At 49.4% G+C, this 57,671-nt stretch carries 55 protein-coding genes and 1 tRNA gene (1 of these 56 running past the window's edge); 41 read left to right on the top strand and 15 right to left on the bottom strand.

Translation table 11 applies throughout. The annotated features are described in order from the left end of the window. The 6 genes from OEY64_04005 to crcB form a co-directional block, all read right to left on the bottom strand. Nucleotides 1–883: the 5' portion of a hypothetical protein gene (locus OEY64_04005; protein MDH5542110.1), read on the bottom strand. 29 nt of this gene lie to the left of the window's left edge; 883 of the gene's 912 nt are visible here — the first part of the coding sequence; it begins with the start codon at nt 881–883; its stop codon lies beyond the left edge, outside the window. Between the two features lie 88 nt (nt 884–971). Further along, entirely contained in the window at nt 972–2,150 is a 1,179-nt protein-coding gene (locus OEY64_04000) for a HAMP domain-containing histidine kinase (protein ID MDH5542109.1), read from the bottom strand. Beyond that, the gene (locus tag OEY64_03995) at nt 2,144–2,353 is read right to left on the bottom strand and encodes a hypothetical protein (protein ID MDH5542108.1); all 210 of its coding nucleotides are present in this window, start codon (nt 2,351–2,353) and stop codon (nt 2,144–2,146) included. Before OEY64_03995 ends, OEY64_04000 begins: the two co-directional genes overlap by 7 nt. Further along, entirely contained in the window at nt 2,350–3,033 is a 684-nt protein-coding gene (locus OEY64_03990; protein MDH5542107.1) for a TIGR00730 family Rossman fold protein, read from the bottom strand. The genes OEY64_03995 and OEY64_03990 overlap by 4 nt, the downstream gene beginning before the upstream one ends. Nucleotides 3,034–3,174: 141 nt before the next feature. After that, complete coding sequence (locus OEY64_03985) at nt 3,175–3,513, bottom strand: DUF190 domain-containing protein (GenBank protein MDH5542106.1); 339 nt, start codon at nt 3,511–3,513, stop codon at nt 3,175–3,177. A gap of 13 nt (nt 3,514–3,526) precedes the next feature. After that, entirely contained in the window at nt 3,527–3,910 is a 384-nt protein-coding gene (gene crcB, locus OEY64_03980; protein MDH5542105.1) for a fluoride efflux transporter CrcB, read from the bottom strand. Between the two features lie 200 nt (nt 3,911–4,110). Between crcB and OEY64_03975 the strand changes: the two genes are divergently transcribed. The 10 genes from OEY64_03975 (at nt 4,111) to rlmB (ending at nt 19,629) form a co-directional block, all read left to right on the top strand. Next, nucleotides 4,111–8,292 (top strand): glycosyltransferase, encoded by a 4,182-nt coding sequence (locus OEY64_03975; GenBank protein ID MDH5542104.1) that lies wholly within the window; start codon nt 4,111–4,113, stop codon nt 8,290–8,292. Further along, entirely contained in the window at nt 8,289–10,178 is a 1,890-nt protein-coding gene (locus OEY64_03970; protein MDH5542103.1) for a DUF115 domain-containing protein, read from the top strand. The genes OEY64_03975 and OEY64_03970 overlap by 4 nt, the downstream gene beginning before the upstream one ends. Continuing rightward, a complete protein-coding gene (locus tag OEY64_03965; protein MDH5542102.1) occupies nt 10,168–11,982 on the top strand; it encodes a glycosyltransferase in 1,815 nt (604 codons plus the stop codon). The genes OEY64_03970 and OEY64_03965 overlap by 11 nt, the downstream gene beginning before the upstream one ends. Then, nucleotides 11,979–13,670, top strand: coding sequence for a glycosyltransferase family 9 protein (locus OEY64_03960; protein ID MDH5542101.1), 1,692 nt, complete (start codon nt 11,979–11,981; stop codon nt 13,668–13,670). Before OEY64_03965 ends, OEY64_03960 begins: the two co-directional genes overlap by 4 nt. A 1-nt stretch (nt 13,671) precedes the next feature. Further along, nucleotides 13,672–14,349 carry a hypothetical protein gene (locus OEY64_03955; GenBank protein ID MDH5542100.1) on the top strand — a complete coding sequence of 226 codons (678 nt, stop codon included), beginning with the start codon at nt 13,672–13,674 and terminating at the stop codon, nt 14,347–14,349. A gap of 237 nt (nt 14,350–14,586) precedes the next feature. After that, nucleotides 14,587–15,438 carry a flagellin gene (locus tag OEY64_03950; GenBank protein MDH5542099.1) on the top strand — a complete coding sequence of 284 codons (852 nt, stop codon included), beginning with the start codon at nt 14,587–14,589 and terminating at the stop codon, nt 15,436–15,438. A 114-nt stretch (nt 15,439–15,552) separates the two neighbouring features. Then, nucleotides 15,553–16,044, top strand: coding sequence for a 2-C-methyl-D-erythritol 2,4-cyclodiphosphate synthase (ispF, locus tag OEY64_03945; protein ID MDH5542098.1), 492 nt, complete (start codon nt 15,553–15,555; stop codon nt 16,042–16,044). A 4-nt stretch (nt 16,045–16,048) separates the two neighbouring features. After that, on the top strand, nt 16,049–17,473 hold the full coding sequence (gltX, locus tag OEY64_03940; protein MDH5542097.1) for a glutamate--tRNA ligase: 1,425 nt from the start codon (nt 16,049–16,051) through the stop codon (nt 17,471–17,473). Then, nucleotides 17,473–18,909, top strand: coding sequence for a cysteine--tRNA ligase (gene cysS, locus OEY64_03935; protein MDH5542096.1), 1,437 nt, complete (start codon nt 17,473–17,475; stop codon nt 18,907–18,909). The genes gltX and cysS overlap by 1 nt, the downstream gene beginning before the upstream one ends. Beyond that, on the top strand, nt 18,910–19,629 hold the full coding sequence (gene rlmB / locus OEY64_03930; protein ID MDH5542095.1) for a 23S rRNA (guanosine(2251)-2'-O)-methyltransferase RlmB: 720 nt from the start codon (nt 18,910–18,912) through the stop codon (nt 19,627–19,629). Nucleotides 19,630–19,668: 39 nt separating this feature from the next. Here rlmB and OEY64_03925 read toward each other — a convergent pair whose 3' ends face one another. Then, nucleotides 19,669–21,573: a hypothetical protein gene (locus OEY64_03925; GenBank protein ID MDH5542094.1), complete on the bottom strand. Its 1,905-nt coding sequence runs from the start codon at nt 21,571–21,573 to the stop codon at nt 19,669–19,671. Further along, on the bottom strand, nt 21,574–22,413 hold the full coding sequence (locus OEY64_03920; GenBank protein MDH5542093.1) for a TIGR03546 family protein: 840 nt from the start codon (nt 22,411–22,413) through the stop codon (nt 21,574–21,576). 207 nt (nt 22,414–22,620) lie between these two features. Between OEY64_03920 and OEY64_03915 the strand changes: the two genes are divergently transcribed. The 13 genes from OEY64_03915 to OEY64_03855 all read left to right on the top strand — a co-directional run bounded on the left by OEY64_03915 (nt 22,621) and on the right by OEY64_03855 (nt 34,986). Beyond that, the gene (locus OEY64_03915; protein MDH5542092.1) at nt 22,621–23,961 is read left to right on the top strand and encodes an NCS2 family permease; all 1,341 of its coding nucleotides are present in this window, start codon (nt 22,621–22,623) and stop codon (nt 23,959–23,961) included. A 191-nt stretch (nt 23,962–24,152) separates the two neighbouring features. Further along, on the top strand, nt 24,153–24,908 hold the full coding sequence (locus OEY64_03910; protein MDH5542091.1) for a heme-copper oxidase subunit III: 756 nt from the start codon (nt 24,153–24,155) through the stop codon (nt 24,906–24,908). Between the two features lie 5 nt (nt 24,909–24,913). Continuing rightward, nucleotides 24,914–25,645, top strand: a complete 732-nt coding sequence (locus OEY64_03905; protein MDH5542090.1) for a cytochrome c oxidase subunit II — start codon at nt 24,914–24,916, stop codon at nt 25,643–25,645. 61 nt (nt 25,646–25,706) lie between these two features. Beyond that, complete coding sequence (locus OEY64_03900) at nt 25,707–27,290, top strand: cbb3-type cytochrome c oxidase subunit I (protein MDH5542089.1); 1,584 nt, start codon at nt 25,707–25,709, stop codon at nt 27,288–27,290. Nucleotides 27,291–27,585: 295 nt separating this feature from the next. Beyond that, complete coding sequence (locus OEY64_03895) at nt 27,586–28,473, top strand: COX15/CtaA family protein (GenBank protein MDH5542088.1); 888 nt, start codon at nt 27,586–27,588, stop codon at nt 28,471–28,473. Next, a complete protein-coding gene (gene cyoE / locus OEY64_03890) occupies nt 28,470–29,372 on the top strand; it encodes a heme o synthase (protein ID MDH5542087.1) in 903 nt (300 codons plus the stop codon). Before OEY64_03895 ends, cyoE begins: the two co-directional genes overlap by 4 nt. Then, complete coding sequence (locus OEY64_03885; GenBank protein MDH5542086.1) at nt 29,372–30,673, top strand: cbb3-type cytochrome c oxidase subunit I; 1,302 nt, start codon at nt 29,372–29,374, stop codon at nt 30,671–30,673. The genes cyoE and OEY64_03885 overlap by 1 nt, the downstream gene beginning before the upstream one ends. Beyond that, nucleotides 30,666–30,791, top strand: coding sequence for a hypothetical protein (locus OEY64_03880; GenBank protein MDH5542085.1), 126 nt, complete (start codon nt 30,666–30,668; stop codon nt 30,789–30,791). The genes OEY64_03885 and OEY64_03880 overlap by 8 nt, the downstream gene beginning before the upstream one ends. A 130-nt stretch (nt 30,792–30,921) precedes the next feature. Further along, nucleotides 30,922–31,875 (top strand): ABC transporter ATP-binding protein, encoded by a 954-nt coding sequence (locus OEY64_03875; GenBank protein ID MDH5542084.1) that lies wholly within the window; start codon nt 30,922–30,924, stop codon nt 31,873–31,875. Next, entirely contained in the window at nt 31,872–32,645 is a 774-nt protein-coding gene (locus OEY64_03870; GenBank protein ID MDH5542083.1) for an ABC transporter permease, read from the top strand. Before OEY64_03875 ends, OEY64_03870 begins: the two co-directional genes overlap by 4 nt. Then, nucleotides 32,646–33,077: a DUF420 domain-containing protein gene (locus OEY64_03865; protein ID MDH5542082.1), complete on the top strand. Its 432-nt coding sequence runs from the start codon at nt 32,646–32,648 to the stop codon at nt 33,075–33,077. Between the two features lie 3 nt (nt 33,078–33,080). Beyond that, nucleotides 33,081–34,469, top strand: coding sequence for a tRNA (N6-isopentenyl adenosine(37)-C2)-methylthiotransferase MiaB (gene miaB / locus OEY64_03860; GenBank protein MDH5542081.1), 1,389 nt, complete (start codon nt 33,081–33,083; stop codon nt 34,467–34,469). A 13-nt stretch (nt 34,470–34,482) separates the two neighbouring features. Then, nucleotides 34,483–34,986 (top strand): bifunctional nuclease family protein, encoded by a 504-nt coding sequence (locus tag OEY64_03855; GenBank protein MDH5542080.1) that lies wholly within the window; start codon nt 34,483–34,485, stop codon nt 34,984–34,986. Nucleotides 34,987–35,029: 43 nt separating this feature from the next. On the opposite strand, the gene OEY64_03850 is transcribed toward OEY64_03855, so the two are convergent. Beyond that, nucleotides 35,030–35,740: an endonuclease III domain-containing protein gene (locus OEY64_03850; protein MDH5542079.1), complete on the bottom strand. Its 711-nt coding sequence runs from the start codon at nt 35,738–35,740 to the stop codon at nt 35,030–35,032. A gap of 40 nt (nt 35,741–35,780) precedes the next feature. Between OEY64_03850 and OEY64_03845 the strand changes: the two genes are divergently transcribed. The 5 genes from OEY64_03845 (at nt 35,781) to OEY64_03825 (ending at nt 40,168) form a co-directional block, all read left to right on the top strand. Then, nucleotides 35,781–35,936 (top strand): hypothetical protein, encoded by a 156-nt coding sequence (locus OEY64_03845; GenBank protein MDH5542078.1) that lies wholly within the window; start codon nt 35,781–35,783, stop codon nt 35,934–35,936. Continuing rightward, nucleotides 35,929–36,699: a hypothetical protein gene (locus OEY64_03840; protein MDH5542077.1), complete on the top strand. Its 771-nt coding sequence runs from the start codon at nt 35,929–35,931 to the stop codon at nt 36,697–36,699. The genes OEY64_03845 and OEY64_03840 overlap by 8 nt, the downstream gene beginning before the upstream one ends. Next, on the top strand, nt 36,689–38,017 hold the full coding sequence (locus OEY64_03835) for an O-antigen ligase family protein (GenBank protein ID MDH5542076.1): 1,329 nt from the start codon (nt 36,689–36,691) through the stop codon (nt 38,015–38,017). Before OEY64_03840 ends, OEY64_03835 begins: the two co-directional genes overlap by 11 nt. A 109-nt stretch (nt 38,018–38,126) precedes the next feature. Continuing rightward, nucleotides 38,127–39,074 carry a glycosyltransferase family 2 protein gene (locus tag OEY64_03830; protein MDH5542075.1) on the top strand — a complete coding sequence of 316 codons (948 nt, stop codon included), beginning with the start codon at nt 38,127–38,129 and terminating at the stop codon, nt 39,072–39,074. Further along, complete coding sequence (locus OEY64_03825) at nt 39,071–40,168, top strand: undecaprenyl/decaprenyl-phosphate alpha-N-acetylglucosaminyl 1-phosphate transferase (GenBank protein ID MDH5542074.1); 1,098 nt, start codon at nt 39,071–39,073, stop codon at nt 40,166–40,168. The genes OEY64_03830 and OEY64_03825 overlap by 4 nt, the downstream gene beginning before the upstream one ends. A gap of 30 nt (nt 40,169–40,198) precedes the next feature. Here OEY64_03825 and OEY64_03820 read toward each other — a convergent pair whose 3' ends face one another. From OEY64_03820 to OEY64_03810, 3 genes are all read right to left on the bottom strand, one after another. Further along, nucleotides 40,199–40,645, bottom strand: coding sequence for an NUDIX hydrolase (locus OEY64_03820; protein MDH5542073.1), 447 nt, complete (start codon nt 40,643–40,645; stop codon nt 40,199–40,201). Between the two features lie 49 nt (nt 40,646–40,694). Next, complete coding sequence (gene dapA / locus OEY64_03815; GenBank protein ID MDH5542072.1) at nt 40,695–41,567, bottom strand: 4-hydroxy-tetrahydrodipicolinate synthase; 873 nt, start codon at nt 41,565–41,567, stop codon at nt 40,695–40,697. A 183-nt stretch (nt 41,568–41,750) separates the two neighbouring features. Beyond that, nucleotides 41,751–41,909 carry a hypothetical protein gene (locus tag OEY64_03810; protein MDH5542071.1) on the bottom strand — a complete coding sequence of 53 codons (159 nt, stop codon included), beginning with the start codon at nt 41,907–41,909 and terminating at the stop codon, nt 41,751–41,753. 298 nt (nt 41,910–42,207) lie between these two features. Between OEY64_03810 and efp the strand changes: the two genes are divergently transcribed. The 7 genes from efp to OEY64_03775 all read left to right on the top strand — a co-directional run bounded on the left by efp (nt 42,208) and on the right by OEY64_03775 (nt 49,157). After that, entirely contained in the window at nt 42,208–42,777 is a 570-nt protein-coding gene (efp, locus tag OEY64_03805) for an elongation factor P (protein ID MDH5542070.1), read from the top strand. A gap of 84 nt (nt 42,778–42,861) precedes the next feature. Further along, nucleotides 42,862–43,338, top strand: coding sequence for an acetyl-CoA carboxylase biotin carboxyl carrier protein (gene accB, locus OEY64_03800; GenBank protein ID MDH5542069.1), 477 nt, complete (start codon nt 42,862–42,864; stop codon nt 43,336–43,338). Nucleotides 43,339–43,393: 55 nt separating this feature from the next. Then, entirely contained in the window at nt 43,394–44,731 is a 1,338-nt protein-coding gene (accC, locus tag OEY64_03795) for an acetyl-CoA carboxylase biotin carboxylase subunit (GenBank protein MDH5542068.1), read from the top strand. Next, complete coding sequence (locus OEY64_03790) at nt 44,728–46,293, top strand: sodium-dependent transporter (protein MDH5542067.1); 1,566 nt, start codon at nt 44,728–44,730, stop codon at nt 46,291–46,293. Before accC ends, OEY64_03790 begins: the two co-directional genes overlap by 4 nt. Nucleotides 46,294–46,746: 453 nt before the next feature. Continuing rightward, nucleotides 46,747–48,000, top strand: a complete 1,254-nt coding sequence (gene lysA / locus OEY64_03785; GenBank protein ID MDH5542066.1) for a diaminopimelate decarboxylase — start codon at nt 46,747–46,749, stop codon at nt 47,998–48,000. 2 nt (nt 48,001–48,002) lie between these two features. Next, on the top strand, nt 48,003–48,866 hold the full coding sequence (gene dapF / locus OEY64_03780) for a diaminopimelate epimerase (GenBank protein ID MDH5542065.1): 864 nt from the start codon (nt 48,003–48,005) through the stop codon (nt 48,864–48,866). A gap of 75 nt (nt 48,867–48,941) precedes the next feature. Beyond that, on the top strand, nt 48,942–49,157 hold the full coding sequence (locus OEY64_03775) for a hypothetical protein (GenBank protein MDH5542064.1): 216 nt from the start codon (nt 48,942–48,944) through the stop codon (nt 49,155–49,157). A 219-nt stretch (nt 49,158–49,376) separates the two neighbouring features. On the opposite strand, the gene OEY64_03770 is transcribed toward OEY64_03775, so the two are convergent. Beyond that, the gene (locus OEY64_03770; protein MDH5542063.1) at nt 49,377–50,870 is read right to left on the bottom strand and encodes a leucyl aminopeptidase; all 1,494 of its coding nucleotides are present in this window, start codon (nt 50,868–50,870) and stop codon (nt 49,377–49,379) included. Between the two features lie 52 nt (nt 50,871–50,922). On the opposite strand from OEY64_03770, the gene OEY64_03765 reads away from it, so the two are divergent. Together OEY64_03765 and OEY64_03760 are read left to right on the top strand one after the other, a co-directional pair. Next, the gene (locus OEY64_03765; protein ID MDH5542062.1) at nt 50,923–51,450 is read left to right on the top strand and encodes a hypothetical protein; all 528 of its coding nucleotides are present in this window, start codon (nt 50,923–50,925) and stop codon (nt 51,448–51,450) included. 190 nt (nt 51,451–51,640) lie between these two features. Further along, complete coding sequence (locus OEY64_03760; GenBank protein ID MDH5542061.1) at nt 51,641–52,342, top strand: cyclic nucleotide-binding domain-containing protein; 702 nt, start codon at nt 51,641–51,643, stop codon at nt 52,340–52,342. Nucleotides 52,343–52,424: 82 nt separating this feature from the next. On the opposite strand, the gene OEY64_03755 is transcribed toward OEY64_03760, so the two are convergent. After that, on the bottom strand, nt 52,425–54,185 hold the full coding sequence (locus OEY64_03755; protein ID MDH5542060.1) for a SulP family inorganic anion transporter: 1,761 nt from the start codon (nt 54,183–54,185) through the stop codon (nt 52,425–52,427). Between the two features lie 413 nt (nt 54,186–54,598). Here OEY64_03755 and OEY64_03750 point away from each other — a divergent pair, with 413 nt between their 5' ends. The 4 genes from OEY64_03750 to OEY64_03735 all read left to right on the top strand — a co-directional run bounded on the left by OEY64_03750 (nt 54,599) and on the right by OEY64_03735 (nt 56,206). After that, nucleotides 54,599–54,880, top strand: a complete 282-nt coding sequence (locus OEY64_03750) for a hypothetical protein (protein ID MDH5542059.1) — start codon at nt 54,599–54,601, stop codon at nt 54,878–54,880. Between the two features lie 56 nt (nt 54,881–54,936). Continuing rightward, nucleotides 54,937–55,011 (top strand) — tRNA-Gly (locus tag OEY64_03745). Between the two features lie 212 nt (nt 55,012–55,223). Next, on the top strand, nt 55,224–55,700 hold the full coding sequence (locus tag OEY64_03740) for a DUF4431 domain-containing protein (protein ID MDH5542058.1): 477 nt from the start codon (nt 55,224–55,226) through the stop codon (nt 55,698–55,700). Between the two features lie 71 nt (nt 55,701–55,771). After that, complete coding sequence (locus OEY64_03735) at nt 55,772–56,206, top strand: hypothetical protein (GenBank protein MDH5542057.1); 435 nt, start codon at nt 55,772–55,774, stop codon at nt 56,204–56,206. 56 nt (nt 56,207–56,262) lie between these two features. Here OEY64_03735 and OEY64_03730 read toward each other — a convergent pair. Then, on the bottom strand, nt 56,263–57,671 hold a 1,409-nt coding region (locus OEY64_03730; GenBank protein MDH5542056.1), incomplete at its 5' end, for a DUF362 domain-containing protein.

Genomic DNA, 57,671 nt, shown 5'->3' with positions numbered 1-57,671 from the left:
TGCCTATGTGAAGGAACATGATGACGAACATGATAATTGCGAACGGCTTATGGAACACGTGCCAATAGTGCAGGAGGCTCTGCGAAGCGGCTAAAAAGTTGCTGGAGCGGACAAGCCCACCTTTTTCATGAATGAGCTTTATCAGCCTTTTCCTGATGTGGTGGTCAATATTGTCGTTATGGCGGAGTTCACGCCTGATCTTCATCATCCTCCAGAAGTTGCCGATATCGTTGGCCATCATAAGGAAAACAGCTTTTCCAACCCACATATCCGGATCCTTTTTCGGGCCGGATATCTGCTCGAAATAGTGGAGTATGTTCTGGTCCTCTAGCGCATACTGCTCTATCTCCTGGTTTATTTCGGTCATTATCTCCTTTATCTCGTCTACCCTTAGCTCGTTTCCGGATATGCCTCGCGGAATCTGTATGTAGATATAGCGTCCTATCACGCCGCTACCCGCCACGAGGATCATCGACCAGAAGGAGATAGAGACGAGGCCGCCTATCTTATAGGTTGTGTGTGTAGTCACGAATACGGTAGCGACTATGCCGAGCCACATATGTACGTTCAGCCAGTGGCGGAGGGGACCTAAGCCGTACATGAATGAGAAATGCTTCCTTACCGAATATAGCATCATCAGGCAGAAAAATGTGGAGCCTACCCAGGCGATAGGGTGCCATATCCCGCGGTTTGGCTCAAGCGCGTGATTGTACTGAACCAGTACTCCGTATTGATGCGCTATTTCCAGCAGGGTCATGGGTGACTTGGTCACCTGCAAATAGCTTTCGATCAAGGCGATTGTGCACAGAATCGCTCCCGATATTATTAGTGTATAAGGGAAGATCATGCTCCCCTCTTCTACAAATTTCTCATGTTTTGCCAATGAGTTACTCCTTCTATTTTTACTAAACTGAACTATACAATTTACATCCCATCCTTGAATGTCTCAAGGGAAAAGTACTGCCGGATGGTCAGTGATGCCGGGGCGGAACGAAAGGGATCTCCAGCGTGAACCGGCTCCCGTTGCCGGGAGTGCTTTCAACATGAATCGAGCCTTGATGCAGCTCCGCGACCTTCCGGATCATGGCAAGGCCAAGGCCGCTCCCTCCGTAACAGCGAGTCAGCGATCCGTCTACCTGAAAAAAGGGGGAGAAAATGGTTTCAAGATTATCGGTATTTATCCCTATTCCTATATCCTTTACGGATATCCGTACAATGTCGGGCTCATAACTGCATATTACGTCCACGCACGAATCGTGATGAGAGAATTTTATAGCGTTGAATATGAGCTCATATATGGCGAACCGGAGCTTTTCCCCGTCGGCTGTAATGAGGTGCGGAGTTCCCTGGCAGACTAGATTCACTTTACAGTTATTAAGCGGAAGGAATCCAAGCGCCTCGTTGATGCATTTTTCCAGCAATCCTTTCAGGTCGAGCGAGTCGTTGTTCCTCTTTGCCTGCCCCGAGTTTATCTGGGAAAAAAGAATGAGCGTGTTTATGTGGTGTTGCAGTATTTTCCCCTGGTCGTATATGACCTTGAATTTGTCACGTGAAATCGAGTTGATATCCATCTTGCCGATCATCATCTTGCTGTAGCCGATTATGCTCGTAAGAGGGGTGAGGAGTTCGTGCGAAATGTTTGCCAGGAACTGATCCTTTAGAAGGTTCGCTCTGGTTGCCGTATCCTTCTCCTTTTTCAGGTTTTGCATTGTTTGCGTTAGCGTGCGGTTTATCTCCAGCATCTCGTTGTCGATCGTCTTCTGGTATTTTTCGCTGAATGAGAATATCGCGTGGTTTACCGATCTGTCGATTGCCTCTATCGCCGCGAGGCTCTGCTTTGCGTCAAGTTCCGATAATATTATCGGTGTCGTAATGGTCCTGAAAAGGCTGAATGCATGCTGCACCTCGCTTATCGAGAATTTCGCCGTTACCCTTTTGATAACGATGTAGTCGATAAAGTCGTCCAGCTTTCCGCTTCCATGCTCCATGATGTGCGATGAGTAGGCATCGAAAGCGAGACCGCATGTTTCGAGAAGTTCGTTGACCGGTCGGCTTCCGTATGACGCGGAACTTTCCTGCATAAGTCTTGCCCACTCCCGCACAAGAGTTTCGCGATTGGCTGCAAGGAGATTTTCAAGTTGCTTCAACACTGTTCAATCTCTCCGAAGACCGATTCAAGTTTTCCGTTCCCCCAGAATCCGTACCGGCAGTTGCCGGCGGGGGAGCAGTCATATTCGGCGTGGCAGATAACCGGGTCCTTGGCCCCTTCCATGACAGCGACGCTGCTGTTTGGTTTAATAGGTTTGCCGCAGTTCCCGCATATTGTGGAGCCGTCTTTCATGTTGTATTTCATGCTGTTAATGTAGTTCTTATAACCTCTATAGCTTCCTCAACAGTGTCTACGATCTTGAAGTATTTTGTATCATTGGGCCCTATCAGCCCGTCTGTTATCAGGCGTTCGTTTATCCATTCCATGAGGCCATGCCAGAATGCGGTATCGATAAGAATTATCGGCAGTTTCTTGATCTTTCCATTCTGTACCAGGGTGATGGTTTCAAAGAGCTCGTCGAGAGTGCCGTAACCTCCGGGGAGGAATATGTATGCCGTGGAGAATTTGAGCAGGAGGACTTTCCGCACAAAGAAATGGTTCATGGTAATAGAGGGGATGGCGTATGGATTCGAATTCTGCTCGATAGGGATGGATATGTTGATTCCCATTGATTTCCCGTTTGCTTCCTTTGCCCCCTTGTTCACCGCCTCCATACATCCGGGGCCGCCGCCGGTAAGAACCGCGTAGCCTTCCTTTGCGAGAGCTTCCCCCAGTTTCACGCCGAGAGCGTAAACAGGATCTCCAGGTTTTATTCGCGCCGAGCCGAAGGTTGTGACAAAAGGGCCCTGATTTGCGAGGAGTTTGAATCCGGCGGTGAACTCGTCTTGAATGCTTCGAAGCATCTTGATGTCGATTTCCGATACTGTAGCCGGAAATTCCTTGTACATCCGGGAGATGATGTCTTTTTCGTGCTTATATTTCATTTTGTCCCTCTGTGACATTCTATTATTTCTCAGGCTTAAACCCAACTATTGAATGCATTTAAAAAAAACGGGGCTGGATATGGTTCGGTTGCCGGTGCGCCGCCGTTCTTCGCCATTATTCTTAAAGAATGTTTTTGGCTGTTATTTTTTATTTTCCCTGTATTTTATCACCTCTACATTTTCCATTGTGACCAGCCCCTCCTTTACGGTTTCATCAAGAAAGGGGAGGAGTTTGGCAAGGTTTTCGCGGGAATCGATTATTTCCACAACAAGCGGAAGCTCCTCGGAGAGACGCAGTATTTTCGAGGTGTGCATCTTGGAATGGTAGCCAAAACCCATCACCCCTCGAAATACGGTCGCCCCGGCAAGCCCTATCTCCTTTGCCTTGAGTACTATCAGTTCGTAGAGCGCCTTCCCCTCCAAGGTATCATTCTCGGAAATGAATATCCTAACCAGTACCCCGTTTTCTGACAATTTCATGCGCTAATAGCTCCTATCTTCCAAAACCGTAAATGAACCGCGATAAAAAGAAGCCGGCAAATACCATTGCCAGGCAAAGGATGTTGCTTGCAAGAATATTTATTATCGCGAGCCGGTATTCTCCGTCCCTCATGAGTGAAAAACTTTCAAGTGAGTAGGTGGAAAAGGTCGTAAAAGCTCCGAGGAGCCCGATAAGGGTAAACGTCCTCAAACCGGGGGGGATCAAAGTGCGCTCGAAGGCATCCCACAAAAATCCAATTGCAAGGCTACCGAGCATGTTGACCACCAGGGTACCGAACGGAAAGATCGGGTTGACCAGCTTTTGGGCCACCCCGGCAACGGCGTATCGAAGAATCGATCCTATGGCCCCGCCGATGCCGATATAAACAAATTTCAAAATGCCGGTATCTCCTAAAGTAAATTTACAGATATGCCAATAATAATATATGAACAGGGCTTGGATTGCATATTCCCCGGAAAATTAAACGAAACCTATTTGCAGGTTAAAGGGTATGGAAATTGCACTTTTACACGCTATGTAGGTTATAGCGCTTGGAAACAGGCGAAATTGGGAAAATTTTACCTCATGGAGTGACATTGGGCGTCAAAAATAGAGGAAGAATTACAATTCTTTCCTTCAACTGGCATGAGCCATACCTGGCAATGCTTGCCGGAACCGGACACGAATTTCTGGTCGTTGAGCCGGAAATAACGGCTGGAAAGACCCGCGTTTGGGATACCAGGATGCGCCCATTGCCTGAAAACATCCGCCTCCTTGGCCGCGAAGAAGCCGCCCAACGAGTTAGCGACCGGAAAATCGACCTTGCGATCTGTCACAACGCCAGGGATCTCGGAATGGTCGCCGGGTGGAAAGATCTGCCGAAGATTATGGTCTTTCACAACAAGCTTTCCACCGAGATAGGGCTTAGTAAAAAAAGTGAGGCGGAACGGATCTCATACCTGGAAATGCTTCGCCCCTATTTGGAAGGTGCTGAACTCGTTTTCATATCGGAATCGAAGAAAGCGGATTGGAACCTCGGGCGCGGAAGAGTGATCATGCCCGGAATAGATACAGATCTCTACGGCGGATACGAAGGGAATCTCGCGACGATACTAAGAGTGGGGAACCTGTTGCGCGAGAGGGACCTAATGCTCGGATTTACGGAACAGCAGAAAATATGCGAAGGGCTTCCGACTACCATACTCGGCGAGAATCCGACCATTCCCGGGTCGCGCTTGTCAAACGGATGGGATGATCTGAAAATGCATTACCGCAGTTGCCGGGTCTTTCTCAATACAACAAAGTCGCCGTATGAAGACGGCTATAACCTTGCGCTTCTCGAAGCGATGGCTACAGGAATGCCGATCTTGTCACTCGATAATCCTACAACCCCAGTCACCGACGGAGTGGACGGCTATGTGAGCAACGATACGAAAGAGCTCTCCTCGCGTGCGAGGGAATTTCTCGAGGATCAGAAGAAAGCGGCAAGATTTGGAGAGGCGGCCAGGGACGCAGTCAAGGTCCGGTTCCCGATAACCGAGTTTGTTGAGAACTGGAAGGGACTCATTGAAGAAACAGTTAAGGCCGGCTCATCGAGGGTGAGTGGCATGGCAAAGCCTATTCAAGAGATGAAGAAAGCCGCCGCTCCTAAACCGGCTGGTAAACTGGAGGTTTCAAAACCGGCAAGAATCTGGATCGATTATGTCTATTATCCGGCAACGACGGCGCACTATATTAAAAGAGCGATAACGGCTCCGCATACGGTCGTGACAAGCGGAGCATCGATAACGCCGGAAGTGATCAAACATTGGAACTTGCACAACATGAAAGCGGAGATAAAGCCGCAGGATGTGCCAAGAAGCATAGCAAGGGACGCGGAGATTATCTACAGCCTCGTATCGAGGGAGTCGAAACCCGACTTCTTTCTTTGGATCGATACGGGGCTGGACGGTCCCCCCGCTGGAATAGAAAAACTTTCAATACCAAAAGCGGCGTATCTGATAGATACCCATATCAATTTCGATCAACATCTGAAGGTAGCAAGACTGTTCGACGTTGTATTCCTGGCCCAGCGGACCTACATACCGGAGTTTGAGAGAGCCGGTATTCGAAACGTCCATTGGCTTCCGCTTGCGTGCGATCCTGAAGTGCATGGGCGGAAGGATGTCGAGGTCATTCATGACGTCGGTTTCGTCGGCAGCCTCACGCAGACGCACGAGAGAAGGAAAAGCCTGCTTGAAAAAATATCGGCCAGATGCGGAGAGGTGTCGGTAAAACGGCTTTTCCTCGAAGAGATGGCCGGGCATTTCAGCGCGAGCAGGATAGTTTTCAACAACGCGATAAAGTTCGATTTAAACATGCGGGTGTTCGAGGCGCTTGCCTCTGGCGCGATGCTGTTGACCGATAATGCGGATGGGCTTGAAGATTTCTTCGAGGACAGGAAACATCTTGTCATCTATAACGATGAAAACGTGGCAGAGCTGGCAAAGTATTATCTGGAAAACAGCGATGAGAGGGAAAGGATTGCAAACGAAGGGATGCGCGAGGCGCTTGAGAAGCATACCTATCGCCATCGATTGGAGAAGATAGTGAAAGTAATGATGGAGTTCGCAGAGAAAGTCCGAGAGGACGGTCCATCCGCCAGTGTGTCGGCGGAGGGCCGTTCCTATTTTAAAAATGTAAGGCCGGAAGTGGCTGAGCAGGTACCGGATACCGCGCTTAGGATACTTGAGATAGGTTGCGCTTCCGGCGAGACCGGCAGATACCTGAAGGAGCAAAAGCAGGGGAGGGAAGTAATCGGCGTCGAGTACGACCCGCATGCGGCAAAGGAAGCCGCGAAGGTTTTAGATACCGTCTTTGTGGGTGATGTGGCGAAGGTTGAGCTTCCATATCCGGCAGGTTATTTCGACTGCATTGTGTACGCAGACGTTCTGGAACATCTTGTCGATCCGGAGGATGTATTGCGGAAACATCTCCGCCTCCTGTCGCCGAACGGCGCGGTAGTGATGAGCATTCCGAATGTACAGCATTTCTCTCTGGTGAATTCCCTTATAGAGGGGAGATGGACCTATCGTGAAGAGGGACTGCTGGACAGGACGCATCTAAGGTTTTTTACACTTCATGAGATAAAGGAGATGCTTGCGAGGGTAGGCCTGACGGAGATAGAGGTAAGCTCGAAGCGCGTTGACGACATATATAAGGAAGGCGCAAGCGGAACGATGAGGATAGGCCGCTGGCAGGTGGATAATCTCACAAAAGAGGAGATGGCCGGATTCTTCGCATTTCAATACATAATGCGCGCAAAACAGAACCAGGAAGCTTCCTCCGAGGAGTACCCGCCGTGGCATCCGGAGATGTTCAAGGAAAAATTGAAAGGCACAAGAGTGACCCGAAGAGGGGATAGCGATTTCCTTGCTGACGCACTTTCCGCTCTATCGCAAGGGGATGTCGCCAAAGCTGAACAGTTTGCAGGGAAGTTTGTTGATGAAGCTGGCCCAAGGGCGCAGTTGCAGGGTGACGTGAACATGGCGCTCGGACGTTTCGAAGAGGCGGAAGCCTCGTATAAACGAGCTGGCGATAAAACTGGCGAGGGTTTGAGTATTGCCGGACGCGGTCTTATGTTCCGTGCGCTGAAACATTGGTGGGACGGGAAACATGATGAGAAGTGCAAAGCGCTCTTTGCGAAATACTCCACCGGTGATGCTCATCCTGAAAGGACAGCTCTATGCCCTGTAAAAAAAGGAAAAGGGCTTGCGCTGAAAAAGCATGACCACGAGATTGATTCTTCATGGGATCTCGACTACATAACCTCCTACGACGCCTTTTTGTATGAAGGGGACATTGTCGGCAGGTTGAACGAATGCGTTGAAATGTTGAGAAATGGTGGAGTGTTGGCAATGCTTGTCGCGCAAGACGGGGATGACGAGGGTTTTTACCCTGCTCCGACCCACCGGTTCAGCATTGAAGGTTTCAGGAAATTCATTTCCCTTATCGAAGGGATAAGCGTTGTGCATATCGAGGAATTGTTGCGCGGACGCTCCTTTGTTGCCGTGCTTCAAAAGGACGGTGTAGAAACGGTCTACGATTACAGGAAAGCGCTCGGTAAGCTTCTTGCGAAAAATCCCGCCGATACCGCAAAAAAATATTGGGAAGAAGGTTACAGGCTCGCTTCCGGCCAGGCGGCAAGGGGGGCATTATCGCTCAACCCGGATAATGCCGATGCGCTGGTAAAGATGGGAGATTTCTTCCAGCAGTCGGGTGAAGCGGGGAAAGCTGAAAGCCATTATCTGAAAGCTGTAAGCTGCGGCGGAAACGAAAGAGGCAATATCGGCCTGGGTGCATTAAGGCTCGCCTCCTCCCGCTTCAACGAAGCGGAGGAATATTTTGCCAGGGCGGTAAAGGAGAATCCGAAAAACGACCGAGCGATATGCGGGCTCGGCATGGCTCTATTCTACGGAGGAAAAAAGGAGGATGGATTCGCGCAATTGCAAAAGGCGCTGTCTGTCAATCCTGAAAATCTCCCCGCAGTGACGACACTGCATCAGGCCGCGTATTCGCTGAACAAACTGGATGTCGCAGAAAAGGCGCTTAAGGGATATCTTGATCTTCATCCCGCAAACGTAAATATCCTTTTCGGCCTGGCAGGTGTCTGCTTCACTCTAAGAAAGTACGAAGATGCAAAGGATGCGGTGGAAAAGATACTCATTCTCGACCCTGCGCACGCCGATGCAGAAACGCTAATGGGAAAGATCATGGAGTTGAGGGAAGTGGGCGCGTGAGAACCGGATATTTTGAAAAAAACATCGAGGCTTTGATCGAGAAAGAGCCGGAGCTTGTCTCACGCCTGAAGTCCGTCAAGGACGATCCAAGGGTGAGCGTGGATGGCGATGCAATGGTTATGACCCTTGAAGGGGGGCGCACCGTACGTTTTGAAAGGCAGGAGCTTCCGGCGAACGTTTCTAGGATATCGGACAAAAATCTTTTCGGATTCAGCGAAGTTATCATACTGGCCGGGGTTGGCGTCGGTGAGACGCTTGTTGAAACTTTGAAAACCGCGGATGCGACGGCGTTCGTCCTTCTCATAGAATCGAATATCGCTTACTTTAAAAAACTTCTTGAAGGATTTGATCTAAGCAGGGAGCTTGGCGATCCGCGCGTATGCGTATCTGTCGGTGAAAATCCGGTCGATGCCGTCATGGTACGGCTTGAGAAGGAGTTCGGCGTATTCACCCGCTCCAATTTCCAGTTGATAAAGAACGGCCTCTCAGTCTCGTGCGATACAGACTATTACCATCAACTGGATGAGGTGCTTTCACGGCAAAAGTCGATGGCGGATGCGAACCTGCAGGCGATTACCACCCTCTCGGGGCTCTGGCAGACGAACATTCTTGCAAACCTTTCCTACATACTGGGCAGTCCGGGGATATCGCACCTTTTCGGGAAACTGAAAGGGATACCCGCGCTCATAGTGTCGGCAGGTCCTTCACTCGATAAAAACTGCCGATGGATAAAGGTGGCGAAATCGTCCATGGTTGTCATATGCGTCGATACCGCGCTGAAGACGCTGTTGAGGAACGGTATCACCCCTCATTTCGTGGTATCACTCGACGCGCTTATAGAAAACTGGTCGCATCTCGACGGCGTGGACAGCAGCGGATACACGCTTGTTGTAAACCCGGTCACATACCCGAAAATACTCTCCGAACATAAAGGGGATATGATGGTGACAAGTTACAGTGAGCCGCTTGTTCAGTGGCTGGAGCGTTTTACCGGGGATTTGGGAATCAATACCACCGGCGGTTCGGTCGCTACATCCGCCTTCGATTTCGCGAACAGGATGGGATGCTCGCCGATAATCCTTACAGGGCAGGACCTTGCGTTCAGCGGAGGGCGTACTCACGCCGGGGGCGCCAAACAGGAATCCGTTTATCAGTCGTTCGGGTCGAATGCACCGCAAGGTTCGCTCCATAGCGACGCGATCGATTTTGAAGCGAAATACGAACTTGAAGGAAACCTCGGCCACCGCCTTCTCTCGAGCGTAAAAATGAATACTTGGAGAAACTGGTTTGAGATACAGATAGAGAAGGAAAAGGTACACTGCATCAATGCCACCGAAGGGGGGGCGCGCATAAAAGGTGCGGAGATATATACGATGCAGGAGGTTTCGAAGATCTACTGCGGCACGAAAAGGGATATTGAATCCGTTATCAAGAAGAATATCCCGGTGAAACTGCCAGCTTCAACATCTGAAGTAGGGAAAGAGCTGATGAAGCTTGTTGAGTCGGCGAGGGAGATAAAAAAACTCTGTTCGCACGGCCTAAAGGTTGCCGGCGAGATAGCGGCGTTGGCCCAGAAAAAAGGGGAAGAGAAAAATCTCGACGAGAGGGTCAGGCTGTGCGGCGCATATATGCAGAAGATAATGAAGGAGACCGATTTCCTGGAGATAAATCATTGGAGGCTTGAGAACACGCTCGACAAAATACAAAGGATAAGATCGGCTTTCAAATCATCCGAGAGCCGTAAAAAAGGTTTCATCTCGGGTGAAGTGTTCCTGATATTTTTCAGGGAGATGTATCAGGTAACCAAAGATATGGAAAATAAGGTAAAAAAATGGGAAAGGAAAACTAATACGTCCGAAAGCAGGAGGCTCGTCAGTGTCTTTTAGGGAGACCAACGAAAAGATACTTAAAGCTGTGAACGCGGAGCTTTTCGCGCGATACGAGTCCGCGCTCGGAGAAATGGATAAGGATCAGGGCAATTCCCGGATCGAGCCGTTTGTATCGAAAACCGGCAATCCGGTTTTCAAGTTCGGCGGCGTTGCCTACCATTCGGCCTACAAACCGCTGGAAGAGAGCGGCGTAATTCTTTCAATGGTGCCGGAGGAGGCAGGTGAGGTTTGGGTATTCGGGTTAGGGTACGGCTACCATCTGAATGGCCTGCTGGATAAGGGGAAAAAGACGGTAGTTGTCGAACCTTCAATGGAAATCTTCGCAAGCGCGATGGCAAATGCAGACTTGAAGCATCTCATTGAAAAATGCGAGATATTTGTCGGCGACGATTACGTGGAGAAAATATATGCGCGCGATCTCTCCCGCACAGTGTTTTTTCCGTACAGGCCATACATGAGGCATTTTGAAAAAGAATTCAAAAAACTGGAGTCTTCCTTCGCGGTACGCTCCTACCTAAGCGAAAAAAGGCTGAAAGTAATGGTAGTGAGCCCCATATACGGCGGCTCGGAGCCGACATTTCGGTATGTTTGCCGCGCGCTTGAAAGAATAGGGGTGGAAGTGATCCCGTTCGACGCGACATTTTTTGCCCCTTCATTCATGAAACTGCCGGAGATAACCAGGAACGAAGTCCATCTCAGCCAGATAAGGCAGTTGTTCACAAACATGTTGAGCGAATCGATAGCCGCGTTTACGGATGAAAATAAACCGGACCTTGTTTTGGCGATGGCGCAGGCGCCTCTGGAAACGAGCGTGGTCTCCCGTATCAGGGGGATGAAGATACCGGTAGCTTTCTGGTTCGTGGAAGATTTCCGGACTCTTAAGTACTGGGAGAGAGTGGCTCCCAGTTATGACTATTTTTTCACTATACAGAAAGGCGAGTTTTTTGAAAAACTTGCGAAGCTCGGAGCAAATAATGTCGCCTATCTCCCCCAGGCCGCGTCGCCGGATGTTCACAGGCCGTTCGCGGTGGCGGAGGATGAAAAAGGGAAATACTGTTCTGACCTTTCCTTCATGGGGGCGGGATACAAGAACAGGCAGGAGTTCTTCAAAGGACTGATGGATTACGATTTCAAGATATGGGGAACCGAATGGAACCTCGGCGACTCTGTAGGTTCGCTTGTGCAGAACCGCAACCAGAGGATGAAACCTGAAGAGTATGTAAAAATTTTCAACGCGACGAAGATCAATCTGAATCTCCACAGCTCCACGCAGTTGTTCGGGATAGACCAGGTGGGAGATTTTGTGAACCCCAGGGTTTTCGAGATAGCCGCCTGCAAGGCTTTCCAGCTTGTCGACGCCAGGGGGGAACTCTCACCGCTTATGGAGCCGGGAAAGGAGATAGAAACCTATAGATCGCTTTCAGAGCTGAGGGAAAAGATAGATTACTATCTTGCTCACGACGCGGAGAGGGAGAAGGTGGCTGAGAGTGGATACAGGAGGGTTTTGGCTGACCACACGTTCGAGAGAAGAATGGAAGAGATGCTTCAATTCATTATCGCCAAAGAAGGCGATTCACTGGGAGAAAGGTGGAACAGAAAGAGCGACTCTCCGAACATCGTGAAAAATATCATTGCTGAAGCGGAAGGGAACAGTGAGCTTGTAAAGTTCCTTGAGAATTTCGATCCTGAAAAACCTCTGTCGCTGGGTGAAGTGATGGACAAAATCGGCGAAGGTGAAGGTTCCCTCTCGAGGGTAGAATCGATCTTCCAGATGTTGAACCAGGTGCTGGTGCAGAAATGAAAAAGATACTGGTGCTGAACCATACACGGATGGGGGACCTTATACAGACTACCCCTCTTCTTGCAGGTCTGAAGAAAAAGTATCCGGGGTGCGAGATAACACTCCTTGGGAATGTTAAATTCGCGGATGTCTGCGAGCACACCCCCAATATCGACAAACTGAAAATTCTCGACGTACAGCAGTTTATCCCCCAGGATGGAAATGAGACCAGAATAATAGATGTCTACCGGTATCTTGACACCCTTGTGGACGAATTGAAGGCTCCCGGTTTTGATATCCTGGTGAACCTGAGCCACTCCCGCTTTTCCGCCGCGCTCAGCAGACTGCTTGATATCCCTGAAGTGCACGGCTTTTACTCTTCGGACGAAGGATACCGGATCATCAACGATCCATGGCTCGTATACTTCGCCGCGTTCCTGGCGTTCAGAAAGTACAACAGCTTTAACCTTGTCGACCTTTATCAGCTTGGCGGAGGGGTAGTGCCGTCCGGCAAAAAGGTGCTCCTTGAAGAGAAAGGAGACGGCAAAAGCATTGCGCCTCTTCTGGAAAAACTTGGGATATCGGAAGGTGACAGGGTTATCGGCATCCAGGCAGGAGCCAGCCTCAAGGACAGGCGATGGCCGCCGGAAAAATTTGCTAAAGCGGCGGACCTTGTTGCCAGTGAGAGAGGGGCCAAGGTGCTTCTTTTCGGAGCAACTTCGGAGAAGGAGCTGGGCGGGCAGATATCTTCCATGATGAAGGAGAAGAATATAAACGTGGTAGGGGAGACAACTCTAGCGGAGCTTATCGGACTGGTAAGGAGATGCGAGCTTCTTATCACAAACGATACCGGAACGATGCATATTGCCGCCGCGACAGGGACGAAAATCGTCGGCCTGTTTCTGGTTCACGCATTCGCCCCGGAGACCGGCCCATATTCGGAGGGGAACATTATTCTTCAGCCGGATATGGAATGTTTTCCCTGTTACCACAATACGACATGTCCACACTACGCCTGTCTGGAAAAGATCACCCCGGAAGAGGTGGCGCAGGCGTCGCGGATGATAGAAGAGCTTCAGGACAGGCCGGATCTGAATATCGACGCCGCAACTTTTCCGGAAAAAGTGGTTGTAGCATCGCATTTTGACGAGGCAAACTTCATATGGTTCAGGCCGCTGAAAAAATGCGAGCCTCAAAGCCACAATATTCTCGCACTCATGTACAGGTATTTCTTCATCTCCCAGGCGGTAGGAGGTCTAAAGGATAATTACTGGCTGGAGAAGCTGAATAAAAACTATCTCGCATGGACGCCGGAGAAAGCCGAAGAGTGGACAGGGAAGGTGCAGGAAAGATTTCGAAAATTGGCGAATGCGGCAAGCAGGGGATTGAAGCTGATCTCCGATACGGAAGCGCATCTTAAAAAGGGGAAGATTGAGAAGGTGAAGGAGAAAGGGGAGGAGATCGTCGCGGTTGACAGGGAAATCGATATTCTTGGTCACGCGCACGCCGAATTAAGGCCACTTACCCGTCTTTTCGAGCTCGGCAAGGAAAACCTTGTGGACAAGGATATCGGAATAATGCTCGCCAAAACAAAAGTACTCTACAAGGGGATACTTTTGGGAACGGCAGGGATGATTCGCATTATCGGAGTATGGGGAGACAACAGCAGAAAAAATAACTCAATGGAAACGGCTAAAGGGAGTTTGTAGAATGAACATCAGCATGATAGGGTATGCAGAAGAGATTGAAGACGGGAGTTATAATTTGGATTTGTTATTGAACGGTGAAGGTGTTGAGATATCAACTGCCGGACTTTCGACAGTCGGCGACCTTCTCGAAAAGGTAAGACTTGAGAAGTTTTCACAAAAAGAGTTTATCTCAAAAATGGAGATAGACGGGGAAGTAGTTGAAGACCGCAAACAGGATGTGATACTGGGAAAACAGCTCTCGGAAGTTGATTCAATTTCCATATCGACTGATACGCCGGTCACTGTTTCGCTGAGAACCCTCAATAAAGTGGATGATTTTCTCGCTTCAATATCGCAACTGGTTGAGGAGAGCGCTGATAAATTCCGGCTGGAGGATGAATCGGTGGCAAACCAGCACTTTCTTCAGGTGGTTGAAGCCCTGCAAACTTTCGTTGAAATACTTTCAAAAGTCAAAGTGTTGAATAATATGGATTTTTCTGAAATAACTCATAGTTCCTCCCCGGTAAGTAAAAGAGAGGAAGCGCTACTGAATGTGTTTGCATCGATTCACGAGGTGCAGAAAAATCGTGACTGGGTCGGTATGGCCGACGTTTTGGAATACGAGCTGGTACCGATAATTTCAGACTGGAAAGAGATCATTCCGGTTTTATGTGAGATTATAGTCAAGAAAAACAATTAGTTATCCTTGCTTCTTTCCTTCGATTTCATCGAGGAGTTGTTATAACGCCGTACATTCCTCCTATCGATATGACGGTGTTTCTCCTGTATCCATATTTAATTCAATAGTTTATAGCGAAAATTATTTATGCGTTACTTTCCGGTTTCCGGTTGTGCGCTAGTTCCGGGGTGCTCTGTATTTTAATTTGGGTCTGTTGTATAATGATGTTGGATAAATATCATTAATGGGAATAAAATTATGCCACTATCAGATCTAGCTCAGGCAGGGAACAGCGCACAGAGCGGTCTTGTCAAGATTAACCGTTCCCTGAGCGAAAATTTCAACAAGCTCTCATCTGGCAGAAGGATAAACAAGGCCGCAGACGATGCGGCTGGCCTATCCGTTGCCGAGATGATGAGTTCCCGGGTACGGGGTCTTGACCAGGCTGTCAGGAACGTAAGCGAAGGTTCCGCGATGTTGCGCACTGCCGAAGGGGGGCTCTCACAGATAAGCGATATGCTTATTCGCGGAAAGGAACTGGCGGTTCAGGCAAGCAACGGCACTCTTTCGCCCCAACAGCGCGAAACCATAAATAACGAATTCAGCCAGATAATGCAGGAGATCGACAGGACAGCAGGAAATACCGAGTTTAACGGACAGAAACTCCTCACTGGGGAGATGGGAACCGGAGCCGTTCAGCAGATGGCGATTCAGGCGGGCGCGGACGGAGGAGAAAGCAACAGGATAGGCGTAGCGACAGTTGAACCTGCCACGACGCAGTCAATGGGTCTGTCGGGCGCGAATCTAGACAATCCGCAGAACGCAAGGGTCGCCATGAACGCGCTTGATAGCGCGATAGGGCAGGTGTCTCAAAGCCGCGCAAACATCGGCGCTTTGGGAAACAGGCTTGATAGCACTATCAGCAATCTCGCGGTGAACAGGGAAAATCTTGCCGCGGCTGAAGGGCAGATAAGGGGACTTGACTACGCGGAGGAGACCTCAAGCCTCGCCAGGAATGAAGCTCTTTTCGGCGCAGGTATAAAAACTCTGCAGGAGGTTTTGAAATCCCAGCAGACGCTTATCGGTTCTCTGCTCAATACAGCCGCATAACAACTCACCCGCCTTCTTCCCCCTCGGTCTCGTTTTTAATCGGAGTTGAAATAAATAATTTACCGATAATAAGTATATTGTTTTGCTCTCCGGTTACGTTCTATCATGTCATTCATAATGAGAACAGGTTCAGGTTTTGACGTTCATCGCTTCGCAAAGGGGAGGGACCTGTATCTAGGCGGGGTGAAGATACCTCATCCCCTCGGACTGGAGGGGCATAGCGATGCCGATGTGCTTCTGCACGCTATCTGCGACGCGCTTCTCGGCGCGCTTGCACTTGGGGATATAGGGGTTCACTTCCCCCCTACCGACAACAAATATAAAGGAATATCTTCCGTAGAACTCCTAAAGAGTGTTGTTTCAATGGTCCGAGAGAAAGGTTATGCAATAGGGAACCTCGACTGCACAGTAATAGCCGAAGAGCCGAAGTTAATCCCATACAGAGAAAAGATAAGGGAGACGATAGCTACTTCCGCAGGTATCGGCATTGAACTTGTCAGCGTCAAGGCCACAACAACAGAAGGTCTTGGGTTTACCGGCAGGGGGGAGGGGATTGCCGCAATGGCAGTTGCGCTCCTTACGCCTGTTGCCGGGGAGAGGGATTGAGGTAATGGAGTATCCCGCCGGCGCCAAAAAAGGGAGATCCGGCATAAGGGTCAGGTTTGCGCCATCCCCTACCGGTCCTGTTCACGCCGGAAATATCAGAACGGCAATATTCAACTGGCTATTCGCGCGCAATACCGGCGGCGAGTTTATCATCAGGATAGAGGATACCGATGCTGAAAGGAGCAAGCCCGAATACGCGGAACAGACCGTAGAGGCGCTTGAGTGGCTTGGCATCAATTGGGACGAAGGACCCTATTACCAGTCGCAACACAAAGCACTATACAAAAAGGTGCTGGAACAGCTTTTTAATGAAGGAAAGATATATCCATGCTTCTGCAGTGAGGAACTGCTCGCGAAGGATAAAGCCGATTTTGAAAGAAGGTCTCTTCCGCCGGTCTATACGGGGAGGTGCCGAAAGATCGGGAGCAAAGAAGGTATGGAAAAGATGAAGAACGAGCCATACGCGCTCCGCTTCAAGGTGGAGGGTGACATGCTGACCTACACCGACCTTGTGCGGGGTGAGATAAAGGTGAACCTGAACCTCGTCGGGGACTTTATAGTCAAACGCTCCACGGGAGGGGTGACCTATAATTTTGCCGCCGGAGTTGACGACTCCATGATGAAAATTTCACATGTGATAAGGGGCGAGGACCATATAAGCAACACGCCAAGGCAGATACTTGTGATGAACTCCATTGGCCATAACCCGCCGTCGTTCGCCCATCTCCCCCTTATACTTTCCGATGAAGGAAAAAAACTCTCGAAGAGAGACGCTGGAGCATCCTTTTTGGAACTGATGGATGGAGGATTCATGCCGGACGCCGTTCTCAATTTCCTTTCACTTATTGGCTGGAATCCGGAAGACGGCGAAGAGGATATGGAAACGAAGGATATAATCAGGAAGTTTTCCCTAAGCCGCGTCGCGGTTCGACCCGCAAAATATGATATTACGAAACTGCGATGGCTCAACGCGCGGAAATTGAGGAACGCAGCGCCCGAAGCGATACTAAGGGCGGGGAGTTCCTTCATAGTAAAGAACAAGCTCTATTTCAAGAACCTCTCTACGGAAAAGAAACATTTCCTCATCAACGCGGTAAAGGAGAATCTTGAAACCCTTGCTGATCTCGACAGCCAGTTATCGATTTTTTTCGACTACATCATGGACGACAGCGCCCTGAAGGAAGTTTCGCAATTTCCGGTCAAAGAAGTGTTAAACTCATTTCTAAAATTTTTGACGAATGAGGATTTTGGCGAAGTGACAAAACAGATAAAGGACAATACCGGGATTTCCGGTAAAAAACTCTTCATGCCGCTCAGGGTCGCGCTTACCGGGCGGCTGGGGGGGCCGGAGTTGAAGCATGTTTATGACTGGCTCCCTGTGGAGGAGAGGTTGATGCGAACAAACACTTTGCTGGGGCTCCTGAAGTAATGGGGCTCAGGATTTTCAATACGCTCACCGGGAAGAAGGAGGATTTTCTTCCGCTTGAGGAGGGGAAGGTTAAGATGTACGTATGCGGAGTTACCGTGTACGACAGGTGCCATATCGGCCACGCGCGCGCCGGGGTCGCCTTCGATTTTGTTTTTCGTTCGCTCAAACACCTCGGTTACGACGTGACTTATATAAGGAACTTCACCGATGTGGATGACAAGATAATCAACCGTGCTAACGAACGTGGTATTTCATGCGACGAACTTGTCGCGGAAAACATCAAGGCGTTCTATGAGGATATGGACGCTCTATATCTTCAGCGCCCAAACGGCGAGCCCAGGGCTACGCTCTACATCCCTCAGATGATAAAGCTGATAGAAGAGCTTGTCGCCAGGAAGCTGGCATACGAATCTGAAGGGGATGTTTTCTTTTCAGTGCGCGATTTTCCCCATTACGGCGCTCTCTCGAAGAGGAATCTTGACGAACTGGAGGAAGGGGCGCGGGTGGAGGTTAATGAAGCGAAACGCGATCCGCTCGACTTCGCCCTCTGGAAAAAAGCGAAACCCGGTGAGCCGAAATGGCCTTCGCCGTGGGGAGAGGGGAGACCGGGGTGGCACATCGAATGTTCCGCCATGGGCCGCGATCTCCTTGGGAAGACATTCGACATTCATGGCGGAGGGAAGGATCTTGTTTTCCCGCATCATGAAAACGAAATTGCGCAGTCCCACGGCGCATCGGGGTGCGCTCCGGTGAATTACTGGATGCATAACGGTTTTGTGAACATCAACAAGGAGAAGATGAGCAAGTCGCTGGGGAATTTTTTCACGATAAAGGATGTAATTTCAAAATTCGATCCGGAAGCAGTAAGGTATTACCTTCTCTCCACTCACTACCGCTCGCCGATAGATTTTGCCGATCCGTACCTTGCTGAAGCAGAGAGGACGATATCCCGTTTCTACTCCGCATCCGCGCGCGCGGAATCGCTACTGGAAGACCTTGATGCCGAGGCAGGTATCCCTGATGATTATTCCGAAAAATTGAAAAGCGCTATCGAGGATGATTTCAATTCCGCCGCAGTTATAGCGTTGTTGAATGAAGCAGACGGAAACGTGAACCGCCTTTGTGACGGATTCAAAAAGAAGAACAGGGAAGGGGCGGCAAAACTTGCCTCCGAACTCGCATTTTTCAAGAAGATCTGCGGATTGCTTGGCGTTCTAAACCGCGATCCGAAGGAGTTCCTGGAATCGCTCAAGGAGAAACATCTTGCCTCCATAGGTATGGGGGCCGACGAGGTTTTGGATCTGATAGAAAAGCGGAACGAGGCGCGCGTGGAAAAGAATTTCCACAAGTCCGACAATATCAGGGACGAACTTGCATCGAAAGGAATAGTATTGAACGATTCTCCGACCGGGACCACCTGGACCGTCAAGGTTTAGATGGAAATCGTCTACGGTGTTCACCCGGTACGCGAGGTGCTTCGCGCCGGACGACGCACCGTTTTTACGCTTCACTACGCAACTGACAGCGAACAGCGCCTTTCGGAAATTATCACGCTCGCGAAATCGGGAAAGGTGACGCTCAGGCCGACAGGAAAAAAGGAGTTGGGTAAACTTGCTGACGGCGCGGTGCATCAAGGTGTTGTTGTCGAGGTGGCGCCGATAATGTTCCTCGATATATATGATTTCATCGCAAAATGCGCCAGCTCCGGGGAGAAACCGGTCATCGCCGTCCTCGATTCGATCGTTGATCCGCATAATTTCGGCGCGATACTCCGCTCGGCGGAGGTGTTCGGCGTGGCAGGCGTCATATTCCCGAAAGAGCGGAGCGCGGAGATAAATTCCACAGTGGTAAAAACTTCGGCAGGGGCGACGGAGTATCTCGATTTCTGCCGGGTTACGAATATCGCGCGAACAATCGAAGAGCTGAAGGAGAACGGTTTTTATGTTGTATCAGCAGATGCTGATGGGGAGGAAAATCTTTCGTCTTTTGCTCCGCGCTACCCGATGGCGGTCGTCCTCGGTTCCGAGGAGTCCGGCGTCCGTCCGCTGGTAAAGAAAACGTGCGATGGGATATTGCGGATTGACGTAAAGGGGAAGGTCGATTCGCTGAATGTCTCCACTGCCGCCGCGGTCATTTTCTACGCTCTCACCAAGTAGCCTTTACACAGCTCCGAGCTGTAAATTGCGAACGGGCTTTTAAAATTTTGGCAGCTTGAGGTCTTTTGCTTTCTTTTGAAGCTCCTTTGCCTTGTCAGCGGTGTCATCCGCTTTTTTCTTCGTCTCCTGGGCGGTTGTTTTCACTTCTTCCTTCTTTTCTTTCACGACTTTTTTGGCTTTATTCAGTTCTTCTTTTGCCTCTTTCTTTTTCTTTTCAAGCTCCTCTTTCGCGAGTTTTTCATATTTCTTTATTTCACTTTCAAGGTCTTTCTTGATCTTTGTAACTTCTTCGTCGATGTTTTTCAGCTTGCCGTTCTCGTCGATGAGCATCGCGGTAACCTCGGGGAGGCGTTTCCCTATTTCACGTTCAAGTTCCTCCCTTATTTTCCTTTCTATCTCCGCTTTCGCTTCGCTTACGGCGTCATCGGCCACTTTCTGGAGAATCTTGTCGAGGTCAGATGTGATGCTCACTTTCAGGTCGTCGATCTTCCCTTCCGCTTTCCCTTTGAGGTTGATGTAGGTAACGGAGGAGAGCGATTTGTCGAGCACCCTTAATACACCGGCGTCGAGGCCGCCAATCGCATCTTTTCTGGCGGAGGTCTTTATGTTGCTCATGATAACGTTGAAATCGCTCCTTACGATATCGTCTTTGAAGTTGAAGGAGCCGGATGCCTTTACCGAGCCACCGGTTATCTCAACGGGTGAGTCGGGGCCGAGCGCTTCCTGCACGGAGGAGGTTTCGATCCCCTTGGCGTCGAATGTCACGTCGTACTCTTTTCTATCCTTCTGGAAATACGATTTGCCGTTTACGTCGAAGGTCACTCCCGGCATATCCTGCGAGCCGAACGCAATATTCATCGAGGCCGGTTTTTTGGTGATGTCCTGATCGGAGGAGACGTCGCTTATGGAGCCTGAAAACCAGTTCCCCTCCTTCCTGTCGGCGAACATCTTAAATGACGCCTTTTTCATGTAGAAGGCGGGGAGGGGATTGTAAAGAGGGAACTGCACGGTTGTCCCTTCCATATGCTGTGGCCCTTCCTGGATCCCTATCAGGTTGAGGGTCAGATCCTTTAGTATGTTCGCATTTCCGGAGATCTTTTCCTTTACCGGTTCGGCCAAAATCTTTTGGGTGATGCCCCCTTCTCCGTCGCCGCCAAGTCCCGCTTTTTTTACGGCACCCTTAATATCGGAATCGCGAAGGTCGGCAACGATATCCTTTATCTTGGCCGCTTCTGCAATATCCTTCTTAATGTCATCCCGTGCTTTTTCTATTTTGCTTTTAAAGTCTTTTACCTTTTCCAGCTCTGCATCCAGCTTCTCCCTGTTTGCAATGGCAAGGACGGCACCCCCGGCCAGCCCGGCGGCAAGGAGTTTCAGTTCGGTTTCGTATTCGCCGGTCAGTTTCTTCCAATCGGCCCCTTTGTCGCCAAAGAGTTTTTTGGATGCTTCGAGCTTCTTAACCGACTCCATATCCTCAAGCTTGGCGAGCTTCTGAAAGTCGAAATCTTTTACAAAATCGAAGCTCGGCATGTATTTTTTCCACTCAATACCCTTTTTCGGTTTCTCTTCCTTTTCAGAGGTTTCCTTTTTTTTCAGGCCGCCCCATGTTTCGCGTTTTGTTCCCCATTGAGGAGTGTCCGCCGAAAGATTATCAATTACGAAATGCCCCATGAGCGCGTCGCCGAGCGAGAAGTCGAAACTTGCGGATTTAATTTCGAACATGTTTTTCCACGGATCCTTCGGATCGGCGACATGGAATCCCGAAATGGTAACGGATTGTTTCCTGATATCTATGTAGAGGTTGTCTATCTCGACCTTCGATCTGGTCACGGAGCTTACAGCGTCGATTATCTTGGCTTTCGCATAACTGTCCAGGAAAAATGTATAGAAGATGACGACAAGCGACACTACAGCGAGAATTCCGAATAAAACTTTCCACCTCATTTAACTTATCCAGCCTTTCACTCGTGCGAAGATCTTGTACGCGCCCGATTCCCTGAAGTTTCTCAATTTGTCGAACAGCTTGAAATATTTTGATTCCTTGTAGTTTTTTATCTTTTCGTATCCTTCTTTCGCCTTTTCGATCTGTTCTTTTGTTTCCCGGTATTTTTCTTTTGCGTCCTCCACTCCGGCTTTTACCTCTTCAACCCCTTTTTTGGCCTTTTCGAACTCCTTGTAATACTCCGAATCCTTGATCTTTCCCTCAAGCTCCTGTTTGGCCAGATCCTTGATCTCTTCCCTGCTTATGCCGTCTTCCTTTGCCTTCATGTACCATTTATAGAAGCGCGAGTTTTTTATCTTCGTGACAAGTTTCCACTTCTTTTCGAGCCACTCCTTCAGCCAGCCTTCACGCCAGCCTATCACGAACCACCGCATGCCGAACCAGCCCGGCACGGCAATGGCAGTAGACATAACGAGGCTCCCAAGCACGATCGAATTGTTGAAATGGGTCCATGTAGCAGTGGGAGTGTTGTAAAGCCTTGTCCAGAAATCATGGAGCTGTTCCGCGGAGAGGAGTTTCATCCCTATTGAATGATACAAAGGATCGATGGCAAACGAGAATGCGGAAAAGACCCCGAATATGGCCACAAGCATGGCCCAATTGATGCGGATGATGAGGACAAGGAAGAGGAGGAAGAGGTTGTGCAGGTTCCAGAGAGGCGTCATACCTATTATCATTCCGAAACTGAATCCCCCTGCTATCTGGGCCGGCGACACATCGGACTCAATGATCTTTATTATCCTGGCAACAGTCTTATGGCTTGGTAAAAACTTCCAAAGCATAAATCCCCCGTTAATGAAATCTGGTTAGCATATTTATAGCATATATGCCGCATGTTTATGAAGAGAAAAATGGGCAATATTATGAAAAATATTATTCATTCCATAGCGCGCGAATAGCAATGAATTCAATGCGGATGCCCGCAAGCTGTTATTGAGCAATGCGATTAAAACGTTCATCGGGTATAATTTGAAACCTGGGGGAACGATATGCTTGAAAAATTCTTTCACCTGAAAGAACATGGCACGACAATCTCTACGGAGATTCTGGCCGGCCTGACAACCTATATAACGATGTCGTATGTGATATTCGTACAGCCAGCAGTGCTTTCACGCGCGGGGATGGATTTCGGCTCGGTAATGACGGCAACGTGTGTCAGTTCCGCCATAGGCTCGATACTCATGGGGTATCTTGCGAATCTTCCGGTCGCGCAGGCTCCCGCGATGGGGCACAACTTTTTTTTCGTTTTCACCGTTTGCGGCGCGATTTCAATGGGGGGGTATGGTTTTACCTGGCAGGCGGGGCTTGGCGCGATATTGATAGCAGGAACGGCGATGACGATCCTTTCCCAGTTCGGCATGCGGGACAAGGTTGTGCAGGCGATGCCGCTATCGCTTAAGTTCGCGATACCTGCCGGAATAGGGCTCTTCATAACCCTGATAGGGATGCAGTGGGGGGGGATTGTGGTCGCAAATCCCGGCACGATGATCTCGCTTGGTTCATTCACGCATGGACCTGCATGGCTTGTGTTGATAACGGTACTTGTTATAGCGCTACTAATGGCACTGGAAATACGGGGCTCAATATTGATAGGCATTTTTTTTGCCACTGTCGTATCGCTTTTTCTTGGCTACGCGGAGTGGCACGGCGTATTTGGGTTGCCGGCATCCATAATGCCGACATTTTTATCGCTTGATGTTTTCGGGGCACTCTCCATGCCGCGTATCGCAAGCGTCGTTTTCATATTTTTCATTCTGGACCTGTTCGACACTATTGGAACACTTACGGCGGTTTGCTCCGGTGCGGGATTGATGAAAGGGGGGTACCTGCCGAAAGCAAGGGAAGCATTGACCGCCGACGGAGTGGCAACGGTAGCCGGCTCGCTTCTCGGTACTACAACGGTTACAAGCTACATTGAAAGCGCGTCCGGTGTTGCCAGCGGCGGAAGGACTGGTCTGACAGCGATCGTTACCGGAATACTTTTCATCTTTTCGCTTGTGCTTTACCCGCTTGCAAAATCCGTCGGCGGAGGTTTCGAGATAAGCGAAGGTGTATATCTCTATCCTGTTATCGCGCCTGCGCTGATAATCGTAGGTTTCTTCATGGTAAACCTGGCTTCAAAGATCGAATGGGAAAGCCCGACGGAAGGGATACCGGCATTTCTTACGATGGTCGCCATGCCGTTCACCTATTCGATAACGGAAGGGGTTGCTTTCGGGATAATTTCGTACAGCCTTTTGCATACCGGCTATTTCTCTTTTCCAAAGACCAGCCCGATTATCCATTTTCTGGCAGTCATATTCCTGGCGAGATATCTGTTTATATATTAGCAAGATTGTTATAACTGGTAGGTTTTGGTCCCATTTTCTGATAATATAACCGAAATGATTATTTATCATTTGTCGAAAACAGGTTTCCTTCCGTACAACCCTGCGTCTATACAAAGGGCTGAGTAAGTGACCTGTTACAAGATTTGCATCAGGCAATTCCCGGGGATTTTCTGTTTTGTGGCGAGGGAACAATGAATTCGGAAATCACAACCGAACATCACTGGGAGTGGAGCTGGTCCCCGGCCGCAATAGTATTCGGCATCTTTTTTGTTTTACCGCTGGCATTTACCGCGAACTTCCAATACGAGAATCTGCTTTTAACAGCGATTTTCTGCGGCATAGGGGTTCCATTGCTGTTGGCCGGTATTGCGAAATGGACAAGCGAAGGCTTGAGGCAGAAGCATATGCAGTTCGGATACTCGGTATCCGGCATCGCGATATTCATTGTTTCCGAAGCGTTTATTTTTCTAAGCATGTTTGCCAGCTACTGGCTTGCGCGTCTTTCCGCATATTCATGGCCACCGGAGGGGACTCCGCATATTAGCCTTCTCCTCCCTGTGGTTATGACGATAGTTCTGGTTACTTCCAGTTTCACGATACATCTTGCTGAAGGCAAGCTTCATGAAGGTGATATGGCCGGTTTCAAGAGCAACCTCGGCATAACCATTCTTCTAGGCCTTACTTTTTTCAGCATGTCGATTTACGAGTATTACCACCTTGTTCAAATCGGATTCGGAATGAGCACGAACATTTACAGCACGGCATTTTATTCGATAACAGGGTTTCACGCCTCTCATGTCCTTATCGGCGTCTTTTCATTCATCGTAGTCCTTATCCCCGCGCTAGGGGGGACAGTTAACAGGACGTTTGTTCAGTGCACCGCGATCTACTGGCATTTTGTAGACATCATCTGGTTCTTTGTCGTAACGCAGGTTTATTTCTGGTAGATGACATGAAGAGGGGAACAATAGGAACTGCTGGGGCGCATTCGGTGTTGATCCTGCTGTTTCAGTTTTTATTGCCGGCAACCGCGGCAGAAAATGTGGCAAACAATGTGAATCCGATCCCGGATCCCGCCGCGGAGTGGGATATCCTTTGGCACGAGATGATGATAGACATCACGATTATCGGGGTTCTTTTCGGCGTGGTCGCAATCTATTGGATGTACAAATACAGGACGGACGATCTCGACGAGGTGGGGAATCCGCCGAAACTGATATCGGCAAAGGCTCTCGGATGGGCGCTTATCCCTGCATTTATTTTTGCCGCTGATGATTTCTATCTCGCCGCCAAGGGGTGGACGGTCTGGAGCATATACAGGAAGGTTCCCAAAGATGCCTATGAAATAAAAGTAAAGGCGTATCAGTGGGGGTGGGAGTTCGATTACGGCGACGGTGTTACCAGCGACGTGATGAGGGTGCCGGAGGAAAAACCGGTTGTCCTCCGCATGACAAGCGATGACGTGATACACAGTTTTTTCCTGCCGAAGTACAGGGTGAAGGAAGACGTAATGCCCGGCAGGGTGACCCATCTCTGGTTCCTGCCGCACAAGGGGGATAAGACGATAGCCGTATGCACGGAGTACTGCGGCATAGGACATTCGACAATGCCCGCGGATGTAATCGCCGTTCCGGAAAAGGAGCTGGCTGACTGGATAGCCTCTGAAAAAGCGGAGGAAGAATGAAGTTTAGATATCGTGCGGCGGAACGGAACGAACCGCGTTTTCAGATACGCAAGGAGGAACATTGAAAGAATGGCTTTTTACCACCGACCATAAAAGGGTGGGGATACTCTATCTCATAGGCTCTCTGACGGCGTTTTCCATAGCCGGTTTCATGGCGCTTCTGATACGCATCGAGCAGTACAGCGTAGGCCCGCTAATCACGGATAACCCCGGTACCTACAATTCATGGCTCTATTTTCACGGCGCAGCGATGATCCTCGCCTTTCTTATCCCCGGACTTACAGGCTTCGCGGCGAACTATCTCCTACCGCTGATGATAGGGGCGCCAGACGTCGCTTTCCCTCGGATAAATGCTTTCTCGGTATGGCTTTTTCTGGCCGCCATAATGCTTGCCCTCATCTCGCTGGTGATACCGAATCCACCCGACGTCATGTGGACCGGCTACCCTCCGTACAGCGTGACGACCGAAGGGAATACAGCCTTTTACGTCTTTACGGTGCACCTTCTCGGTTTTTCATCGCTCCTCGGCGCGGTGAACTTCCTCGTAACAGTCATGTACATGCGCGCGCCAGGCATGGGGTGGAACCAGCTGAACATGTTTGTCTGGACAACTGTCGCGGCATTTGTCCTTCAGCTTGTTTTTGTTCCCGTACTTGCCGCGGCGATGACACTGTTGCTTTTTGACAAATATCTAGGCACCCATTTTTTCGATCCTGCCGCCGGGGGTGATGTGCTCCTGTATCAGAATCTTTTTTGGTTCTATTCGCATCCGGCTGTTTACGTGATAATGATCCCGGCGTTCGGCCTCCTGTTTGAAGTGGTAGCCGCCATGTCAAAAAATCCGATCTTCAACTACAAGGTAGCTGTCTACGGAGGCGTATGGGGGACGGTACTTATCAGCGGCGAGGTGTGGGTTCACCATCTGTATGTTTCGGGCATGCCGGACTGGATAAGGATCGGAATGATGGTTACCACGCTGATGATCTCCATACCGGTGGGGCTCCTGGTACTGTCGCTTTGGGGGACGTTATACGGCGGGAAGATCTATTACAACACTGCGATGATGTTCGCCTCTGCTTCGTTTTTCCTCTTCCTTGTAGGGGGTCTTACTGGGATTCCGCTCGCAATGACGGCTATCGACCTTCATGTGGGGGAGACGTCGTTCGTGTACGCTCATTTTCACTATGTAATGGCGCTATTCGCCACCTTCTGCATTTTCTCCGCAGTATATTTCTGGTTCCCGAAGATGACGGGAAAATACGCGAATGAAGGGCTCGGGAAGGCCGGTTTCTGGCTAAATTTCATCGGGGTAAACATCACCTTCTTTCCGCTTATGGTATTGGGGCTCAAAGGGATGCCGAGAAGATATTACGATTGGGCGATGTTCGCCGGTGACCCGTCGTTCGAAACGACGCATCATATTGCCACATACGGTTCTTTTATTATCGCCCTCGGCATGGGGATGACGCTCGTCAATTGGATATATTCGGCTGTCGCCGGGGAGGAAGCGCCGGATAATCCGTGGAAGTCGAGATCGCTCGAATGGACGCACATTAAGGGGGTTCCGGGGCCGGGGAATTTCAAGGAGCCGGTCGTGGTGGATGCGGACTGGACCCCTTACAATTACCAGAAGAAAAGTAAGTAGGGGCGGGTATCGGTATTCGTATCCGCATTCATTTTCGCAGGGGCGAGTATCGGCATTCGCATTCAAATTCATTTTTTTCGTAGGAGCGGGTTTTAAACCCGCCCGCACTGTTTTAATTTCGGAATGGGCAGGTTTGAAACCTCCCCCTACGGCTCTCAAAAAATTCAAATAAACAACGTTATGTAATACAGGAATGGCATAAAATGTTGCTTTTAAGGTGTATTCGGCCTATTATTTTTAGGCATTTACATTACATGCAAACAAATTGTTAAGGGGTTGCCGGATGGGTTCCAGTTTGAAAGAAAATACACCGAAAGTGGTGCTTGGCCTGACTATACTGTTCACTTACTCGCTTTTAGTGCTCGGCAATCTGGTAACAACTACCGGCTCCGGTCTCGATTGTCCCGACTGGCCGCTATGTCACGGCACAGTGATACCTCCAGCCAACATAGGCATCTGGATAGAGTGGAGCCACCGCCTCCTGGGGGGTGTGACAGGGACGCTGATCATCTTTTCTTCCATTTACATATTGAAGAGGACGTCGGGCGGGATTAAATTTTTCATGAAGGCGGTGCTAGTGCTAATTGTCACCGTTGTCCTTTTGGGGGGCGCGGTAGTGCTGATCGAAGCACCATTTCTCGATACCTTGCTGCGCATAACCGTCGTTTCCAGCCACATAGTGATTGCGGCGCTCATATTCGTTCTGCTCGTTATTTCATACCGTCCGATTGCCAGGGGGACGGAAGAGCCGCCCAAGGACAAGTATCAGCTATGGCTCTTCGGAATAGTCGCGACGCAGGCGATAATCGGCGTCCTTGTCAGGTATTCAAATTCATCGCTTGCATGCCCCGACTGGCCCCTTTGCCAGGGGGCGATACTCCCGCCGAGCCTCCTCCCCGAAGTGCTGGTGCATTACACTCACAGACTTGTTGCCTACATCATTCTTGGCTTGACGGGGTACCAGCTTTATGTTTCCCTCAATGCGAAATCTCCCAGGGCCGTCACCGACGCGATAACTTTCGGGGCGGTATCGGCGCAGGCAACGCTTGGCGTGCTTATTGTCCTTACGGAGATGTTTCTCCCCATACTGGTTCTGCACGGAGCAACAGCGTTTTTCATTCTTGGCTGGAGCGCCTGGCTGGCAGCGCCTTTGATCGTTACCGGTAAAGAGGTAAAAGCTTGAACTCAACAATAAAAAGCACGACGGCGGAAAAGACATTTCCGATGGACAGAAAATTCTTCAAGGCCCTGCTGATAATTACAAAGCCGGGCATAGTGGCGCTCTCGCTCGTTGCCGGATGGACGGGGCTGTATATAGGCTCACATGGAATACCGAGATATTACGATTTTCTATGGACGACGCTCGGCCTCGGTCTTGCGACAGCCGGCGCGGCAACGCTGAACAACTTCATAGACCGCGACATAGATTCGGTCATGCAAAGGACGAGCGCCAGGTCGCTTCCGTCCGGTTCAGTATCACCTTCTTTCGCCTACATGTACGGAACGGGATTAGTAATAGTCTCTCTCCTTATCACGAAAATCTATCTAGGCACGCTGGTTACGCTGTTGACCGGTGCGGCGATATTCACATACGTGATAATGTATTCGCTTTTCCTGAAGAGGACGACGCCGATGGCCACTCACATCGGCGGCATTGGGGGCGCTCTCCCTCCGCTAATCGGTTATGCCGCCGCCCATGGGGATCTTGATACGCACGCGCTTATCCTCTTTCTGATAATAGTGGTCTGGCAACAGCCTCATTTCTGGGCGTTGGCGCTCAAGTACAGGAACGAATACGCAAAAGCAGGCGTTCCGATACTCCCTGTGGCAAAGGGGGTAAAGGCCACCAAGGTAAGGCTCTTCTGGTACACGCTTGCCTTGATCCCTGTTTCCGTGTTGCCGTATACGTCCGGGATGTCGGGGATATATTATCTCGCAACGGCTATCGTGCTTGGCGTGGCGTACCTTGCGTTCACTGTTCGATTCCTATATTCGCAAAAAGAGAAAGAGATGTTTCTCTTCTTCTTTTCAATCGCCTATCTTGGCGTGCTATTCATTGTATTAATTCTGGATATGGTGTGATGAGATATACAAATGTAGGCAAGTGGTTCTCGCTTTCAGTTTTCGCTCTCGGCATGGGAGGTTTTTTCGCTTTCGTTGTAGGGATGAGCAGATCCCCTTCAATTTCCAAGCTTCTGCCGGAAAACTATTTCCAGTACGCGCTCGTGGGGCATGTCGACCTGGCGATTATCTGCTGGCTGATGCTCTCCGCAATCGTGCTCTGGATATACCATCTGAAAATAGCGCTGTTCCAAAACAGCTATTGGCTTGCCGTAATCGGAGTTGACCTTATCGCGTTGGCGGCGATCTTCGCCTTTGGCGAAGCGAGCCTTAACAACTACGTCCCGGTTCTCGATCATCCAGTATTTTTCCTTGGACTTGGACTCCTCTTTTTCGCATTTGTGATAAATTCAAGCGCCTCATTCGCTTTCGCGTTAAAGGAGATAACAACGGACGAGATGATAGGCAACGCGGTTGTCACCTCTCTGTATATATCAATGGTACTTGTCGCATCCGTCCTTGTCTCATTCCTTTTAGTTGGCGGTGGGAACCTTGACACATATTATGAAAGAGTCTTCTGGACGCCGGGGCATATTCAGCAGTTCCTTAACGGCACAATGCTTCTTATCGTCTGGTACTCCCTGTTGAAGATCACGACTGGAGAAGAGCCAAAGGGATCGAGGCTCCTGGTCTGGGCGAACAGGCTCTTGATCATTTCGGCTGTATTTCTTTTAAGTCTTCTCTTCTTTTTTGACCCGCTGGACAGACCGCTGAGGATAGGTTCCGAGATAGTGTACGCTGTCGGGCTAGGGCTTCCACTTTTCCTCCATATCGCCAACATCTTTAAACAGTATAAATTCAAATCGAAAGAACCTGCCTCGGTCGCTCTGCTCGGCTCGATGCTCATCTACCTGTATGGGATATTCATCGCTTACGGCGGATTCGGCGACGATACACGCGTTCCCGCCCATTATCATGGGGCGGTTACGGCGTTGACCCTCGCACTGATGGCCTTCGGATACAATCTAATGAAGGAGCATGGGTTGAAGATATACTTTGAAAAGGCCGCCCGCATCCAGCCTTATGTTTACGGCGCTGGAATGATCCTTTTTATTAGCGGTCTTTTCGTCTCCGGTCTGTTCGGTGCTCCCCGTAAAACTTACGGTGTTGACTGGACGGATAATCCCGTAATACTTGCATCCCTCTCCCTGATGGGGGTTGGAACGCTTCTTGCGGTTATTGGAGGAATTATGTTCGTAGCTTACGCGGGGACGACGATCATTAAGAATGTTAAAGTAAAGGGCGGTACACAACATGACTGAAGGTGGAGACGATAAAAAACTCCGGATCCGCATGGCCATCTTGGCCGCGGTTCTCATCCTTGTGGTCATCTTTCTTTATGTCAGCATCACATACAAGATAGTCAACTACGGGCCGTAAATTATCTCCACGCCCGAACACCGCGAGGGAGTTTTGGTTTATCCCTTTTCGGCGTGTTATCATCTCCAAGTCACCGAATACGGGATATCCATGAAAAAAAATACATTGCAAAGATGGAAGGGCTTACACGTTGGATATAGTTATTGCTGAAAATTTAAGACATACATATCCTGCAAGAAGGAGATCCAGAGAGTACGAGGCCCTAAAAGGGGTAGACCTTTCGGTAAGAAAAGGGGATATCTTCGGTTTTCTGGGTCCGAACGGATCGGGGAAGACTACTCTGTTCAAAATACTCTCCACGCTGATAGAGCCGACGTCCGGGAGATGCGAAATAGCCGGACTCGATATTGCCGCGCGGAAACCGGATGTAAGGAAAAAAATTGGGGTCGTTTTTCAATCCCCTAGCCTCGATAAAAAACTCACAGTGGAAGAGAACCTCCACTACCACGGACATCTTTACGGATTATCGGGGGCGCAACTAAAGGCGCGCATCGGCGAACTTCTTGAGAAATTCCAGCTTGAGGAGAAGCGGGACAAATTTGTGGAAACCCTTTCGGGGGGGGAAAAGCGGCGTGTTGAAATAGCCAAGGGGATCATGCACAAGCCGGAACTTCTGATAATGGATGAGCCTTCCACCGGACTTGATGTACGCGCCAGAAGGTCGATGTGGAATATGCTTGAAACATTGAAGACGGTAGACGGAGTGACTGTGCTTTTAACTACCCACCTAATGTACGAAGCGGAGCTGTGCGACCATATCGTGATAATGGACAGCGGGAAGGTGGAAGTGAACGGCAAGCCGGAAGAGCTGAAAAAATCCATTGGAGCGGATATCATCACCGTATCAGCCGATAAGCCGGAAGAGTTCATGAAAAGCTACGGCATGAAATTCAACGACAAGCCTCTCCTGGTGAACGGCAAGGTGAGAATTGAAAAAGAGAACGGGCACAGGTTCGTTTCGCAGATAGTGGAATCGTTTCCAGATGAAGTGACAGGCGTGACGTTCGGGAGGCCGACGCTTGAGGATGTTTTCATCCAGAAGACCGGACATGGATTTCTGCATGGCGAGAAGGAGACGGAATGAGACATTTTTTTTCATCGGCTCTTACGCTTTGGAAGAGGGAGCTTGTACGGTTTTATCGCGACAGAAGCAGGGTAATAGGGGGTCTTGTGCCGCCGATAATATTCTGGGTATTCATAGGGACAGGCTTCAGCGGCTCGTTCCGCCCCGGCACCGGCGAGGGGATCTCATACATGCACTACTTCTTTCCTGGGATACTTACACTGATATTCCTGTTTACAGCGGTCTTTTCCTCGATCTCCATAATTGAAGACAGGCATGAAGGATTCCTGCAATCGGTCCTTGTGGCTCCTGTCTCGCGCACTGCTGTTGTATTCGGGAAAGTGTTCGGAAGCGCGACGCTGGCGCTCATCCAGGGAATTCCGTTCCTGATTATCGGCTTGATATTCGGCATAAGCCCGGAGGTCGGCTCGATCGTAAAAATGATGCTGATACTTTTCGGCGCGTCGTTCTCGCTTGCGGCGATCGGGTTCATGCTGGCATGGAACCTCGATTCCACACAGGGATTCCACGCTGTTATGAACATGTTTCTAATACCGATGTGGCTCCTCTCCGGCGCGCTCTTTCCCAAAAGCGGCGTCCCTTCGTGGCTGGACTGGCTGGTGACGGTAAACCCGCTGACGTATACTGTTTCGGCGCTTCAGCAGGTTTTGTTTTTGCCGGGAACATTCGAAGGGCTTCCATCACCCGGCCTCTGCGCGGTTGTGAACGTGGCGTTTTGTCTTGTAACGTTCGGCATGGCGGTAATAGTTTCGCAGAAAGGGGAAAAATAGATGATAAAGATAACAATGCTGCCTCATTTCCAGGCATCGATGAATATGCTATGCGTGCTGTTCCTGTCGCTGGGGTATTACAACATTAAAATGAAAAACAAGGAGAGCCATAAAAAATTCATGATCTCCGCGCTTGCCGCTTCGGCCATATTCTTTATTTCCTATCTTGTTTATCACTACAATGTGGGAACCTATAAATTCGGCGGACAAGGTGGGGTGAGGAAGGTATATTTCACGATACTCCTTACGCATACGGTTCTATCAATCATCATGCTGCCGATGATATTTGTCACCCTGTACCACGCCATCAGGGGGAATTTCGAGAAGCACCCCGTAATAGCGAGATGGACCCTCCCGATTTGGATATATGTTTCGTTCACCGGTGTTATTATCTACTTCATGCTGTATCACATGTACCCTCCGGCAGGCTGAAAAATGGATTACCAGGAACAGGCCGATATTGCCGCGACGGCGGAAGAAAAAATGCCGTCAACATTCAAGCTGGTTACGTTCGGATGCCAGATGAACAAGTATGACTCGGAAAAGATGAACGGAGTCCTTGTATCAAACGGAATGTCGGAGGTCGATTTGGCTGAGGAGGCCGATCTGATCCTCGTCAACACCTGCTCTATAAGGGAAAAGGCGGAAAACAAGGTGTTTTCGTACATAGGGAGACTGGCAGAGTTGAAAGAGAAAAATAAAAATCTCCTTATTGCGCTGGGCGGATGCATGGCTACGTTTAACAAGAAAGAGATCTTCAGGAAAGCGCCTGGCCTGGACATAGTTTTTGGCCCCGATTCCATAAGTAAAATACCGGAATTGATAAGCCAAAGGCTCGTTTCCGGCAGAAAACAGATGGATATCGGATTCTCGGAAGAAATAACCTGGGATTCACCCGAAGGATTGGTGAGGAAAAGCGGCGTAGTTGCGTGGATCGGTATCATGAAAGGGTGCGACAACCACTGTACATATTGCGTCGTTCCCGGAACACGGGGGAGGGAGATCAGCCGTCATCCCGATTCGATCATCGGGGAAGTAAGGGATCTTGCGGGAAAGGGGTACAGGGAGATCTGCCTCATAGGGCAAAACGTGAATTCCTACGGAAAGGGATTGACGCCGGAGATAACATTTCCTGAATTGCTGAGAAGTGTCGAAGAAATAGACGGCGTTCAGCGGATAAGGTTCATGACGTCGCATCCGAAGGATATTACCGACGAACTTATAGAAGAAATGGCTGTCTCGAGAAAAATATGCCCAAGTCTTCATATGCCGCTTCAATCCGGATCCGACAGTGTGCTGGCAAGGATGAACAGGGGGTACACGGTTTCGGAATATCTCGCCAAAGTTGAGCGGATTCGGAATGCCGTTGAAGGGATATCCATTTCAACAGACCTGATGGTAGGTTTCCCTGGAGAGACGGAGGAAGACTTTCTTTCTACATGTGAGGTAATGAAGAGGGTACGGTTTGATTCCCTTTTCCTTTTTAATTATTCATCACGCTCCGGGACGCCAGCCGCCGGGTATGGGGAACAGGTAGAGAGAAAAGTATCGCAGGAGAGATTCGATACGGCGCTGACACTGCACAAATCGATCATTGCCGAAAAGAATCTTGATATGAAGGGAAGAAAAGTTGTGGTGCTGTGCGAAGATACATATAATGGAAACATGAAGCGCCATTCTGCCGATAACAGCGGATTCCTTTCAGGCAGAACGCGCGACAATTTCATGGTTGTTTTCAAAGGTGCACGGGGCCTGATCGGAGAGGAGATCGAACTCAGAATTTACGGCGCCGCAGGGTACAACCTTTTAGGCGAGCCGGTTTAGGAAAGGCGAGAAAATGGAAAACGGCAGCAGAATAGAGATGCGGGTTGAGGGTCTTACCCTTGATCCTGTAACAAATATGCCTATCCTGATACTCAAGGATCTTGAAGGGAACCGCTCGCTTCCTATCTGGATAGGGGTTTTTGAAGCCAACGCAATCGCCCTTGAGATGGAGAAGGTGAGTCCGCCGCGGCCAATGACTCACGACCTAATCAAGAACATATTCGACGCGGCTGTGGCAAACGTCGATTACATCTGCGTAAACGAACTGAAGGACAATACATTTTTCGCGATCATATCCGTAAAGCTGGGCAAAATGAACCTGGAGATAGATTCCAGGCCGTCTGATGCTATTGCCGTGGCTCTCAGGATGAACGCGAAAATCCTCGTGGAAAAAAAGGTACTCGAAGAGGCCAAATCATTCGACACCTCACAGGATGCATCACTGGGCGAAGATCAGCAGTGGAAGAAGTGGCTCAATGAAGTAAAGCCGGAAGATTTCGGCAATATAGACCAGTAGAGTTTTCCGTTCTATCAATCTCCCTGTTCGATCTGGATATATCTCATAGGCGCACCCCTTTTTTCTTTTTGCTGGATCTAACGGAATTCATGGACAGATTATTTCTCCCTGTCGGGCAATCATCTAGAAGAGGGCACGGTACGCAATCCGGTTTCGCTTTGCAGTGCGTGGCACCTAACGCCACGATGAGAGCGTGATATTCGTTGTAAAGTTTCCAGCTTTTCGGGAGATGTTCCATAAAGAAGGCTCGCGCCCTTTCGTAGCCGATATCGTCCCGGAAAAGGCCAAATCTGGCTCCGAAACGGATGGTGTATTTGTCGATGACAAATGACCTTCGGTTGGCGGCGTAAAGGAGTATGGAATCGGCGGTTTCCGGCCCTACACCGTATACGGAAAGGAGCGAATCCCTCGCCTTTTCAAGCGGGCTCTTCCTAAGGAACTGGCGCCAGTCCCCGCTGTTTACAGTGGATAAATAATGTATCAGGCTCTTCAGTCTTTTCGTTTTCAGATTGTAATATCCGGCAGGCTTGATCAGTGAGGCGAGCTTGTGTTCTTCGATGGCAGTAAGTGCGTCGATAGATAGAAGATTTTCTATGCGTAGGGCCGATATCGCTTTTTCCACGTTTTTCCATGAAGTATTCTGGGTAAGAATAGCGCCTATGCAGACCTCCAGATCGGTCTCAGCAGGCCACCAGTTTCTTGGTCCAAATCTGTCGGAAAGCTTCTTTTGAATCTTCAACAGCTTTGTTTTCATAATTGGAGAGTATAGTATCTAAAACAGGAATGGTTTTGTGATGAAAAAAATGTTGGGGATATCATATGGGGCTATTTCGGCAAAAAGATGTATCCATATCACGGTGAAGGGACGATATGTAGAAATGGCAGTTCTACCAGGCAAACGCGCAGAAACGAAGCTGATCACGAAGGATATCTGTCTTGAAGATGCGTGAAAAAGCGGTAGCGGCTGTATCTCTGTTCGTATTTATCGCGATATCGTCGCTTCTGCTATGGAGGGCCTCCGCGGGGATGTACATGAAAAGCGGATTGGCGCTGTACAAGGAGAAGAACAGCTCGGCGGTCGATATTTTCCATGCGGGAGTTCAAAGGAACGGCGATGATTTTATCTTAAGGCATTACCTCGCGGCGTCGCTGCAGCAGATGGCGCTGGACAGGGGGCTCGATAAGCCGGGCTCGAAGATACTCCTCCTTGAGGCAAAAAAGGAGATATTGAAGGCGATCAATATCAGGAGGGAGAGCTTTGAGCACCGCGTGCTTGCGGAAAATTTCGAGCTGACCGGCAATATCAGCGAAGCGATCGGGCAATTCAGCATAAATTATTTTCTTTCTCAAAATCCGGCTGATCTTGATTGGCTCATTCGGCATGGCGACAAGATCCCGGAGGCGGCGGATCATTATTTTGAAAAAGGGGCATCTGGGATTGCCATGATGATAGCTTACAATTCGCTCTCTTCCTTTAATCGTGGTGTGCCGCCGGAGAACATTGTGGCGGTTACACTGTTGGAAGAATATTTTATAAATGTGTCACCGCCGGAATGGTTTTCTGAAAGAGGCGAAAAAGGTGGGATGGAAGTAAAAGAGATCCTGTCAAACTCCTATTTGAAGCTGACTGAAGATGAAAAAAACGCGGTGAGGCAAACGTTTAAACAGTCAGATATCCGGTATTTGAAAGGGATAATAGCGGATGGCCTATAGAAAATTGGAAGAAAAACTTCTCATTCTCCTGATTGCAGTTGGCCCAATTCTTTTCTGGCCATACTCCTACGATGAATTCAGGGAAGTGAAAGAAACATTTTTCCATATCGTTGCTCTAGGCGTATTCATCTGCTCTATATCCGAATATTTGCTCCTCCCTTCCGAGAAACGTCTTGGATTTCTCAGGGTATACCATGACCTCGGCACCGGAAAATATATTGCGGCGTTGCTGGTTATCTCGGCTGTTGCCTTCAGCATATCGTATCTCCTGAACGAGCATACTCCCCACGGCTTCAGAACCTTGATGAATTACATGGCCGGCATAATGCTATTTTTCTCCTTCGTTAAGATCGTTTCTGTGGATAGAGGGGAGCGGTGGCTGAAGATATTTCTAATTCCTGTTTTGATAAACGCAGTCATGGGTATAGCGCAATATTCGGGTCACGATCCGTTTTTCGAAAGCCTTGACGCGGATTTCCATGAGGTATACCGGAAATACAGAGTGGCCGGATTCATGGACAGCCCGAACATGCTCGCGCCATTAATCTGCAGTATTGCGCCATTCCTTTTTCTGAAAACTGTTTACGCAAGAATGGGAAAGGAATTTATTTCGTATCTTTTCCTCCTTGCAGTTGTCCTTGTTCCTCTGATCCTTTCAGAAAATCTGGGGGGAATACTCTCTCTCGGAGCGGTTTTTGTTTTTCTTCTGATAGTCCTCTCCGTTCATTTTAAAAAGGGGGGAGGATTGGAGCTTTCGAAGCTGATAGTAATTTGGATACTGTTTGCAGTTACTCTGCTGTTTTTCACTCAAAGGCTAGTAAATATGGATAGCGATTCAAGAGCCATCAAGAAATGGTCGATGCTGGAGAGAATGAGCCAGTATCAGGCGTCGTACCAGATGTTTACCGAGTCGCCGATCATAGGGAAGGGACCGGGATATTATTTCAGGCATTTCGTGGAGTACAGGCGCGCGGCCTGGATCGGAAATCCGCCTCCTGTGCTTGTGACGAGATCGGCACATCAGGCGCATAACGATTTTCTGCAGTTTTTGGGTGAAGGGGGGCTTATATCGACGATCCCTTTGCTCGGAATTATAGGAATAATCCTATATATATGTTTCAGGTTTCTCGGAACGTATCTGAATGGTGGTCCACCCGATGAAAAACGACTGGTAGCGCTCGCCTCTTTTTCAGGATTTACAGTTATAAATATCAATGCGCTGTCGAATTTTCCCTATCATGTTGCCCCTCTTGCCGTATCCGCGGTATTCTTTGGGGCGCTATTTTTAACGACAGCCAGGCAGGGGGAGCGTAGATAGATAATTGTCTCAGGATGAGGTGTAAAAGCCCCACTTTCAAAAAGAGTTTTGAATATATTTTTGCAGTTTATACTTGATTTGTGATGGTAGCTTGAAAATGATTAGAAAAATGGAAAAGCCCTTTTGTTCGGTAATCATAGTGAACTGGAACGGGAAGGGCGCGCTTGCGACGATGCTGAGAAGCTTGACGCTTTTCGAGGATAGCGCGAATCTTCAGGTGATAGTTTCAGACAACGGTTCAACGGACGGTTCGGTACAGATGTTGAGAAGCGAGTTTCCATTTGTGACGGTTGTCGAGAACAGGGCAAACATAGGCTTCGGCGCAGGGAATAACAGCGCGCTCCCTTTCGTGGAATCGGACTATGTTCTTTTTGCAAATCCCGATATGGAGTTCATAGAACCTGTCATTGCCAGACTGTTGGAAACCCTTGTGGTAGACCGCGAGATAGGCGCGATCGGACCAAGGATATTGAATTCGGACGGGAGCTTCATGAGGCAGTGCAAAAGGGGTTTCCCCGATCCAGCGACCTCCCTCTATTATCTTCTCGGTCTGGGCAGACTGTTCCCTTCGAGCCGCAGGTTTGGAAAATATTTCATGTCCTACCTCCCAGACGATGAACCGGCAGACGTTGACGCGCTTTCAGGCTCGTTCTTTATGACAAGGTCGTCCACCATAAGGGAAGCGGGGGGATTTAACGAGTTTTTCTTCCTCTTTGTAGAGGAGGTGGAGCTTTTTCTCCGCTTTCGCAGGGCCGGTTTTGCCATCAGGTACATGCCGGATGTAAAGGTCGTTCATCATGGCGGGGCCTGCTTTGACAGCGCCCCCAGAAAGAGGCTTTTCTATCACTACCATATGACCAGGTCGCATCTGATCTTGTTCGCAAAGGAGAGGATAAGGGACGGAGGGGGTATCGGTTATCATTTGGCATTTCTCCTTATAATGTTAAGATATCTGGGTATATCGATCATAGCAGTGAACACAGGTATTTTCCGCCAGTCGGTCGAGTTTATTAGGATCCATTTCGGGAAATTTGAGAAGTTGAAAGCAGGCGTATGATTTGGTTTCAGTACCTTACATTTTTTTTCGCTTCCTTTGTCGTATCGTGGGTCATTTCCAGACGGCTTCCAGCCCGGTTCAGCGAACTCGGGATAGTCGATAAAAAATCGCTCCCAAGGAAAATCCCCACAGCGGGCGGCATAGCCATCGCGGTCTCTTTCATCCTGGTAGTTGCGATTTCAGTATTTTTCTATCCCGAAGGGATAGGAGATACTTATCAGAGGGTTACAGGCCTCATCGTTGCCGCAATGGTTATAGCGCTCCTCGGACTGTATGACGATCTGTACCACGCCTCGCCGGCTGTGAAACTCCTCGTTCAGATTATCGCCGCGGTCATACTTGTAGCGTCGGGTCTCGGGATGGAAAAACTCACAAATCCCTTCGCGCACGTCTCAACGAATCCCGGTTCATCGGTGTTACTCGGCACATGGGGCAACCTTCTCCTGGTCGGCTGGATACTCCTTCTCACCAATGCGGTGAATATAATTGACGGCCTCGACGGCCTTGCGTCCGGCATATGCCTTATATCCGCGATGACGATGTTTACGATAAGCCACATTTTCGGCGAAACGACACTTGCCGCACTCTCGCTGATACTGGTAGGATCCATCTTCGGCTTTATAGGGCAGAACCTCCCCCCCGCGAAAATCTATCTGGGGGATACAGGCTCGCTCTTTCTCGGCTTCGTCCTTGCGGCGATCTCCATTACTGAACGACGAAAAGGGTCGGTAACGGTCACGCTACTTGTCCCTGTTATTGTGGCGGCTATCCCGATACTCGATATCTTTTTCTCTTTCTTCAGGCGGATATTCAGCTGGAAAAATCCTTTTGAGGGTGACGAGCTTCATACGCACCACAGGCTCCTTTCGCTCGGTCTCAGCCCTGAACAGATAAACCGGATGATATACCTTGTCAGTATCTATCTCGGCATAAACGCGGGGGTGCTCGCGTTCTTCCCGAAGGAGACGACAATTATCGTCATGATACTCCTAGCGATAGGAATGCTTATGGCGATAGAGTTCATCAGGTCGATACCCGCAAAGGGTGGTGGAAAAGACAAAGGAAAAAATATCGACAAGATAGTCGGCGAGTGAATTTCCAGAATAGAATATCTAGCGGAAGAATTAATAACGGCGGCTGAAATAGTCGTCGAGGATGTCGCGGTGATCAAAGCCTAGATGTTCGGGGAGACTCTCTTTATCAAATAGCGCTATGTCGTCAGCGTCGCTGGCGGCTTTCGGGATTCCTTCTCCCTTCGCGGTGAATACCACGCTGATATTGTGCGATCTCCTGTCGCGCGCCGGGTCTGAATACGCGTGGAACTGTCGGAGTTCGCAGATGTCGAGGCCGGTCTCTTCCTTAGCTTCGCGGACAGCCGCGTCTTCAAGCGATTCACCGTAGTCGACAAAGCCTCCGGGGATTGCCCATACCTTCGGCTCGTTCTTCCTGTGTATCAAAACTATTCCGCCGGGCATTTCAATAATGATATCGACCGTCGGTTTTGGATTTTTAAAAACCTCTATCGGTTCGCCGCAGTTCGGGCACTCCACCGTTTTTTTGTGAGCGGTCATGTGTCACTCCGGTTTGAGAAGTCGCTCCCCCGCCGAAACGGGGGGTGCGTTATAGAAGCTTGTAATCCCTTAATGCCTTTTCAAGTATTTTTCGCGCGCCGTCGGAAACAGGGGTAAGCGGAAGACGGAATTCGTCGTTCACTCTCCCCATCATCGCGAGAGCGGATTTTACCGGGATAGGATTCGTTTCGATAAACATCACCTTGTGGAGTTCAAGAAGTTCGTAATGTATCTTCAGCGACTCGGCGGTTTTCCCATCGAAGAAAAGCGTGTGCATTTCAGACATCTTTTTCGGAACGACGTTAGCGGTCACCGAGATGGAGCCAGCCGAACCGATGGCAAGCAATGGCCAGTTAATAGCGTCGTCGCCTGAAAGGAGGAGGAAATCCTTCGGACAGAGGTTGATAACGTGCAATGCCTGCTCCACCGAGCCTGTCGCCTCTTTTATTCCAACTATATTCTCATGTTTTGCCAGCCTCGCCACGGTATCGGGGAGGATGTTCAAAGCGGTCCGTGAAGGGACGTTGTAGATTATCTGCGGAATCTCCACCGCGTCGGCGATAGCCATGAAGTGGAGGTATGTCCCTTCCTGAGTAGGCTTGTTGTAGTAGGGAGCAAGCAGTAGTGCGCCGTCCGCGCCGAGGTCTTTTGCCGCTGAGGTCAGCTCTATCGCTTCGGTTGTGGAGTTGCTCCCGGTGCCGGCAATTACCTTTACCCGCCCGTTTGCGATCTTCACCGCCAGGCCGATTGCCTCTTTATGCTCCTTGTAGTCGAGCGTCGCAGATTCCCCCGTGGAACCGCACGGGACTATTCCATCTGTTCCGTTTTCTATCTGCCATTCGATAATATCCTTGAAATGCCCCTGCTCGATCTTTCCGTTCTTGAACGGTGTTACCAGCGCTGTTATCGAACCTCTAAACATTGAAAAGTGTCTCCTTCATGATTGCGCTCCAGTATAGATTGCATAAGTGGGCCACGCAACCGGCGGCGTTGAATAAATTATCGTTGATGTCCCTGTATGAAATTTACAAGAGCGTTTTGCACAGCTTTTGAGCCTGGCTTGAGTATTTAAGGGAGTCGGTTTGAATGGTTTTTACGGAACCCGTCACCTCTCGTCATTGAGCTCTTCATCGTAGTCAGAGACCAGAATCAGGATGGCGTCGTAGCCCTCCGATGAGATTGGGCAATCATTTTCGGCATGCAGATATCTCGAATCAATGCTCCACCCGGCTTCCATGAAAAATCGCCCCGTGAATGCCGGCAATGGTTTTTGAATCTAAAATATATTTTCACGATTCAGGTAATACTGCTATAGAATGCCTTTCTTTTTGCGGAATTGAGGTATTCGGAATTCAGGGAAAAACCGCAAAGAGAGGATGATGAAATCGGCTTGGAAAAATTCACCGAAAGGGGTTGCGCAGGTTTTCGGTGGTTTTTCCGGGAGAGTACCGGGTTTTTGAAAAAAAGCGAAAAATATCGAAAATTGGCCTGAAATTGTCAAAAATTTGCATAAATCGCTAAAAAATGGGTAAAATGCCCTCCTCACAAGAAAGGATAAAGAAATGCCGACAATTGATATGAATGGTATCCGAAATGGTAAAAAAATCGAGCTGGATGGAGTTCTCTATGAGGTTGTCTCCTTTGCTCATACCAAGCCGGGTAAGGGACAGGCCTTCGTAAAGGCAAAAATTAAAAACCTCAAAACAGGACAGGTTCTTGAAAGGACGTTCAAGGGGGGGGATTCCATCAAGCTTCCGGACTTTGAAGAGAAGGAGATGCAATATCTCTATCTTGATGATTCCGGTTATCACTTCATGGACACCGAGACCTATGAGCAGACCTTTCTCTCCGTGGAACAGGTGGGGGACAAGGCGAAGTTCATGCAGGAGAACAGCAATGTACAGGTTCTTATTCATAACGGAGAGCTGATAGATATGGAGCTCCCGATATCGGTGGAACTGGTGGTTACGCATACCGAGCCGGGCCTAAAGGGGGATACGTCCGGGAGCGCTTCAAAACCTGCCACTGTAGAAACTGGAGCGGAAATTCTGGTGCCGCTTTTTGTCAATATCGGCGACAAACTGAAAATCGATACGCGCACAGGGCAGTATGTGGAAAGAGTGAAAGGTTAGCATTTATCAGAGAGTTTTAGTTCGCGTTCCGGCCGCGATTTAGCCGGGTGTTTTAATGAATAACCTTGTTTAAGGGGAAGTGAAATGGATTTTGACGAACTAAAAAAACTGGTTCGGCTCGTTGAGAAGAGCAACATAAACGAACTCCAGGTGGTTGAAGACGGCAAGAAAATAAAAATAACCAAGTCGCCTGAAGGGGTGGCGTATCACCCCCATCCGGCGGCTTACGCTCCGGTTCACGCTCCGCAGCCTCATGCGGCGGCTGAAACGTCAAAGGGTGGTGCCAAGGGGGCGGAAGCCGTCGATGAAGACGAAGGAAATTATCATTTGATCAAATCGCCGATGGTAGGGACATTTTACAGAGCGCCCGCGGAAGATGCCGAGCCTTATGTTAAGGAGGGTGATTTTGTAAACAAGGGGCAGGTTGTCTGCATTATCGAAGCGATGAAACTGATGAATGAGATAGATTCTGACGTTAAAGGGAAGATAGTGTCGATTCTTGTTGAAAACGGTTCCCCGGTTGAATACGGGCAGGCTATCTTCAAAATTGAGCCGGTATAACCTGTTGTACCCCCATCAATTTTCTAAAAAAATCCGGAAGGAGTTATAACCTCAAATGTTTAAGAAGGTTCTTATCGCCAATAGAGGCGAAGTGGCAATGCGCATTATCCGCGCCTGCAGGGAGCTTGGTGTCCGTTCCGTTTTGGCGCACTCGGAAGCAGACGCCGATTCCTTGCCGGTACGGTATGCCGATCAGGCGATCTGCATAGGGCCGAAGGAGGCGTCGAAAAGCTATCTGAATATCCCGTCGCTGATTGCCGCCGCGGAAGTTACCGACTGCGATGCGGTTCACCCGGGATACGGCTTCCTATCCGAGAATGCCGGTTTTGCCGAGGTTTTGGAGTCGTGCAACATTAATTTCATCGGACCGAGCGTAAAACATATACAGCTGATGGGGGACAAAAGCCAGGCCAAGGCTACCGCCAAAAAAGCTGGCGTTCCCGTAACGCCGGGTAGCGACGGTCCTTTGTCGGGGCCGGAGGAGGCTCTCGATGTGGCGAGCAAGATAGGGTATCCGGTTTTGCTCAAGGCGTCCGCCGGCGGCGGTGGAAAAGGGATGAGGCTCGTCCATAGCGAAGACGAGCTAGTAGATTCGCTGAAGATAGTGCGGGCAGAGGCCGCTTCCGCATTTGGCAATAACGAGATATACATGGAAAAGTACATTACCCAGCCGAGGCATATAGAGATCCAGATTATCGGCGACAAGCATGGCAACCTGGTTCATCTCTTCGAGCGCGACTGTTCAATACAAAGAAGGCACCAGAAACTTCTTGAAGAGGCCCCGTCAGTTGCGGTTGACGCGGAAACAAGAAAAATGATGGGTGATACGGCCCTCAGGCTTGCCAGGGAGATAGGATATTACAATGCCGGCACGGTGGAGTTCCTGTACAACTCGGACGGCAGTTATTACTTCATGGAGATGAACACCAGGATCCAGGTGGAACACCCGGTTACCGAGATGATAACCGGCATAGATCTGGTTAAGGAACAGATACGGGTTGCCGCGGGTAAAAAACTTTCGTTTACCCAGGATGATATCCATATAAACGGGCACAGCATTGAGTGCCGAATAAACGCGGAGGATCCTGTCACATTCATGCCGTCTGCCGGAAAAGTGGATGAAGTATACCTTCCAGGCGGTCCCGGCGTCAGGGTAGATACCGCGCTCTTCAACGGCTACCGAATACCGCCATATTACGATTCGATGATAGCGAAAGTGATAGTGCTGGGGCGTGACAGGGAGGAGGCGATCGCCCGAATGCGCCGCGCCATGGGGGGATTCCACATTACCGGAATAAAAACAACAATTCCTCTTCATGTCAGGATTTTGCATACCGAAAGATTTATTAACGGGGACATAGACACAAAATTCATCGAGGATATGGAGATTTGAGCGGAGGGAGTACCCCCCAGGAGCGCTTTTCATCCCGCTGGGGGCTGCTGGCCGCTTCTCTTGGTTGCGCGATTGGCGTCGGAAACATCTGGCGCTTCCCAAGGATCGCCGCCGAGAACGGAGGCGGGGTCTTTATAATCCTCTGGATGCTTTTTCTGTTTCTTTGGTCGATACCGCTTATGGTTGCCGAATACTCTCTCGGCAGGAAGACCCGCGAAGGTGTAGTAGGCTCGTTCGCGAAGTTCGGCGGGAAAAACAGGGCATGGATGGGGGGCTTTATGGCCCTGGTGGCGACATGCGTCCTTTTCTACTACACGGTTATCGCCGGATGGTGTTTCTACTACTTCTTCCAGACGCTTTCCGGGAACCTTTCTCAAATGGCTGGCGGGGGAGCGACAGATTTTTTCATGGCATTTACCGGCGACAGCATCGAATTTGTATATATGGCTATTCCTCTTCTTATCTGCAGCGCCGTGATATTCGTCGGCGGCGTAACCGGGATAGAGAGGATGAATACCTTTATGATACCGACACTCTTCCTTCTCCTTATATCAGCCGCAATTTACGCCTGCACACTGCCGGGCGCGATGAAGGGGATTGAATATCTGTTCGTGCCGAAATGGGAGTATTTCGGCAACTACAAAACTTGGATAAACGCTCTGGCGCAGTCGGCATGGTCCACAGGCGCGGGATTCGGCCTCTACCTTACCTATTCCGTCTATGTAAGCAAGGACGAAGATATCGTAACGAACACTTTTTTCACAGGGATAGGGAACAACATCGCGTCGATTTTCGCCGCGCTGGCGATAATTCCGACCATATTTTCCATACTTCCATCGGCGGAAGCGGAAGCTGTATTCAGCAAGAGCAGCGTAGGCCTTACCTTCTTCGCCCTGCCGGAGCTCTTTGGAAAGATGCCGTACGGAAATATCTTCGCGCCACTCTTCTTCTTAACGCTTATTTTCGCCGCGCTAAGCTCGCTTATATCACTCGTGGAACTCCCGGTGCGCGTCGTCATGGATTTCGGTTATTCCCGGCAACAGTCTGTTATCCTGGTTGCCCTGACGACACTGATGTTCGGTTCGCTCTCCGCGTACAGCCTCGATTTTCTCGACAACCAGGATTTTGTATGGGGTCAGGGGCTGATCATTTCGGGGATGTTCCTGGCCTGGCTCATAATCGGTTATGGTGCGAAAGCTTTCCGCGTTGAACTGATCGAAGAGCAGAGAGCGGTACACATGATGAGTAATGGAGAAAAAATATCCAACCTTGTTCAGATAGGCGAAAAGGAAGAGGTGCGGCTTGGGAAGTACGATCACATGAGCGTCGGCGGATGGTTCGATCCTGTAGTTACATATATTATTCCGGTGGAGTTCATTGCCCTCATGTCTTGGTGGGCAATTGAGGCAACTAGCGGGGAAGGGTGGTGGAACCCTATCGCGGTCAAGAGCCTCGGTACATGTTTAACCCAGTGGGGAATTGCGATAATGATCCTCCTTGCGTTGAACAATTACCTGAAAAGAAAAATACATACGCACGAGGAAGACGGCATCACGCTGTAATCTGTTCTCGCTTACCTGCTATCCCCTTGCATATCATCCCCACCTAGAATTGTACTTGCGAAAATTGGTACGGTGATTTAGTGCCAGAGTGGGGAGACCGTCCGCATACGCATGTCATCACCATGATGGCATGTCATTTCAGCAAAGACGTATTCTTACGTAAGCGGTGAAGCGGTCCGCTGCTCACGGTTTTTGTTTTTCTTTGACCGAAGACCATAAACTTGGAACCATCAACAATTTCCTCCCCATGACCGAAGGCCGTAAGGGGATGTGCAGGAGGGGTTATCGGTTTTTTTCATAATTCCTGAATTTCACTTTTCACTTTGGTTTGTGAACCACCCCTGCACCCCTGATTTGGAGCTTCCCAGGCGGGCCGTCAATCCCTGTTGATAACCGATATTGCGTGCGTGTAGAATAGCGTCTCCAATTCCCGCTTTTTTATGGAGAAAGACTGTGCACGATTTTGAATATAAGAACGGTTCCCTTCATTGTGAAGGTGTGCCCCTTGAGAAAATTGCCAACGAGGTTGGCACCCCGTTTTACTGCTACAGCCAGCATACGCTCATAAGGCATTTTCAGGTTTTCGACGACGCGTTCAAGGATATCGACCGCCTTATCTGTTTCGCGGTGAAGGCGAATTCGAACCTCGCGGTGCTAAACGAACTGATAAAGGCGGGTGCGGGATGCGACATCGTATCCGGCGGCGAACTTTTCCGGGCGTTGAAGGCGGGAGCGACGCCGTCGAAGATCGTCTATGCCGGGGTGGGCAAGACCGAAGAGGAGATAGAGTACGCCTTGAAAAGCGGGGTTCTGATGTTCAACGTCGAATCTTCACAGGAGCTTTTCGCTATCGACACGGTAGCCTCGCGCCTCGGCATGAAAGCGAAGGTCGCGCTCAGGGTAAACCCGGATGTCGATCCGAAGACCCATCCGTATATCTCCACCGGGCTGAAGGCGAACAAGTTCGGCTTCAACATAGATACCGCGCTCGAGGAGTATATCCTCGCTTCGAGGATGGAGAATATAGAGATAATCGGCGTCCATCAGCACATTGGAAGCCAGATAACGGAAATTTCCCCGTTTGTCGACGCGCTGGCAAGATTGCTGGCGTTCGTGGAGAAGCTGAAGGAGAAGGATATAAGGATAAAGTACCTCAACATCGGCGGAGGGCTCGGGATACCTTACAAGGATGAGGCCCCGCCGCTCCCGAAAGAGCTGGCAAAGGAGATAGTCCCTGTGCTCAAGGGGAGCGGCTGCACCATCGTTTTTGAGCCGGGGCGTCTGATAGCCGGAAACTCCGGAGTGCTGGTTTCGCGCGTCCTTTACACGAAGCAGAACGAAGGGAAGAATTTCTACATTACCGACGCAGGCATGAACGACCTCGTAAGGCCGTCGCTATATAACGCGCACCAGACCATCCAGCCGGTATCGCAGGAATCGATCGGCAGGAAGAAGGTGGAAGTCGACGTTGTAGGGCCGATATGCGAATCGGGGGACTTTCTCGCGAAAGAGCGTATTCTGCCGGAATTCAAAAAGGGTGAGCTGATGGCGGTGATGAGCGCCGGGGCATACGGTTTCACGATGTCGTCGAATTACAATTCGCGCAGGCGCGTCCCCGAAATAATGGTGAAGGGTGACAGGTATTACATAGTCCGCGAAAGGGAGACATGGGACGACCTTGTTCGCGGGGAGAAGCTGGCGGAGTAGTTATGGCAAAGGAAGTAAAGTTCTCGAAGTGGCACGGGCTTGGAAACGATTTCGTGATAGTCGACGACCGCGCGGGGAAGTTTCGCTTCGGCGCGGCGCTTTTAAAGAAGCTGGGTGACAGGCATTACGGGATAGGGTTCGACCAGTTCATGGTTGTAAGGAAACCCTCGAACCTGTCGAAAGCGGCAAAGGCACGCGGCGAGGTTCAGGCCGATTTCAGAATGGAGCTTTACAACAGCGACGGCTCGATAGCGGAGATGTGCGGTAACGGTATCCGATGTTTCGCCATGTTCCTCAAGGAGAGGAAAATAACGAAGAAGGCGAACCTCGCGGTAGAGACCGGCGCGGGGATAATCAGGACGTCGATAAAAGGGAAGCTCGTGGAAGTCGATATGGGTGAGCCGATACTCGACGGGCCGAAGATACCGGTGCACAGGGAAGGGCGGATGATAAGCCAGCCGGTGAACACCAAGAACGGTTTTTACAGCGTAACCGCCGTTTCGATGGGGAACCCTCACGCCGTTATTTTCGTGAATGACGTCGCGAAGGTGGAGCTTGAGAAGGACGGCCCGATGCTTGAAACCCACCCGTCGTTCCCGAACAGGACGAACGTGGAGTTTGCTCAGGTGGAATCGCGAAACAGCATAAACCTCCGTGTCTGGGAGCGGGGAGCGGGTGCAACCCTCGCTTGCGGTACAGGGGCGTGCGCCACCGCGGTCGCGGGTGTGCTGAACAATCTTTCAGACAGGATCGTTTCGGTGAACCTCCCCGGTGGTACGCTGAAGATAAGATGGGACGAAGGGACGAACCGCGTATTTATGACCGGCCCCGCAGTCGAGGTCTTCAATGGCGCTTTTTTAATTTAAGCTTTAGCAGGAAGAACGTCGGCTCCCGGTCCATCCCTTTTGCGCTATCGCGTAAGGAGATGAGAGTATCTGTGGTTGGAAACATTACTATCCATCCTCCCCTTGGCCGTAGGCTGGAATCTCGGAATCACCAGCTATCTCCTTCCCTTAGTCGAAGGCGGTGCAATCGGAACCAACAACAAACTCCTCCCCTTGGTCGTAGGCGGTGCTATCGGAACCAACAACAAACTCCTCCCCTTGGCCGAAGGCCAAAAGGGGAGGTGCAGGAGGGGTTATCGATTTTTTCACTGAATTCCTGAATTTTGCTTTTCGATTTGAAATGTGAACCACCCCTGCACCCCTCCTTATTGCGCATCCGCGCAAGGAGGGGAGAAAAGGGAGCATTCAGCTTTGATCTGTTTGCGTAAGCGCACAAGGAGGGGACAAAGGGGGACGCCAGTTAATAATCAAGTTTCTCACTGGGCGGAGACACGGACAGGAGTGTCCGTGCCGCCGATGAAAAAAACCGACCTACTTGTTAATCAAATCCAATAAGAGGCGTATGCCTATACCTGTGCCTCCGGGGGTATTGTATGGCGCGGTCGGTTTCGCATTGTCCGCCGTACCGGCAATATCAAGATGAGCCCAGGGGTAATCGGTAAACTTCTTCAGGAACGCAGCCGCCGTGATGGAGCCAGCGCCCCTTTCGCCGACATTTTTCACGTTCGCGATCTTGCTCTTTATCATCTCCTCATACTCTTCCCACATCGGGAACTGCCAGCAGCGCTCACCGGTCTTCTCGCCAGAGGCGATTATCTTGTCGATCAGTTTCTGGTCGTTGCCGAAAAGTCCTGTCGCCTGATGCCCTAGCGATATGACGATAGCCCCAGTCAGCGTAGCCAAGTCGACAACCTTCGCAGGCTTGTAGCGTTTCGCGTAGACGAGAGCGTCGGCGAGGATAAGCCTCCCTTCGGCGTCGGTGTTAAGCACTTCGATAGTCTGTCCGTCCGAAGCGGTGATGACGTCGCCCGGCTTGTTGGCCCTTCCCCCCGGCATGTTCTCCGTTAACGGGACAAGACCGACAATGTTCTTCCTGGTTTTCAGAAGGCCGGTCGCCACCATCGTTCCTATCACTGCGGCTCCTCCGCTCATGTCGAATTTCATATCTTCCATGTTTGCGGAAGGTTTGAGCGAAATTCCGCCGCTGTCGAAAGTAAGCCCCTTCCCTACGAGCACGAAAGGCTTTTCGCTTTTCGGCCCTTTCATATGTTCCATAATCAGGAACTTCGGTTCCTGCGCGCTCCCTTTTGCCACAGCGAGGAAGGAGCCCATTTTCAGCTTCTCTATCTCGCGTTTGCCAAGCACCTTGCAGCGAACGCCAGCTTTGGCACACTCCTTTTTTGCGGCGTTGGCGATGAACGTTGGCGTAGCGATGTTTCCGGCGTGGTTCTGCAGATCGCGCGCGAGGTATACGCCGTAGCAGACGTTTTGCGCAACGGCGACACCTCTCTTTCCCTTGGCGGTATCTTTGCGTTGAGCGATGACAGCGAGATTAAGTTTGCTTTCGTCGTCTACGTCCTCTTCCTTCTTGCCGTATTTGGCAAAGGAGTATGTCGATAGGATCAACCCTTCCGCCATCGCCTGTGCGAGCTCCTCCGCCTTGAACTGCGTGGTGATGAATGGATCGATGGCTATGGTCAAACTCTTTGCCCTGACACCCGCGGCCGCAGAGGCCGCCTTTGCGGAAGCCCTTCTAAGAATCTCTTCGGAGAATGCCTCTTTCTTGCCAAGGCCGACAAGTATTACGCTGTCCGGCTTTATTTTTCCCATGCTGTCGATGGAGCGTACCGCCATTTTTTTCGGAACGAACTTCTTCTGTTTTATGAGGGAGGCTATCTTCCCGCCAAGTTTTTTATCGAGTTCACGGTATGATGCCCCTTCCTTATCATCTTCATAGACCAAAATTGCCACTGCTTCGGTAACGGCTTTTTCCGATGTTATCGGCTCGACTTTAAGTTTTATCATTTAACTTCAATACTCCATTCATAAGGATTCACGGATAATTTTTCACTTGAACATGTGCAGTATAGTATATTTAAAGGCTATGGAAAAACAGATATCCACGATTCGGGCGGTTTTCATTTCAGTCACGGTTTTTTCACTTCTTTTTTCAGTGCCGTCGCATGCGGGAACATGGAAGAAGTTCGAGGCGGTCGGAGTGGAGTATAACGTGAATTCAGATCCGCAGATAAAAGGGAGCCGGTTTAAAAGCAGGGTGGGTCTTTTTTCAGACGGAGCTGTGAGAGTGGTCCAGATCGACAATTTCATTTCTGGAAAACGCAAACCGGATATACATATAAAGGTGGCGATATCGTCGAACTCCGCCGGGAGCATAATCTATAACAGCGATATGAATCCGATAGCGGAGTACTCCGGCGGTAAAAATATCAGCGAAAACCTGATCACCTTCTCTCAGGAAACCGAGGGGAGGACTTTAAGAGGAGAGTGGTTCATCGAGGACGATTACCTCATGAGCGATTTTTCGCTTGTTAACAGTGAAGGGATACTCCTTTACAGGGAAACAGTCATTTACAGGGCGAAGTAGGCGTCACTCGCAAGGCATTTTCGCAAGCAGCCATTATGGATGTTTCGTTCATTTTAAAAAATTCAAGAGGGTGAAAATCGAAAACTAGCGATATTTATATCTTTCTTGAAAGTTGATGTTCATGGGAATAGAATGAAAGTCCGTTTTGTAGTCAAAAGTTGTATTTAATACCGGATTATTGGGGAGAATCATGGCTGACAGGCTCGAAGACAAATTAAAGGAGTATCTTGAGGGGCGCACGAAAGCCAAGAATCCGGTAAATCCTGAAGTTTTCAAATTCATTCCGTTTTTCGAGGAGGTATTTCCCAAAAACCTCTGGCCGCTTCTGGTCAATCTCTGCGGGAACGATGGCATTCCATATATTGAGCTGAAAGAGATACCTCCGAAGCAGGCGATCATCAAGAAGGGTGAATTCGACATGATGGTATTCTGGCTTTTGAAGGGGCACACTGTCGTAAAAGGGACAGTCGCCGGAAAACAGACGGTCATCAAGAGATACGACAGGGTGGGGCACTGTTTCGGAGAGATGGCGATCATCGATGAAAGTGAACGGACTGCCGATGTTACCGCCTGCGCTGAGCGTGGAGCTACCATCCTGGAAGTAGACTGGTCGATAACGATGGTGAATGAAGGGCTGGAACGCTCTTTCAATAAGCTCTTGCTGAAAACGGTCAACGCCAAGCTAAGCGACAGCTACAATACGATCAAAAAATCGTATCTCGCGCTGATGAAGCTGAGAGAGGCTTCTGAAAAGCAGACGAAGGATCTTGAAAAAATGAAGACAAAGCTGGAAAAGCACAATATTGAGGTCGATACCATGTTCGATATGGATCTTACCGCGAAGATATCCGAGATAGCCGCCAAGCTGGACGAAGAGATGAAACGTTCCTGAGCTTTCCTGCGAAGATCTTTCCTTTGTTCCTATTCAATATCGCCTGATTGGAAAGAGCGGGATTTCCCTTCCATCGCCTTTTTTAGTTTTTTCCTGTCGAGCCTGGAGATGGTAGATCTTTGCACTCAATGAATATCCTGTGGGTGCAATTCGCGCAGACATCGTAATCGAGCCTTTTGATGATGGTGGCGATGGCTGTCTCTTTTGATGTGAAAAACTTTTCAGGGCAGGCCCGCAGATGTCCCGTTTTATCGAGCATATTTTGCACCCCCGCCTTTATTCCGTAAAAGTAGAGCTGTGTGCCGGATTCAGCAAGATGTTTGCACTGCTTGTCCAGCATTTCCGCCCCCGCTATGTCGATGAAGTTGATTCCCGAACAGACGATAAGGAGATGATGCGTGGAAGGATCACTCCCCATCATCTCCAGTCCGTGCTCGATATGGTTTACCGATCCGAAATAGATGGATCCATCTATCCTGATTATTTTGAACTGCGGACATTTCGGCAATTCAAGGTTTGTAACGAACGGACGTCTCTCGGAGTTCGGATCCGGCACGCGCATGATCATGCTCGGTTTTGAGGTCTTTCGCAGATAGAGGATCAGGGAAAACATGATGCCGACGTAAATGGCGAACTCAAGGTCGAGGAACAGCGTTGGCAGAAACGTGAGGAGTAAAACAGACGATTCGGATTTTCCGGCCTTGATGATTATTTTGATGCTGTGAAAATCGATAAGATTGTATGCGACAACAAGCACGATGCCCCCCATGACGGCTATCGGCAGGTATGCGGCCATAGGGGCGAAAAGGAGCACGATAAGCGCCAGAGAGAGCGCGGCAAAGATTGCAGAGACCGGCGTTTTTGCTCCCGCGGTGTAGTTTATCCCGCTCCTTGTGAACGAACCGGAAGAGGCATAGCATGAAAAGAAACTCCCGACGATATTCGCAAGACCCTGCCCGATAAACTCCTGGTTGCCGTCGATCCGCTGTCTCGATTTCACAGCTACCGACCTCGCAATCGAAACGGCTTCGATAAGGCCGAGCATCGCGACTGCAAACGCGCCCGAAGATAATTTCTTCAGCGCCTCAAGCGAATGAAACGGATTTGATAAGGGTGGAAGATGCGACGGTATGGAGCCGACTAGCCTGATATCATGTTCGGCGGCACCGATAAGGAACGTAGCGATGCTCCCTATTATCATGGCGATAAGCATTCCCGGCAAGCGGGGATTGAGTTTTTTAACGGCTATGATAAGCGCGATTGTCATTAGCGCGATGGCAAGGTCGTAGAGATTCAGCGACGGGAACGCCTTGATGAGATATATCCATGTGTGCAGGAATGTTTCCCCTTGCGGAACAGGGATGCCCAGGCAGTATTTCATCTGGCTCGTTGCTATTAATATCGCCGCCCCAGCCGTAAATCCGATCACGACAGTGTGTGAAATGAAATTTACGATCGTCCCCATCCTGGCGATCCCAAGGAGGAACTGAATAAGCCCCGCCAGAAATGTCAGAGAGAAAACCAGCGCGATGAACTCCCCCGTTCCCGCTTCGGCAAACGGGCTAACCGTGGAAAAGATCACGATTGAAATCGCTGTTGTAGGTCCCGATATCAGGTGGAGCGAGGAGCCGAAAAGTCCGGCTACTATTGGAGGGACGATTGCGGTATATAGCCCGTATTCAGGCGGCAGACCCGCTATCATCGCGAACGCGACCCCCTGGGGGAGGACTATGAAAGAGTTGGTTATTCCGGCAAAGAGATCGCTGAAGATGGTTTGTCTGTTTACAAGATGCCACCACTTCAGGAACGGGAAAAATCTTTCGAATAAATTCAGTTTATTCATATTTGGGTATTTTTACATCTCTCCTTGCAAGAAATTCCATCTGTCCATAAAAAACGGGTAGATTAACGCTTTAGGGAGCATACCTCAAATAAATTTCTTTTATTACCTGTTACGGCATTTGAATGGCTATCCTCTATTTGGCTGCGGGGGAAGGTGGTTTCCCGATGGTAAAGATTGTGGGCATGAGCTTCTACAAATGAGCTGAAAGGGAAGAACTTCCGGTTTCATCGAAAAAGTGAGTGGAGATCGGAGGGAGGAGGAATACGCTTGTAAGGCTAAAGGAGGGCTATTCGGCGTTAGACAGCATCTGCCCTCACAGATGGGGGCATCTTTGCGATGGTACATTGAAGGGTGAGCAGGGGGAGATAGTTTGTCCGCTCCACGGATGAAACTTCGACCTGAAGAGCGATGTATTGCCTAACAATCCTTTCGACAGCGTGAAGATTTTCCGCGTAGAGGAGAGTGACGACGTAGTCTATGTGGAGATTCCCGAGGAGAAGCGCCATCTATTAAAGGATTATCTCGATCCGTGGCGGCGGAGGAGTGACGATATCGAGACAGGGATGGAGATGATCCATCATATGGCGGACGGCTGGATTGGGAAGCACGGTCTGTCCCAGTCAGATTTGGCAACCATAGACCCTGAAATAGCACGATATACGAAGATCCGCCATGTGGGGGAATCAACAGGCTGATCATTCAAACAGATTGACTTTTTTCCCGAAAATAGTAAAATCCTATTTCCTATTAAGCGGGAGTAACTCAGTGGTAGAGTGCAACCTTGCCAAGGTTGACGTCGGGAGTTCGAACCTCCTCTCCCGCTCCATTTTTTCCTTCAAATAACTTCAGAAACACCCGAAATAAAGTCGCTACGGGCAGCTGGTTCCGGGCTATCCTTTCACTGTTTTTCTCAGCAGAGTTCTGCTTTTTAAAAAGTCACGATAAGTACAAGGCTAGATCAGTAGGCCTGAGTCTAGATACTATTTCCAGTCGAAAAAAAACAGTTGATTTTCGGTATATTTTCGGTGTAATGCAGTCATGAATTCTGATAAACGTATCGCCATGTTGGGGGCGGTATTTGTGATAATAGCGGTTTCGTCGATTCTCATTTTTCCGCAACCAGTAAATTCAGATGAGATTCTTGAGTGTCTGGATAGTGAGCCAACCGTCGTGAAAATCTCCGGGAAAATATATGAGAAAGTTTTTCCCGGACCGCCTAATTACGAAAGTGTTGAAAAAGGCGACAGGCGTGAGAATTATTGGATATTGAAACTAGATGCCCCTGTTTGTGTGGCAATAACCTCTCAAGAGGAATCGTGGATCAAATTCATCAAAAAAGATATTAAGGAAATCATGTTGGTATTGAGAGGCGACATGCATAAAAAATTTGGACACCTTATGCAAAAAAGGGTGTTTGTAACTGGAACTCTTTGGGAGGCACACACAGCACATCACCGGACGCCTGTTTTGATTACAGTAGAAGATATTTATCCTGAAGAAGCGGTTTCCCCCTAAATATTATGTCGTCCAACTAGCCTCTGTTGGCATGGCAGATGCTATGGAAAAAATCCTAAAAAGGAGCGCTAATGAAAGAAGTCGTAAATGTTGAGTGGGGAACTGATACGAAAACAGGAGAAGATTACATAAGATATATTTATTCTGACGGTACCGATTCATACAATCTCGGCGGAACAAAGGCATGGCGAAATAATAATCCAGGTAATATTCAATGTTCGCACCATGTGAAGAAATATCTAAAGTCCGTCGGCTGTGATGAAGGCGGAGTCGCAATCTTTCCCGACTATGAAACCGGGTATAAGGCACATGAGGCACTTTTGCGAAAAAGATCATATCTGGATCTGGCAATTGAGGAAGCGGTAAAGAGATATACCGATGGTGATTCGCCTGAAACGCAGGAGGGCTACGTTAATTACATAACTACTCAAACAGGAATGCTGCCTGCGATAAAGATCGCCCATGCTCCAAGTCTCAAAGAACAAGGAATCCAAGAAGCAGCCTAAGCTGTTTTCTAGCCTTATCTTTATCTGTAAAAACATTTTACATTTCAGTAGATCTTCTAGCCTAAGTGATCATATTTATAAAAAATCTTTTTGAAAGGAATCAGGAATTTTCGTAGCAAAAGATTCGGCAAAGCCGTAACCTTATAACTGAAATGTTTATCCATAGCGGCTACGCCAGAGAAGAAGAAGTTGCTGAAATGGTAAGCCTCCTCTAGTAGGTCGAGTGATCTGATGAAAACCTCACTTACATTTTCCCACGGCTGGTAAACTGATTTATCGCCGACCCATTTGATTTCTTCCGGTTTCCCGAAGGCTTCAACTGCGAGCGGTAGAAAACGCCCAACATTGGGGTCGTCCGGGTCGAGGCCCATCTTCTTTGCTCCTACCCAATCAACAGCAATAAGGTTTTCGCCGCCGATAATCGTTTTTGTGTGATTCGGTTTTGGATCCACTATAACTCCAAACTGGCCGTCAGCGCTGGAAAAGGCGTCTATAAAACCGAAGTGCACCCAAAAATGTTTCATAGATTCTATCGTCGGCCAGTCGTACTCCCGTTTCGTATGGTATTCCTTCAGCTTGTTCTGCATTGGGAGTGTGCCATATATATTTTTAAGAGTGAGTGTGTAGTTGCAAAACACATGGGTTTTGTTTTTCGCAAAGGATATCCTGAAGTCGGCATCCCGCCACGCCGGTCCCACGCAGTGCTTGCCGAGTCTACCGCCGTAATCGTATTCGACCATGGTTTTCGTCAGGTCGACTATTTTGTAATTTTTGTTTTCAGAATATCCGACGTACTTCGCCACCGACAGCACATCCCTGTTGTTAAAGTAGTTACCCAGAGTGCTCTGCGCTTCAACGATGGTAATGTTCGTATATCCCTCATAGTGGATCTTATCTACAAGAGCTTCAACAAGCTCCGGGTCGGTATAGGTTGAATAATCTTTTATATGGTGTAAAAACATAAAATTGGGTTTGATAACCACAGAAAAATTATTTTTATCAGTTTTTCCCGATTTTTTGAAATGGTCGTTCAAGACATCTATAAATCCAGTCTGCTTGACTACATCCTCGAGCAATTTAAACTTGTCATCGCCTTTAAGAGCAATGACAGTTGTGGGGGGGGTGATTTTTGGGTCTTTCGCCTCTTTCCTGAAAATTGTGATTTGGCTCTCAAACCATGCCTTATATGTCCTCAAATAAAAAAACAAAGTCATCCAGAAAAGAGAACCATCGACAATAAATATAACTATGTATGCAAAATATTTTTCCACTTCTGCGGCGAAGAGGTAGAAAAAAAGAGCCGACAGGGCCGAAGCCGATTTCGATATCATGAGCGGCACGGCGTAACTCCTGTTCTTTCTCGGGTTTCGCTGGACAAAATAACAAAGGGCCGTAATAGTCATCATCATCGAGAAAGTAAGCGAAAGCCAGAACTTCCCGACCGGCTTCCCATCCTGCACATGGG

The organism is Nitrospinota bacterium (genome assembly GCA_029881495.1).
Lineage (GTDB): Bacteria > Nitrospinota_A > UBA7883 > JACRGQ01 > JACRGQ01 > JAOUMJ01.
This window is presented reverse-complemented; position numbering and strand designations above follow the sequence as displayed.

What these genes read in the sequence shown, in the direction of transcription:
- OEY64_03995 (MDH5542108.1), bottom strand. Translation starts at nt 2,353, where the DNA reads ATGAAATACAACATGAAAGACGGCTCCACAATATGCGGGAACTGCGGC.
- OEY64_03990 (MDH5542107.1), bottom strand. Translation starts at nt 3,033, where the DNA reads ATGAAATATAAGCACGAAAAAGACATCATCTCCCGGATGTACAAGGAA.
- OEY64_03985 (MDH5542106.1), bottom strand. Translation starts at nt 3,513, where the DNA reads ATGAAATTGTCAGAAAACGGGGTACTGGTTAGGATATTCATTTCCGAG.
- OEY64_03960 (MDH5542101.1), top strand. Translation starts at nt 11,979, where the DNA reads ATGAAAAAGATACTGGTGCTGAACCATACACGGATGGGGGACCTTATA.
- OEY64_03955 (MDH5542100.1), top strand. Translation starts at nt 13,672, where the DNA reads ATGAACATCAGCATGATAGGGTATGCAGAAGAGATTGAAGACGGGAGT.
- OEY64_03950 (MDH5542099.1), top strand. Translation starts at nt 14,587, where the DNA reads ATGCCACTATCAGATCTAGCTCAGGCAGGGAACAGCGCACAGAGCGGT.
- gltX (MDH5542097.1), top strand. Translation starts at nt 16,049, where the DNA reads ATGGAGTATCCCGCCGGCGCCAAAAAAGGGAGATCCGGCATAAGGGTC.
- cysS (MDH5542096.1), top strand. Translation starts at nt 17,473, where the DNA reads ATGGGGCTCAGGATTTTCAATACGCTCACCGGGAAGAAGGAGGATTTT.
- rlmB (MDH5542095.1), top strand. Translation starts at nt 18,910, where the DNA reads ATGGAAATCGTCTACGGTGTTCACCCGGTACGCGAGGTGCTTCGCGCC.
- OEY64_03925 (MDH5542094.1), bottom strand. Translation starts at nt 21,573, where the DNA reads ATGAGGTGGAAAGTTTTATTCGGAATTCTCGCTGTAGTGTCGCTTGTC.
- OEY64_03920 (MDH5542093.1), bottom strand. Translation starts at nt 22,413, where the DNA reads ATGCTTTGGAAGTTTTTACCAAGCCATAAGACTGTTGCCAGGATAATA.
- OEY64_03915 (MDH5542092.1), top strand. Translation starts at nt 22,621, where the DNA reads ATGCTTGAAAAATTCTTTCACCTGAAAGAACATGGCACGACAATCTCT.
- OEY64_03910 (MDH5542091.1), top strand. Translation starts at nt 24,153, where the DNA reads ATGAATTCGGAAATCACAACCGAACATCACTGGGAGTGGAGCTGGTCC.
- OEY64_03905 (MDH5542090.1), top strand. Translation starts at nt 24,914, where the DNA reads ATGAAGAGGGGAACAATAGGAACTGCTGGGGCGCATTCGGTGTTGATC.
- OEY64_03885 (MDH5542086.1), top strand. Translation starts at nt 29,372, where the DNA reads ATGAGATATACAAATGTAGGCAAGTGGTTCTCGCTTTCAGTTTTCGCT.
- OEY64_03880 (MDH5542085.1), top strand. Translation starts at nt 30,666, where the DNA reads ATGACTGAAGGTGGAGACGATAAAAAACTCCGGATCCGCATGGCCATC.
- OEY64_03870 (MDH5542083.1), top strand. Translation starts at nt 31,872, where the DNA reads ATGAGACATTTTTTTTCATCGGCTCTTACGCTTTGGAAGAGGGAGCTT.
- OEY64_03865 (MDH5542082.1), top strand. Translation starts at nt 32,646, where the DNA reads ATGATAAAGATAACAATGCTGCCTCATTTCCAGGCATCGATGAATATG.
- miaB (MDH5542081.1), top strand. Translation starts at nt 33,081, where the DNA reads ATGGATTACCAGGAACAGGCCGATATTGCCGCGACGGCGGAAGAAAAA.
- OEY64_03855 (MDH5542080.1), top strand. Translation starts at nt 34,483, where the DNA reads ATGGAAAACGGCAGCAGAATAGAGATGCGGGTTGAGGGTCTTACCCTT.
- OEY64_03850 (MDH5542079.1), bottom strand. Translation starts at nt 35,740, where the DNA reads ATGAAAACAAAGCTGTTGAAGATTCAAAAGAAGCTTTCCGACAGATTT.
- OEY64_03845 (MDH5542078.1), top strand. Translation starts at nt 35,781, where the DNA reads ATGAAAAAAATGTTGGGGATATCATATGGGGCTATTTCGGCAAAAAGA.
- OEY64_03840 (MDH5542077.1), top strand. Translation starts at nt 35,929, where the DNA reads ATGCGTGAAAAAGCGGTAGCGGCTGTATCTCTGTTCGTATTTATCGCG.
- OEY64_03835 (MDH5542076.1), top strand. Translation starts at nt 36,689, where the DNA reads ATGGCCTATAGAAAATTGGAAGAAAAACTTCTCATTCTCCTGATTGCA.
- OEY64_03830 (MDH5542075.1), top strand. Translation starts at nt 38,127, where the DNA reads ATGGAAAAGCCCTTTTGTTCGGTAATCATAGTGAACTGGAACGGGAAG.
- OEY64_03825 (MDH5542074.1), top strand. Translation starts at nt 39,071, where the DNA reads ATGATTTGGTTTCAGTACCTTACATTTTTTTTCGCTTCCTTTGTCGTA.
- OEY64_03820 (MDH5542073.1), bottom strand. Translation starts at nt 40,645, where the DNA reads ATGACCGCTCACAAAAAAACGGTGGAGTGCCCGAACTGCGGCGAACCG.
- dapA (MDH5542072.1), bottom strand. Translation starts at nt 41,567, where the DNA reads ATGTTTAGAGGTTCGATAACAGCGCTGGTAACACCGTTCAAGAACGGA.
- efp (MDH5542070.1), top strand. Translation starts at nt 42,208, where the DNA reads ATGCCGACAATTGATATGAATGGTATCCGAAATGGTAAAAAAATCGAG.
- accB (MDH5542069.1), top strand. Translation starts at nt 42,862, where the DNA reads ATGGATTTTGACGAACTAAAAAAACTGGTTCGGCTCGTTGAGAAGAGC.
- accC (MDH5542068.1), top strand. Translation starts at nt 43,394, where the DNA reads ATGTTTAAGAAGGTTCTTATCGCCAATAGAGGCGAAGTGGCAATGCGC.
- dapF (MDH5542065.1), top strand. Translation starts at nt 48,003, where the DNA reads ATGGCAAAGGAAGTAAAGTTCTCGAAGTGGCACGGGCTTGGAAACGAT.
- OEY64_03770 (MDH5542063.1), bottom strand. Translation starts at nt 50,870, where the DNA reads ATGATAAAACTTAAAGTCGAGCCGATAACATCGGAAAAAGCCGTTACC.
- OEY64_03765 (MDH5542062.1), top strand. Translation starts at nt 50,923, where the DNA reads ATGTGCAGTATAGTATATTTAAAGGCTATGGAAAAACAGATATCCACG.
- OEY64_03760 (MDH5542061.1), top strand. Translation starts at nt 51,641, where the DNA reads ATGGCTGACAGGCTCGAAGACAAATTAAAGGAGTATCTTGAGGGGCGC.
- OEY64_03755 (MDH5542060.1), bottom strand. Translation starts at nt 54,185, where the DNA reads ATGAATAAACTGAATTTATTCGAAAGATTTTTCCCGTTCCTGAAGTGG.
- OEY64_03740 (MDH5542058.1), top strand. Translation starts at nt 55,224, where the DNA reads ATGAATTCTGATAAACGTATCGCCATGTTGGGGGCGGTATTTGTGATA.
- OEY64_03735 (MDH5542057.1), top strand. Translation starts at nt 55,772, where the DNA reads ATGAAAGAAGTCGTAAATGTTGAGTGGGGAACTGATACGAAAACAGGA.